This window comes from Streptomyces chrestomyceticus JCM 4735, assembly GCF_003865135.1.
Taxonomy (GTDB): domain Bacteria; phylum Actinomycetota; class Actinomycetes; order Streptomycetales; family Streptomycetaceae; genus Streptomyces; species Streptomyces chrestomyceticus.
The window spans coordinates 7,657,586-7,713,209 of the sequence record NZ_BHZC01000001.1 but is presented as its reverse complement, the minus strand read 5'-3'; the positions used below and the strand labels follow the sequence as shown (position 1 = coordinate 7,713,209).

Sequence of the window (55,624 nt, the reverse complement as noted above, 5' to 3'; positions counted from 1 at the left end):
CCTGCACGGACACCGCCGACAGGTTCTCGACGATCACGTCGGCGGACAGCTCACCGGCCTGGTGGGTTGTGGTCAACGCCACGGTGGTCATGCCCGCCGCACGGCCGGCCCGCAGCCCGGCGGGCGCGTCCTCGAAGACCACGCAGTCGGCCGGGTCCACGCCCAGCCGCCGGGCGGCCAGCAGGAACGGCTCGGGGTCGGGCTTGCCTCGGGTGATGTCGTCGGCGGCTATCAGGGCCTTCGGACGGATGCCGACCTCGGCGAGCCGGGCCTCGGCCAGCCGGGCGGTGGCGGAGGTGACGACCGCCCAGCGCTCCGGCGGAAGCTGCGACAGCAGCGCGAGGGTGCCGGGCAGCGCGACCACGCCGCCCGGGACGTCCTCGACCTCCAGTTGATCGATCCGGGCCAGCGCCTCCGGTACCCGGGCGGCGGGCAGCAGATCAGCGATGATCTCGGCGGCCGGGCGGCCGTGCAGCTCGACCCGGGCGAATTCCCCGGGCGTGATGCCGTACTCCTCGGCCCACCTGGTCCAGCAGCGGTTCACGGAGTCCATGGAGGAGACGAGGGTGCCGTCGTTGTCGAAGAGCAGGGCGGCTGCAGAGATCTTCATGCTGCGCCAGGGTACGTGACAGGGGGTGACCGGGCGGAGAAAGTGCGGGCAACTGCTCGGAGTGACCGGCCGGAGCGCCCGCGGGCAGCCGTTCGGAGCGACCGCAGGCGGCCGGTCGCGACGGCCACGGGTGATCCCAGGCGACCGGTCGCGACGTCTACGGGTGCCCCCAGGCGGCCGGTCGCGGCGTCCACGGTCGACCGCCCCGCGTGCCCGCGCCCGGCCTCCGGAGATCACCCACCCGTGACCGGCGGGCCCGCGCGCGCCCCCCGCCCGGCCGCCGATTAGAGTCACCTCATGCCCCTTTTCTCCACTGCGCGCAGCCGCGCCGCGCGGAGGTCCCGGTGATCGACGCGCTGACGGTCGCGATCGGCGTGACCGCGCTCGCCCTGGCCGCCTGGTGCGGTTTCGCCGCGTACCGCGACGAGCCGACGAAGGACTGGCACTTCATCGGCATGGCCCTGGTCTCGCTGCTGGGCGTGGTCCAACTGATCGTCGGACTGGTGCAGTTGGGGGGTGGCCAGACACCGCGCGACGGTACGGCGATCTTCGTCGCCTATCTGGTCGGGGCGGCGGCCTGCGTACCGGCCACCGGTTTCCTGTCGCTCTCGGAGCGGACCCGCTGGGGCTCGGCCACCGTCGCGGCGGGCGCGGTGGTCCTCGCCGTACTGGAAGTGCGGCTGTTCGACATCTGGGGAGGCGGCCATGCCTGAGACATCCGAGGGAGCCCGGTCCTCCGAGACCGCTCCGAAGGGCGCCGCCGGTCAGCGGCGCTCCCTGGGCACCGGCCCCGGGCGGCTGCTGGTGGCCCTGTACGGCGTCTTCACCGTCGCCGCCGCGTCGCGCGCGGCCTACCAACTGATCGCGCAGTTCGACCGGGCGCCGCTGGCGTACATCCTGTCCGCGGTCTCCGCGGTGGTCTACGCCTTCATCCTGTTCTCGCTGGTGCGCGGCGGGGAGGGGGCCCGCAGGGCGGCGGTCGTGTGCTGTGCGCTGGAGCTGGCCGGCGTGCTCGGCGTCGGTACCTGGACGCTGGTGGACCGCTCCGCCTTCCCGGACGCCACCGTCTGGTCGAACTTCGGGATGGGCTACCTCTTCATTCCGGTCTTCCTGCCGGTGACCGGTCTGCTCTGGCTGCGGCGGGCCCGCCGGGCGTGATGCGCCGGCAGGCCCCCGCTGTACGGGACCGGCCGGTCAGGCGCTCGCCACGTAGTCCTGCGGCGCGCCTTCCACGCCGGCCGCCTCCTTCTCCAGCGTGATGCGGCTGAGCCGGGGGCTGACCTGCTCGGTGCCGACGGGGGCGTAGCCGTGGCTGCGGTACAGGCGCAGGTTGGCCTCGCTGCGGTGCCCGGCGGTCAGCCGGAAGCGCTTGGCCGAGCGCTCCGTGGCCAGCCGCTCCTCGACCGCGGACAGCAGCCGTCCGCCGAGTCCGTGGCGCTGCATCCGCGGGTGGACGACGAGCGTGCCGATGGCGGCGGTGCCGTCGGCGCCGACCGTGCCGCGCACCGCCCCGACGACCTCCGTGCCGAGCCGGGCCACCACCACGCAGGCGTCGCTCAGTTCGGCACGCAGGTCATCCAGGGTCTGGGTGAGCGGCGGGATCGAGTAGTCGTCGTACAGCGCGGCCTCCGGCTGGTAGCAGAGGTACTGGAGTTTGAGGATCTGCTCGGCGTCCTGGTCGGTCGCTGCCGAGACGGTCACGCTCATGCCCATGCGCGTTTGCCTCCCCTTGTTCGGTTCGGTGCGCCCGGGCGCGCAGAGGGTGCGAGGGTACGCCCGGACCGGTTGCCCTGACCGACGGCGCCGTGGGGTGCACGCCGCCGTCGTGGCGTGACTGACGCTGCTGCTTCCGGACTCCCCGGTTTCGCGCAGCGGCAACCTCCGCCGTGAGCATTCTGCGCAGGCATTCCAGGCAACGGGAACGGACCGGCCCCAAGCTGCCCTGTGACATTCCCAACGCGGACGCGATTTCGCGATAGGTGAGGTCGGAGCGCGACAACAGGGCGCGTACCAGGGCGGGGCAGCGTCCGGGGAGCCGTTCGGCGACGGCGAGGAGGGCCCGGCGCGCCTCGGCCTCCAGGGCCGCGCGTTCGGCGACGGCGGCGATCGGGGGCTGCGGTCCGGTGGGGTCGTACGGGGTCTCCCACTGCGCCAGCCGCCGTGCGCCGCGGACTTCGGCGCGGACCGCGTGGCGCAGCCAGCGGGCGGGTTCGGCGGGCGGCCCGGCCGCGCGGGTGTGTTCCAGCAGCCGGGCCCACACGCCTTGTTCTAGGTCTTCGGCGTCGGCTCCGGCGGCGGACGCCTCGGCCGCGACTTCGGCGGCGAGCAGGGGGCGCAACGTACGAATGAGGTCGTCGTCCGTGGTGGCGTGCCGCATGGCGTACGAGACGCGGCGGCGCGGCCGGGTGGTTTCGCCGGTGCCACGGCCTCACTCGTCCGTGGCACCGGCGATCGCGGGCTGACGCCGTGCGGCGCCCCGCCGGTCAGCGCTTGCGGAACTCCGCGGCGGCCAGCAGCGCCGTGTCGCAGTTGTCGGAGAAGAGGCCGTCGATGCCGGTGGCCAGGCACTTCTTGAAGTAGCCCAGCGCGTCGCCGTACGCGTTCGGGTCGGTGCCGCGGCGGAAGTCGGCGGGCAGGAAGGTGTTCTCGTTACGGCCGGTGTAGGGGTGCAGGACCAGTCCGGCGGCGTGCGCGTCCTTGACGACGGAGGAGGGCGCGCCCAGCTTGTCGTCCTTGGTGCGCGGGAGGATGACGGTCAGGTCCGGGCCGATGCCCTCCGCGAAGCCGGAGATCCACTTCAGGCCGGCGGGCTTGACCAGGTCGGCGGTGGTGCGCGGGTCGCCCGCCACCTCGAAGTCCCAGGGGCGGTCCTTGAGGGTGCCCAGCAGGACGACCTTGGGGCAGTCGACGAGCTTGCCGAGCCGCTGGATGCTGCTGGGCTCGAAGGACTGCAGGAAGTTGGGCGAGTGCTTCTTGTGGCGGCCGTACTTGCGCAGCAGCCGGGTGAGACGTTCCTCCAGGCCCAGGCCCAGCTTGCGGAAGTAGGTGGGGTGCTTGGTCTCGATGTGCAGCCAGACGCGGCGGCCGCGCTTGCGGCCCTCGCGGTCGGCCCACTTCAGCACCTCTTCGAAGGTGGGTACGTCCCACACGCCGTCATAAAGGGTGTTGTGCTGCCGGGTGCCCGGAATGCGCTCCTTGGCCCGGAGCGTCTTCAGCTCGGCGAGCGTGAAGTCCTCGGTGAACCAGCCGGTGAGCTTGGCCCCGTCCACCGTCTTGGTGGTCTTGCGGTCCGCGAACTCCGGGTGCGCGGAGACGTCCGTGGTGGCCGTGATGTCGTTCTCGTGTCGGCAGACGAGGTGGCCGTCCTTGGTCGGCACGACGTCCTGCTCGATGACGTCCGCGCCCATGTCCAGGGCGAGCTGGTAGGAGCCGAGGGTGTGCTCGGGGCGGTAGCCGCTGGCGCCGCGGTGGCCGACGATCAGCGGTACGGGCAGCTCGTCGTGCGCGCCGTGGCCGCGCCCGCGGGAACTCGCGGCGCTCGCCGTGCCGGTGCCGCCCCAGACCGCCGCACCCGCGCCGAGGGCCGCCGCGCCCAGTACCGTCCGGCGTCCCGGCTGCTGCCGTTCCTGCATGATCGCGCTCCTCGCTCCACGGCGCCGGTGAGGGTGTCCGGCACCTGTCAATGGGTCGGGGCGATCCTAGGCACGTACACCTTTCGGAGGGGAGACCCGGCCCCCAACGCGTGGGAAACACCTGTCAACTCTGCGTATCGGTCCCGTGAACCCGATGTGCGATCGAGGCGGGCCGACGAGTATCGTCCTGGGCTGCATACTCGTGCACGCTCGCGGCGGCCGCCGCAGACCACCCACGACCGGAGGGCCCGTTGTCCCGCATTCTGCTGAAGGCGTTTCTCGGATTCGTCATGCGTGTCCTGTTCCGCCCGAAGGTCGAGGGCGTGGAGCGCATCCCGGGCAGTGGGCCGGTGATCCTGGCCGGCAACCACGTCACCTTCATCGACTCGCTCTTCCTCTCCCTCATCGTCAAGCGCCAGGTGTTCTTCATCGGCAAGGACGAGTACGTGAACGGCAAGGGTTTCAAGGGCCGCCTGATGGCCTGGTTCTTCACCACCGCCGGCATGATCCCGGTGGACCGGGACGGCGGGCACGGCGGCGTGGCCGCGCTGATGACCGGCCGTCGCATTTTGGAGGAGGGGAAGATCTTCGGCATCTACCCCGAGGGCACCCGCTCCCCCGACGGCCGGCTGTACCGCGGCCGTACCGGCATCGCCCGGCTCGCCCTGATGACCGGCGCGCCGGTCGTGCCGTTCGCGATGATCGGCACCGACAAGGTGCAGCCCGGCGGCAAGGGCCGTCCGCACCTGGCGCCGGTGACCTGCCGCTTCGGTGAGCCGCTGGACTTCTCCCGCTACGAGGGCATGGACCGGGACCGCTACGTGCTGCGCGCCGTCACCGACGAGGTGATGAGCGACGTCATGGAGCTGTCCGGCCAGGAGTACGTGGACATGTACGCCACCAAGGCACGCGCGGCCTGACCGCCGCCCCGGCACACCGCGCGCAGGGCCCCGTCCGATCCCGGACGGGGCCCTGCGCGTGGTGCGGCCACTTCCGTACGGGCTAGCAGGGCACGCGGAACCCTTCCGCCGACGGCCGTCCGGCGGCGAGCATCGCGGCCTCGGCCCGGGGCAGCACCTTGCCCTCCGCGCTGCGCAGCCGCGGCGGGACCGTGGTCGCGCCGATCCGTGCGCCCGGCGCGCTGCCGTTCTTCACCGTCACCCGGTCCAGCGGCGCGGGCTCGATACGTCCCTTCTCCTTGACGTACGCCACGAAGCTCTCGAAGTCGCGGTTGTGCCGGAAGGGGTGGGTGAAGCCGGTGAACGCCGGATAGCCGTCCTGGTTCAGCAGCGTGTACGACGGCGCCGCGACGCGGTACGAACGGGTCACGTCCAGCGCGGTGCCGTCGATGAACACGTCGGCCGGGTCGACCCGGTCCCCCGCCGGGCCTGTCGCGTCGAAGCTGTAGCGGACGTTGCCGGAGACGGCCAGCGGCGCGTACTTCAGACCGCCGCCGACGGGCACGGTCCACTGCTGCTCCAGCGCGTCGTGGATCTGCTGCCCGGTGACGGTGGCCGTGACGATCGGGTCGCCGAAGCCGACCGCGTTCCACGCCTTGCCGAAGGCCACCGTGCCGTTCGTCGCGGCGTCGTACGGCAGGTCCCCGGCGATGATGGCCTGCCCGATGCGCGGCGCGATGGCGATGAGGGCCAGGTCGGCGGGGACGGCGGGGTCGAGGTTGGCGTCGTTCATCGGGCCCTGCGGCTGCCGCCCGGCCCACAGCGCCCAGTCGGCCACCAGGTCGCCCATGGTGCTCTCGCCCGCCGCGTTACGGGTGCGGGTGAAGGAGGCGGACTGCTTGCCGAGGGGCACCGCGGCGCGCCGGGTCCCGTACCCCGCCCAGTACTTGACGACGTCCGACAGCTCCGGATGGGGCGCCACGTCGCGGGTGTTGGGGTGGTTGGTGGAGGTGGTCAGCTCGCGGACGACCTTGCCGGTGCTGGGGTCCAGGCGGAGGCTGATCTCGTTGATGATCTGGCCGTGGCAGCCGGCCTCGACGAACGGGCGGGGCACGCCGTCGGGGTCGGGGACCATCATGTTGAAGGCGGTGTGCCAGTGGCCGCAGACGATGGCGTCGATGTCGGGCGAGCAGCGCAGCGCCAGTTCGTAGGCGGGGCCCGAGGGGTTGGTGCCGCTGTTGAAGTCGCCGCCGGCCACCGCGCCGTCGTGCATGCTGAGCACGATCGCGTTGACGCCGCGGGACTTCAGTTCGGCGGCGCAGCGGTTTGCGGTGGCCAGTTGGTCGAGGGTGCGCAGTCCGGGCTGGTAGGAGGCCGGCATGGTCTCGGTGCCGATGGCGGTCAGGTGGATGAAGCCGATCGGCAGCCGTCGTCCCTGTCCGGCGTCCACCCACTCGATGTTGTACGGCGGCAGGACCGGTTCCCCGTTGCGGGCCCACACCGTGTTGGCGCTGTAGTACGCGAAGTCGGCGCCGTGGAACCGCTGTCCGGAGGAGTCGACGAAGGAGTTGTCCCAGTCGACCGTCGGGTAGGAGATGCCGTCCACCATGTGCTGGGAGAGGAAGGCGGGGGACTTGTCGAACTCGTGGTTGCCGGCCGAGGCGAAGTCCATGCCCATCCGGTTGAGGGCTTCGATGGTCGGCTCGTCGGCGAGCGACTCGGCGGGGAACTCCCAGCCGGAGAAGAGGTCGCCGGGCGCGAAGAAGAGGGAGTTGGCGCGGTCCGCCCGCAGCCGTTCGAGGTGCGCGGCCATGTAGGCCACGCCGCCCACGGTGTACTTCCTGCCACCGGCGCCGGTGATGACCGAGCTGCTGCCCGGCGCCGCCTGGAGGTATCCGTGGAGATCGGTGATGTTGAGCAGTTGCACGTCCACGTACTCGTCCGCGGACCGCGCGTCGCGCGCGTGGCCGGAGGCGAAGGCGTGGGTGCCGACCGCGCTGGCGGTGGCCAGAGCCCCCGCCGCGGTGAGGAACATGCGTCTGCCGAGCTCTGCCAAGGTCGTCACCCTCCAGAGAGTGCCCGAGTGCGGGGGAACGACTGGAGAGTCAAACGAGCCATGGGAGCCTCCCGGCCCACACGAGGCGGCCGGAACGTGAACGGGCGGGGGACAACTGCCGTCCCCCGCCCGGTACCACGGACCACAGGGGTCACTGCGGCACCTTCTCAGGAATCACCCGTACCGGTGATGCACGTTTTCACGGTTCACCCGGACCGGTGATAACCGGCCGCCCGGACCACCCGGATCAGTGACGCGCGACCTCGGGCTCGGGTTCGGGCTCCACCGCGGCGGTGCCGTCCTCCAGCCGCTGCCCGCGCAGCAGGAACCACGCGGCGCAGGCGGCGGCGATCAGGACGGCCGCGCCGACCCCGGCCGCGGTGTCCAGGCCGTCGACGAACGCGTGCTGAGCGGCCTTCAGCAGGCCGTCCCCGGCGTCGGACGGCAGGCTCCCGGACGCCTCGACGGCACCGCCGAGCGACTCCCTGGCGGCGTCCGCGGTCGCCTCCGGCACCCCCTGCGGGGTCGCGAAGTCCCGGTAGATGCTGGTGACGATCGAGCCGAGCAGCGCGATGCCGAGGGCCGCGCCCAGCTCGTACGCCGTCTCCGAGACCGCGGAGGCGGCGCCCGCCTGCTCCTTGGGCACGCTGGAGAGGATCACGTCCGCGGTGACGGTGAAGGCGAAGCCCGCCCCGATGCCGACGGCGAACAGGATCGCGCCGAGGGTGAAGGTGCTGGTGTCCTGGCCCAGGCCGATGCAGCCGGCCAGGGCCAGGCCGACCACGCCCAGACCGCCGGCGACGACGAGCCGTACGGACAGCCGCCGGGCGACGTATCCGGCCGCCAGTCCCGCGCCCACCGCGCCGATCGCGGCGGGCAGCTCGACCAGGCCCGCGTTGAGCGGCGAGCGCAGTTGCACCATCTGGAGGAACTGCGAGAGGAAGAAGACCAGGCCGGACAGGCCCAGGATGGTCAGCAGGTCGGCCAGTACGGCGCCGGAGAAGCCGCGGTGCTGGAAGAGCTTCATGTCCAGCAGCGGCGAGGCCAGGGACTGCTGCCGGCGGACGAAGGTGACCAGCGCGAGCAGTCCGAGGACGGCGGCCGCCGCGATGTCCCAGCGGAAGCCGTGCACCGACGCTTCCTTGACCGCGTAGACGACGCCGACCATGCCCACCAGGGACAGGCCCACGCTGGGCAGGTCCCACGGCCCCGGATTCGGGTTGCGGGACTCCGGCAGCACCTTGGCACCGATGATCACCAGCAGTGCCATCACCGGCAGGTTGATCAGGAAGACCGAGCCCCACCAGAAGTGGCCCAGCAGGAAACCGCCGAGCACCGGGCCGACGGCCGCGCCCGCCGAGGCCATGGCGCCCCAGATGCCGATGGCCAGGCTGCGTTCCTTGGGGTCGTGGAAGAGGTTGCGGATCAGCGCGAGGGTGGACGGCATCAGCGTCGCGCCCGCCACGCCCAGCAGCGCCCGCGCCACGATCATCATGGCCGGGCTGCCCGCGTACGCGGCGAGCACCGACATGGCGCCGAACACGACCGATCCGGTCAGCAGCAGCTTCTTGCGTCCGACGCGGTCGCCGAGGCTGCCCATGGAGACCAGCAGACCGGCGATGACGAACGAGTAGACGTCGCCGATCCACAGCAACTGGGTGCCGGACGGGCGCAGGTCCTCACTGAGGAACGGGGTGGCCAGTCCCAGGACGGTGGCGTCCACGCCGACCAGCAGGACGGCGAGGACCAGGACGGCGAGCGCGAGCCAGCGTCCGGGGCGGGGCTGGTCCTCGGCGGTGGCGCCGGTGCGCTCCGCGGTCTCCTTGGCGGGCTTGCTCATTTCTCCATGCTCCGTCGGATGCCGCCGAGCAGCAGCTCGGCGATCGAGTGGTCGAGGTCCCTGCGGGCGACGCGCCCTTCGTGCACGGCCCACGCGCCGGCGCCGATCAGTCCGTACAGCGCCTCGGTGAGCCAGACGGGCGTCAGGTCGATCCGGAGGTCGCCTTCCTCCTGGCCGCGCCGGAAGAGGGCGTGGATCCGGGCGTCCAGCCGCGCCCAGCCGTCGTTGACCTCCTCGCCCTCGAAGAGCTGGTTCTCGGTGTAGAGGAAGGCCAGGAAGCCGGCGACCGGCTCGGATGCGGTGATCAGCCGGCGCAGCGCCGAGACGGCGTCGTCCTCGTCCAGCCGGGCGGCGTCCAGCGCCTCGGTGAACTGCCGGATGCCCAGCTCCTCCAGCGCCTTGATCAGGGCGTCACGGCCCGCGAAGTGCCGGTGGAGGGTGGCCCGGCTGATGCCGGCGGCCTTGGCGATCTCGTCCATGCCGGCGGTCGCCTTACGGGTGAGCAGGCCGGCGGCTTCTTTCAGTACATGTTCTCGGTCAACGGCCATGAGACACAGGCTACCCGAATGAGACACAAACGTCTCACGCCTTTACCGCAGAACGGCCGCGGCCCCTCCGGACATCTCCGAAGGGGCCGCGGCCCGGCTGCGAGCACCGCCGTCCGGTGCTCGCACCCGCCGTCTCCGTACGGGCGCACGGTCGCTCAGCGCTTGGCGTCCGCCCACTCCCGCTGCGCCGCCAGGTCCGTCTTGACCTCCGCCAACTGGACGGCTACGGCGGACGGGGCCGTGCCGCCCCGGCCGCTGCGCGAGGCGAGCGCGCCCGGCACGTTCAGCACCGTCCGCACCTCGGGCGTCAGATGCGGCGAGATCGCGGCGAACTGCTCGTCGCTCAGCTCGTCCAGCTCGATGCCGTGCCGCTCGCACTCCTTGACGCACTCCCCCGCGACCTCGTGCGCCACCCGGAACGGCACACCCTGCCGTACCAGCCACTCGGCGATGTCCGTGGCCAGCGAGAACCCGGCCGGGGCCAGCTCTTCCATCCGCTCCCGGTTGACGGTCAGCGTGGCCATCATGCCGGTGAACGCCGGCAGCAGGATCTCCAGTTGGTCGCAGGAGTCGAAGACCGGCTCCTTGTCCTCCTGGAGGTCCCGGTTGTACGCGAGCGGCAGCGCCTTCAGCGTGGCCAGCAGGCCCGTCAGATTGCCGACCAGCCGCCCGGACTTGCCGCGCGCCAGCTCGGCGATGTCCGGGTTCTTCTTCTGCGGCATGATCGAGGAGCCGGTGGAGAAGGCGTCGTGCAGGGTCACGAAGGAGAACTCCTTCGTGTTCCAGATGATGATCTCCTCGGCGATCCGGGACAGGTCGATACCGATCATCGCGGTGATGAAGGCGAACTCGGCGACGAAGTCCCGGGACGCCGTGCCGTCGATGGAGTTGGCCGCACTGCCGCCCTCGAACCCGAGATCGGCGGCGACCGCCTCCGGGTCCAGCCCGAGCGAGGAGCCCGCCAGGGCCCCCGACCCGTACGGCGAGACAGCCGTCCGCGTGTCCCACTGCCGCAGCCGCTCCGCGTTCCGCGACAGCGCCTGGACGTGCGCGAGGACATGGTGCGCGAACAGCACCGGCTGCGCGTGCTGGAGGTGCGTACGGCCCGGCATCGCCACATCCGGATGCGCCTCCGCCAGACCGACCAGCGCCTCCTGAAGATCCGCGATCAGCCCGCCGATGATCCGGGCGTGGTCGCGCAGATACATCCGGAACAACGTGGCGACCTGGTCGTTACGGGACCGCCCGGCCCGCAGCTTGCCGCCGAGGTCCGGACCGAGCCGCTCCAGCAGTCCCCGCTCCAGCGCGGTGTGCACGTCCTCGTCCTCGACCGTGCCGACGAAACGCCCGTCGGCGACATCGGCCTCCAGCCGGTCCAGCCCGCCCAGCATCCGCGTCAGCTCGTCCTCGGTGAGCAGCCCCGCCTTGTGCAGCACTCGCGCGTGGGCACGGGAACCCGCGATGTCGTACGGCGCCAGCCGCCAGTCGAAGTGGACGGAGGCGGACAGCTTCGCCAGGGCCTCGGCGGGCCCGTCGGCGAACCGGCCGCCCCAGAGCCGGACGTCACCGCTGTTGCTGCTCACTTGCTCAGCTCCTCGTGGATGGTTGAGATGTACGGATCCCCGGCGGCCGGACGAAAACCGGCCACCGGGGACGGGGCCGGGGCAGCACCCCGACTCGTGACGCCTTTCGCCCCTACGCCAGATCCCGCTTGGCAGCGATCTTCGACGACATCCCGAAGATCTCGATGAAGCCCTTCGACAGCGACTGGTCGAAGGTGTCACCCGTGTCGTACGTCGCCAGGTTGAAGTCGTACAGCGACTGCTCCGACCGCCGCCCGGTGACCACCGCACGCCCGCCGTGCAGCGTCATCCGGATGTCACCCGACACCGCCTGGTTCGCTTCCTCGATGAACCCGTCCAGGGCCCGCTTCAGCGGCGAGAACCACAGACCGTCGTAGACCAGCTCGCCCCACCGCTGCTCGACCTGCCGCTTGTAGCGGGCCAGCTCACGCTCGACGGTGACGCTCTCCAGCTCCTGGTGCGCGGTGATCAGCGCGATCGCGCCGGGCGCCTCGTAGACCTCCCGGGACTTGATGCCGACCAGCCGGTCCTCGACCATGTCGATCCGGCCGATCCCGTGCGCCCCGGCCCGCTCGTTGAGCTGCTGAATCGCCTGCAGGACCGATACGGGCTTCCCGTCGATCGCGACCGGCACACCCTCCTTGAAGGTGATGACCAGCTCGTCGGCCTCCCGGGGCAGCGCCGGGTTCTGCGTGTACTCGTACACGTCCTCGATCGGCGCATTCCAGATGTCCTCCAGGAAGCCGGTCTCCACGGCCCGCCCGAAGACGTTCTGGTCGATCGAGTACGGCGACTTCTTGGTCGTCGTGATCGGCAGGTTCTTGCTCTCGCAGAACGCGATCGCCTTGTCCCGCGTCATCGCGTAGTCCCGGACGGGAGCGATGCACTTCAGATCAGGAGCCAGGGACGAGATCCCCGCCTCGAACCGCACCTGATCGTTCCCCTTGCCGGTGCAGCCGTGCGCCACGGTGCTCGCGCCGTGCTTCTTGGCGGCGGCCACCAGGTGCTTGACGATCGTCGGCCGGGACAGCGCGCTGACCAGCGGGTACCGGTCCATGTACAGCGCGTTGGCCTTGATCGCCGGCAGGCAGTACTCGTCCGCGAACTCGTCCTTGGCGTCCGCGACCTCCGCCTCGACCGCCCCACAGGCGAGCGCGCGCTTGCGGATGACGTCCAGGTCTTCACCGCCCTGGCCGACATCCACAGCCACGGCGATGACCTCGGCGCCCGTCTCCTCGGCGATCCAGCCGATGGCGACGGAGGTGTCCAGGCCGCCCGAGTAGGCGAGTACGACGCGCTCGGTCACGGGTTTCTCCTTACGGTGCATACGCTGATGGGTATAACTATGCACTCCACCGCATGATTCGTCAACGCACTCCACCCGAATGGCTCAACCACACCACCCCCAACCCCCATCCCCGCAGCTCAGAGGGCTCCGCCCCTACTCCCCCAGCACCTCCGCCAACACCCCCACGTGACTCAACCCGACATCCTTGGTGGCGGTCAGCAGCGTCAGCGGCCCGGCCGCCGCATAGCCCCGCAGCCGCCCCAGCGCCTCGGCAGCCGGCGAAACGGCCAGCTCTTCCCGATACCGCTCCGCAAATTCCTCGTACCGCTCCGCCCGGTGCCCGTACCAGGTACGCAGCTCCTTCGACGGCGCCACGTCCTTGCACCACTCGTCCAGCCGCGCGGCATCCTTGGCCACCCCCGCGGCCACAACCGGTCCACGAGCACCCGCACCCCGTCCGCAGCCTCCGGCGCCTCGTACACCCGCCGCTGCCGGATCTCTCCACGACGACCACCCATACCGCCATGCAACCACTCACCGAAGCCCCCCGCCCGCCCCTTTTCGACCGCTATGCACCCCCACGAGGACCCCGCTTTGGAATCAGGGGCCCGGACAGGGTATTTTTCTTGTGCACGCCGCGACCGGGGAAACCCGGCCGAAGCGAGCACCGGGACGTGGCGCAGCTTGGTAGCGCACTTGACTGGGGGTCAAGGGGTCGCAGGTTCAAATCCTGTCGTCCCGACTCGTGAGAGTCGCAGGTCAGAGGCCGTATCGGAGAAATCCGGGCGGCCTCTTGATCATTTTCAGGGCGGCGGCAGCGGCAGGTCCGCGACCATGACCGCGTACACCGGGGAATCCGGGAACGGCTGGTCCTCACCGACCTTCCGATAGCCCCAGGTCTCGTACAGGGCCTGGACCCTCGGGTGGGTGATGTCCACCAGGAGAGCGGAGAGGTCTTCGCGCCTGGCACCCATCAGCGCCCGGTGCAGCCGCTCGGCCGCGCCCGTCTTCCGCCAGCGCTCCCGCACCATCAGCTCGGAGAAGTGGAATGTGCGTCCTTCCCTGGGTCCGGGCTCCTGGTGGCCACGCCACCACTCACGTCCCGATGCGCCGGGAGCACCGTACGCGAAGCCCACGGCCTCGCCTCCGTCGTACGCGATCACGCAGGAGAATCCGGGGTTGCCGCCCCAGTGATCCACGAACCACGGAAACCGCCGCCGGAACTCGTCGTCCGCCATCCGGGCTGCGTGCACATCGGCATGTACGTCGATCAGGGTCTGACGGATATCGGGCAGGTCGTCGTGGGAGAAGTGGCGGAGTTCCGGAGTGAAGTTCATTGGCCCAGGCTCCATTCTGATCGGTAGCGGTCCTTCCATTCACGTGCGACATCGGCGTCCGGAGCGGCAGAGATCAAGTCACGGTAAAGTCCCCGAGATAAGAACGCATGCGCCCGGGCAGAGGGCACCCGTCCATCAGCGCGAACATCTCACCCGCAGTAGCACACGCCTGGTCGATGTCGCGCTGGTGAAGTTGCGTCAAGGCGAGCTGGAGCGTCGCCAGCGCCCGGTTACGGCGGAACTGCTGAGGGATGGCAGCCAGAGCACGATGCGAGGCGGCCTCTGCTTCGGCCGGGTCGCCGATGTCGTCGCGAACGATCGCGGTGATGGCCAGAAGTTCGGCAGTACCGTAGAACGCCACCCAGGACGGACGGGACTCATCGGACGCAGCTTTCATCAGCGCTTCCTCGGCACGCCCCAAGGAACGCAGGGCACCCTGCCGGTCCCTGAGCTTGGAATAGCCGATCGCCGTGCGGGCCTGAGCGAGCGAGGCGAACAGCGGGTCCCGCCGCGTGACGGCAGTGGTCTGTGCAGCCTTGCCCGCTTCCACTGCCTGCAAGAACTCCCCTCGGTGATTCGAAAGCATGGCGTGTGCATTCCAGACACGCAGCTCGGCCACGGGGTCCTTGCCCATCCCCGCCAGGTACAGGGCCCGGTTCAGGTGCCCCTGGGCCCTGTCACTCTGGCGTGCGTCCACAGCCGACCAAGCGGCACTGGCGGTGTAATTGGCAGCCAGACTGAAGAGACGCTGGCGAATGCGCTGTGAGGCTGCCCGCTTCTGTAACTCCAACGCCTCGGCAGAGCCCGCCAGTGCGGCCTGCTCCAGGGCCTCGTGTCCGCCTCGCGTGGCGTCCAGAGCTGTGAGAGCGTCCAACCCGCTGCGGAGTCGGATCACGTCAGTGGTACCGACCGCGTATGGCCGAGCAGCGATCAGAGGCATGGCCGCTGCAGCCGTCATCGTGGTGGTGGCCGTAATGAATTCCCGTCGTCGCACGGAAAGCCTCCGTAGTGATAGAGCTCCGTCTGCCCGCTCGCGGGGTGAAGCCCATCTCCTCGGCAGGACAGCCAAGAACTGTTTCCAATGCCTCACGCTGCCGAGGGTGCGGCCACCGCCAGACGGTTGGTGCACGTCGCGCTCTCCGCCTGGGGACTGGCGGAACTGGCCGATGACAGCGCCCTGGTCGTTTCCGAGCTGGTGTGCAATGCCGTTCAGCACGCGCGGAGCCGTTGCATTCGCGTCTCGGTCACCCGGCCGGGAGCGGCCCGAGTGCGTATCAGTGTCGTGGACAAGTCGATGGAGCTGCCGGAACTTCGGGAGCCGGGCAGCGGGGACGAGGACGGGCGTGGTCTCGCGCTCGTGGTCGGCCTGGCGGCGGCCTGGGGCGCCGATCCGCTGCCGTGGGGCAAGCGGGTGTGGGCGGAGTTGCACGGAAAGGCGCGAGGATGAGCGACGGGCAGAGCCCATGGGTGGGCGACCTCGTCCATGACGAGGACACCCGCCGGCGCGGGATCGTCACAGACGTGCGCGGCGGGGCCGTGTGGGTGCTGCGGCCGGAGTGGGGGCAGGGGCAGTGGGCCTCCCGCCGCCCCGACCGCCTGACGTTGATCATGCTGCGCGAGGACTTGCGGGACCAGGTGTAGGGGCCCGCCCCCTCTCCGGACGCCGCTCATCCCACCCGCACCCCACCCCGGATCACCGCGACCACATCACGCACCGCCCCCACATCCGCCACCGGGTCCCCGCCCACCGCGACCAGATCCGCGTCGTACCCCGCCGCGATCCGCCCCTTTCGGTCGCCCAGGCCGCAGACCAGTGCTGCCGTCGAGGTCGCTGCTCGCAGGGCCTCTGTCGGGGTGAAGCCGAATTCGGCCATGGCGGTGATGCCGTACGGGTAGCTGCCGTGGGCCTTGACCGGGAAGATGCCGGAGTCGCTGCCGAGGGAAAGCCGGACGCCGGATGCGCGGAGGGTGGCGAGGCCCGTGATGAGGGACGGGATACGGCGGGCGATGTGGGCCGGTGGGGGCGGGCCGCCGGGGAGGGCGCCGAGGGTGAGGGAGGCGGTGACGCCTCGGCGGACCATCTCCTCGATCACCCGGCGGTCGAAGTCGACGCCGGATTCCGTGAGGAAGAAGCAGTGCTCGATGGTGTCGAAGCCGGTCGCCACGGCCTCGCGGATGCCGGTGACGGCGTGGGCGTGCGCGGTGACCGGGAGGCCGTGGTGGTGGGCCTCGTCGACGATGGCGCGCAGTTCGTCGCGGCCGTACTGGACGCTGTACGGGTCCGAGCCGGGGGTGAGGTCGCCGCCGGTCACCATGACTTTGACGAGGTCGGCGCCGCGTTCGGCCCGTTCCCGTACGGCCGCGCGGACGCCGTCGACGCCCTCCGTCTGACCGCCGAGGAACCAGCAGTGGCCGCGGGTGGTGGTGAGGGGCGGGCCGGAGGCGATCACGTGGGGGCCGGCGGCGGGGTCGCGGGCGGTCTCGGCACGCAGGCGGAGGGTGAGGTATCCGCGGTCGCCGAGGTCTCGTACGGTCGTCACTCCGGCGGCCAGCGAGGCCCGCGCGGCGGCTCGGACGCGGTCGAGGAGGGTGGGGTCGTCGGCGGTGGTGAGCCGGCCGATGACGTCGTCGCTCGCGTCGAACGCCAGGTGGGTGTGGGTGTCGATGAAGCCGGGGAGGAGGGTGGCGGCGCCCAGGTCGAGGACCTCGGTGCCGATCAGCGGGACCCCGCCGGGGTGGACGGCGGAGATCCGGCCGTTCTCGATCAGTACGGTGGGCCGTTCGGTCAGTCCTGGTCCCACCCCGTCGAACAGTGCTCGTGCGCGTACCGCCAGCATCGGGCCTCCCGTACCGCGTCCCCGGCCCGGCCGGCTGGACCGGGCTGCTCGGCCGCCCGGCCGCGGCGGCCGGGCGGGGCCCCAGTACACAGGGACCGGGTGGGTGACGGGGCGGGGACCGGCCGGGTCAGCGTGCCTTCTGCGCCAGATTCAGCAGGTGGTCGGCGAGGGCCTGGCCGCCGGCCGGGTCGCGGCTGATGAGCATCAGGGTGTCGTCGCCGGCGATGGTGCCGAGGATGTCGTGCAGTTCGGCCTGGTCGATGGCGGAGGCGAGGAACTGGGCGGCGCCGGGCGGGGTGCGCAGGACCACGAGGTTGGCGGAGGCCTCGGCGGAGATGAGGAGTTCGCCGGAGAGGCGGCGCATCCGCTCCTCCTTGGCGGACTCCCCCAGCGGCGCCCGCGGCTTGCGGTCGCCGCCCTCGCTCGGTACCGCGTAGATCAGCTCACCGCCGGTGTTGCGGATCTTCACCGCGCCCAGTTCGTCCAGGTCACGGGAGAGGGTGGCCTGGGTGACGGAGAGGCCGTCGTCGGCGAGCAGCTTGGCGAGCTGGCTCTGGGAGCGGACGGCCTGCCGGTTGAGGATGTCCACGATCCGGCGGTGGCGTGCGGTGCGGGTCTGCGGTACGGCAGGCCCCCCGTGCAGCGTCTCGTTGTCCTGCGCCTCGGTCATCGTTGTCGTCAGTCTCCGGATCGTTGTTCCCCGTGTGCCCCTGCGAGGGCCGCGTCGAGGACGGCGGGGAGCTCCCGGAGGAACGTATCCGCTTCGTCGTCCGAGACGATCAGCGGCGGGGCGAGCCGGACGACGTCCGGCGCGACCGCGTTCACCAGGAGGCCCGCGTCCTGAGCCGCCCGCTGCACCTGCGGTGCGAGGGGCTCGGACAAGACGATACCCAGGAGCAGTCCCACGCCGCGGACCTGGCCGACGAGCGGGTGCGCCGACGCCTCGATCCCGCCACGCAGCCGCTCGCCGACCCGCTTGACGTGGTCGAGGAGTCCGTCGGCCTCGATGGTGTCGAGGACGGCGAGCGCGCCCGCGCACACGACCGGGTTGCCGCTGAAGGTCGAGCCGTGCGAGCCGGGGGTCAGCAGACCGGCGGCCGGGCCGAAGGCGAGGGTGGCGCCGATGGGCAGGCCGCCGCCGAGGCCCTTCGCCAGGGTGATCACGTCGGCCTCGACGCCCTGGGCCTGCGAGGCCAGCCAGTGGCCCGTACGGCCGATGCCGGTCTGGATCTCGTCCAGGACGAGCAGGGTGCCGGTGGCGGCGGTGATCTCGCGGGCGGCGGCGAGGTAGCCGGGGGCGGTACGACGACGCCGTTCTCGCCCTGCACCGGTTCGATGATCACGACGGCGGTGTCGGTGGTGACGGCGGCGCGCAGGGCTTCCGCGTCCCCGTACGGGACGAAGTCGACATCGCCGGGGAGCGGCCGGAAGGGGGCCTGCTTGGCGGGCTGGCCGGTGAGCGCGAGGGCGCCCATGGTGCGGCCGTGGAAGCCGCCGGTCGTGGAGACCATGTGCGACCGCCCGGTCAGTCGGCCGATCTTGAACGCGGCCTCGTTGGCCTCGGCGCCGGAGTTGGAGAAGTAGACGCGGCCGGGGCGGCCGACGATCCGCAGCAGCCGTTCGGCGAGCGCGACGGTGGGTTCGGCGACGAAGAGGTTGGAGACGTGCCCGAGGGTGGCGATCTGCTCGGAGACGGCGCGCACGACGGCGGGGTGCGCGTGGCCGAGGGCGTTGACGGCGATGCCGCCGAGGAAGTCGAGGTACGCGTTGCCGTCGGCGTCCCAGACCTGGGTGCCTTCGCCGCGTACGAGGGGGACGCGCGGGGTGCCGAAGTTGTCCATCATGGCGTCCTGCCAGCGCTCGGTGAGCGTGGTGTTGGACGCTGTGGTGGGCGTCGTCTCCGTGGCCACGTCGCTCATGCCGCTCCCGCCTTCTCGCTCGCGCTGCTGCCCTTGATGTCCGCGATGCCGGCGCCGGCCGCCGGCTCGTCCGGCACGACCATCGTGCCGATCCCCTCGTCGGTGAAGATCTCCAGCAGGATCGAGTGCTGCACCCGGCCGTCGATGACCCGGGCCGTGTGCACCCCGTTGCGTACGGCGTGCAGGCAGCCCCGCATCTTCGGCACCATGCCGCTGGCCAGGTCGGGCAGCAGCTTCTCCAGCTCGGTGGCGGTGAGCCGGGAGATCACCTCGTCGCTGTGCGGCCAGTCCTCGTACAGGCCCTCCACGTCGGTGAGGACCATCAGCGTCTCGGCGCCGAGGGCCGCCGCGAGCGCCGCCGCGGCGGTGTCGGCGTTGACGTTGAAGACGCCGGTCCCGTCGCCCTCGTCGGCGCTGCGGGCGACGGAGGAGATGACCGGAATGCGGCCGTCGTCCAGCAGGGCCCGTACGGCGCCGGGGTCGATCGCGGTGACCTCGCCGACCCGTCCGAGGTCCACCCGCTCGCCGTCCACCTCGGCGTAGTGCCGGGTGGCGGTCATCAGGTGGGCGTCCTCGCCGGTCATGCCGACGGCGAACGGGCCGTGCTGGTTGAGCAGCCCGACCAGTTCGCGCTGCACCTGTCCGGCGAGCACCATCCGTACGACGTCCATGGCCTCGGGCGTGGTGACCCGCAGGCCCGCCTTGAACTCCGACTCCAGGCCCAGCCGCTCCAACTGGGCGCTGATCTGCGGGCCGCCGCCGTGCACGACGACCGGCCGCAGCCCGGCGTGCCGCAGGAAGACCACGTCCTGGGCGAAGGCGGCCTTCAGCTCCTCGTCGACCATGGCGTTGCCGCCGAACTTGATGACGACGGTCTTGCCGTGGTGGCGGGTCAGCCAGGGCAGCGCCTCGATGAGGGTGCGGGCCTTGGGCAGCGCGGTGTGCTTGCGGGTGCTCATGAGGAGTACGCGCTGTTCTCGTGGACGTAGTCGGCGGTGAGGTCGTTCGCCCAGATCACCGCGGACTCGGTGCCCGCGCTGAGGTCGGCGGTGATCCGTACCTCCCGGTAGCGCATGTCGACCAGGTCCCGGTCCTCGCCCACCGAGCCGTTCTTGCAGACCCAGACGTCGTTGATGGCGACGTTCAGCCGGTCCGGGTCGAAGACGGCGGAGGTGGTGCCGATGGCGGACAGCACCCGCCCCCAGTTCGGGTCCTCACCATGAATGGCGCACTTCAGCAGATTGTTCCGGGCGATGGACCGGCCCACCTCGACCGCGTCGTCCTCGCTCGCCGCGCCGACGACCTCGATCCGGATGTCCTTGCTCGCGCCCTCCGCGTCCCCGATGAGCTGCCGCGCCAGGTCGTCGCAGACCGTGCGGACCGCGTCGGCGAACGCCTCGTACCCGGGTGTCTCACCGGACGCTCCGGAGGCCAGCAGCAGCACCGTGTCGTTCGTGGACATGCAGCCGTCGGAATCGACCCGGTCGAACGTCGTCCGCGTCGCGTCGCGCAGCGCCCGGTCCAGGACCGGCGCCTCCAGATCCGCGTCGGTGGTCAGCACGACGAGCATGGTGGCCAGCCCCGGCGCGAGCATCCCCGCGCCCTTGGCCATGCCGCCGACCGTCCAGCCGTCGCCGCTGACCACGGCCGTCTTGTGCACGCTGTCGGTCGTCTTGATCGCGATGGCGGCCTTCTCCCCGCCATGCACGCTCAGCTCGACCGCGGCCTTCTCGATGCCCGGCAGCAGCTTGTCCATCGGCAGCCGTACGCCGATCAGTCCGGTCGAGGCGATGGCGACCTCGCCCGCGCTGTGCCCCTTGAGCACCTCGGCGGCCTTCTCCGCGGTGGCGTGGGTGTCCTGGAAGCCCTCGGGGCCGGTGCAGGCGTTGGCCCCGCCGGAGTTCAGCACCACGGCCGAGACCTGGCCGCCCTTGAGGACCTGCTCGGACCAGAGGACCGGGGCGGCCTTGACGCGGTTGGCGGTGAAGACGCCGGCGGCGGCCAGTCGCGGACCGTTGTTCACCACCAGGGCGAGGTCCGGGTTCCCGTTCTCCTTGATCCCGGCGGCGATGCCCGCCGCCGAGAAACCCTTGGCTGCCGTGACGCTCACGGTGCGACTCCGATCGTAGAGAGCCCGGTGGCCTCGTCGAGGCCCAGGGCGATGTTCATGCTCTGCACCGCGCCACCGGCGGTGCCCTTCGTCAGGTTGTCGATGGCGCTGACCACGACGATCCGGCCGGCCGCCGGGTCGAGGGCGACCTGCACCAGCGCGCTGTTCGACCCGTACACGGCCGCGGTCGACGGCCACTGCCCCTCCGGGAGCAGCCGTACGAACGGCTCGTCGCCCAGCGCCTTCTCGTACGCGGCCCGCACATCGGCCGCGTCCACACCTGGCCGGGCCTTGGCGGAACAGGTGGCCAGGATGCCGCGGGGCATGGGCGCGAGGGTGGGCGTGAAGGAGACGGTGACCGGCTCCCCCGCCACGGCGCCGAGATTCTGCGCCATCTCCGGGGTGTGCCGGTGCACGCCGCCCACGCCGTACGGGCTCATCGAGCCCATCACCTCGCTGCCCAGCAGGTGCGGCTTGGGCGCCTTGCCCGCGCCGGAGGCACCCGAGGCGGCGACCACGACGGCCTCCGGTTCGGCGAGCCCCGCCGCGTACGCGGGGAAGAGGGCCAGCGAGACGGCCGTCGGATAACAGCCCGGGACCGCGATACGCCGCGCCCCGCGCAGTGCCTCCCGCGCGCCCGGCAGCTCGGGCAGCCCGTACGGCCAGGTCCCGGCGTGCGGCGAACCGTAGAACTGCTCCCAGGCCGCCGCATCCGCCAGCCGGAAGTCCGCCCCGCAGTCCACCACCAGCACCTCGGGCCCCAGCGCCTCGGCCACCGCGGCCGACTGCCCGTGCGGCAGCGCGAGAAAGACGACGTCGTGCCCGGCCAGCGCCTCGGCCGTGGTGGCCACCAGCTCCCGCCCGGCCAACGGCACCAGGTGCGGCTGCACCACTCCGAGGCGCTGCCCGGCGTTGCCGTGCGCGGTCACCGCGCCGATCTCGACCTCCGGATGCCCCAGAAGCAGCCGCAGCACCTCTCCCCCGGCATAGCCACTCGCTCCGGCCACTGCTGCTCGTACTGGCATGGATCCTCCTCCTTGGGGGCATGACTATACGGATAGCGGCAGGTTTATGCAATGGCGGGTGGGGGTGGGGAGGGGGTTCGGACGGATCGGCTCCCCCTTCCCTCTGAGGGAACTGTCTGGGGAACCTTCTGGGAATCCTTCCGGGGCCGCGGGCTCCCGACGCGTCGTCGGCGCCGCGCAACCGCACGCCCCCTCAGGCACGCTCCATCGGATTGGCCAAGGTCCGGTCCGGCCAAGTGCCGGCCACCAGCTTCGCCGCCGCGCACTGCGGCTTCCGTTCCGCCTGGTCGCGGAAGAGGCGGACGAAGGACTCGGCGAAACCCAGGCGGGGGTATGCCGTGACGAGGGCTTCGACGAAGGAAGGGTCGAAGGCGTCCAGCCCCGCCCCGGAGACGTCCGCGCTGGTCCCCACCTGTAGCAGGCGGCTCTCCAGATCTTCCTCCGGCGCCACGTCGTCCCTCATGTGCAGCACGATGAGTTCGGCTGCCCGCGCGCGCCGTTCGCGCGGCCAGTCCAGGCCGGCCGCGAAGACCCACGCCAGGTGGCCGCCGGCCTCCTCGAAGGGGACCGCGTGGCTGTCGAACGGCGGGGTGAGCCCCAAGTCGTGCAGCAGCGCCGAGACGAACAGCAGCTCACGGTCGAATGCGAGACCACGGTCCTGTGCCCAGGCCGCGCCGAAGAAGTACGACCGCATCGAGTGGTGGTACAGCGCGTCGTCCGTGTATTCCGTACACACCGACTGCGCCAGCTCCGCGGCCCGCCCCTCGGGGCCCGTACACCTGCGATCTCGATCGACATCGTTCCACCCCTGACAAGAGAAGATCGTCGTGCGGGCCGTTCGCCCGGGGAAGGGCGGGAGAGGCGATGTGGAAAGGCGGGATGGGTGCGGGCCGCGAGGGCCCGTCGGGGCAAGTGAGGGGAACGCGGGCTCCGCCCTCGCCCGCGCTCCTTCTTGCCGGTTCTCCTGTCTTACTGGTCCTGCTGCCTTACTGGTCCAGCCGCCTTACTCGCCCTGCTGCTCGCGCTTCGCCTGTTCCGTCTTGTGCTTCTCCTTGATCCGCACGTTCTCCTTGCGGACCTCGGCCTGGGTGGCGCGCTCCTTCTGCAGCCACTCGGGGGACTCCGCCTTCAGCGCGTCGATCTGCTCGGTGGTGAGCGCCTCGGTGACTCCGCCGCGGGCGAGGCCCGAGATGGAGACGCCCAGCTTCGCCGCCACGACGGGCCGCGGGTGCGGGCCGTTGAGCCGCAGCTCCCGGAGCCACTCGGGCGGGTCGGTCTGCAGCGCGTTCAGCTCGGCGCGCGAGACGACACCCTCCTGGAACTCGGCGGGGGTGGCTTCGAGGTACACACCCAGCTTCTTCGCCGCGGTCGCGGGCTTCATCGTCTGGGTGTTCTGGTGCGACGTCATGATGTCAAGGGTATCGATCGTGTGCGCTACCGCTGACCACGACCGGTAACCTGGCGGAGTGACAGGCTCGGAAGAAACCCTCTCGTTCCGGCTCGCGTACGTCCCGGGGGTGACGCCCACGAAGTGGGTGCGTATCTGGAACGAGCGGCTGCCCGGCATCCCGCTGGAACTCGTCGCGACGTCCGCCGGTGCGGCGTACGACGTCCTGCGGGACGGCGGCGCCGACGCGGGTTTCGTACGGCTGCCTGCCGACCGGACGTTCTTCAGCGCGATCCCCCTCTATACGGAGACGACGGTGGTCGTGGTCCCGAAGGACCACCTCTTCACGGCGGCCGACGAGGTTTCCACGGAGGATCTGGCCGACGAGGTCGTGCTGCATCCCCTCGACGACACCCTCGGCTGGGAGCGCCCGCCGGGGCAGCCCGCGTTCGAGCGGCCCGCGACGACGGCCGACGCCGTCGAGCTGGTCGCGGCGGGCATCGGCCTGCTGGTCGTCCCGCAGTCGCTGGCCCGGCTGTACCACCGCAAGGATCTGAAGTACCGGACGCTGACGGACGCCCCGCAGTCCCAGGTCGCGCTGGCCTGGCCGGAGGAGCGGACCACCGATCAGGTCGAGGACTTCATCGGCATCGTCCGCGGCCGGACCGTCAACAGCACGCGCGGCCGTACCCAGCCCGAGGCCAAGGCCAAGGCTCAGCCGCAGGCCAAGAGCGCGGGTAAGGCTGGTGCCCGTAAGCCCGCAGTCGGCAGGACCGGCAAGCCGGCCGGTAAGGGCCCGCGCAGCGGCTCGGGTACCGGTGCCGCGAAGGGAGCCCGGCGCGGCAAGCCCCGCCGCCGGTCCTGATCATGGCCGGCGCCGGCCACTTCCGCTGCCCCGGCGCCTGCCTGCGGCGCGCCCGTCAGCTCTCCGGGCGGACCGCCGCCCATCCCCGCTCCAGCAGGTCGAAGATTTCTTCGGTGGCCTGGCGGGGTGCGGGCCGCCCGCCCGTGAGAGTGCGGGAGGCGAGGGCGAAGTGGGCCAGGGCGGCGCAGGTGACGTCGTCCTCGGGAGCGCCGGCTTCCTGGGCGATGGCGCGTGCCAGGGCCGCTTCGTGGCGCATCCACATGCGGTGGGCGTAGTCGCGTAGCGCGGGGTGTCGGCCACCAGGCGGGCGAACGCGGTGACGTCGAGCGAGGCCGCGTGTTCCTGGGTGAGCAGGACGTACGCGCGGAGCGCCTGAAGGATCGACTGTCCGGGAGCGCGGTCGCGTACGGCGGCGACGAGGGACGCCTCGATGTCCCCCTCCAGGTCGAAGACGAGCGCTTCCTTGCTGGCGAAGTGCTTGAACAGGGTCGTCACCGATACGTCGGCGGCTTCTGCGATCTCCTTGACGCCGACCTGCTCGAAGCCGCGTTCGAGGAAGAGCCGCAGCGCGGCGTCGGCCAGGGCCTGTCGGGTCTGGGCCTTCTTGCGTTCGCGGCGGCCGACCGGGGCGCCGGTACCGGCCGGGGCGGGGGCGGGCGGCTCGATGCGGGGGGCGGGTTCGGTCACGGGTGCAGCTTACTCCACGGCTTAGCGAGTTCAAAAGTTTAGCGATTGCGCTTTTTTAGTGGGTGTGCTTTTTTGGTGAGGCGCCGGGCAGTCGGTCCGGCGTTCCATTCACCCTCGGAGGGGAACCATGAACCTCACCCGTGAGGCCCGTGTCGCCGTCGTCGGCGCGGGCCCCGGTGGCCTGGTGTGTGCCCGCGTGCTGCAGCTCCACGGCCGTTCCGTCACCGTGTTCGAGCGCGAGGCGGCCTTCGACGCCCGCCCGCAGGGCGGCTCGCTCGACCTGCACCCCGAGACGGGCCAGGCGGCGCTGCGCGCGGCGGGGGTGCTCGACCGGTTCCACGCCCTGTCCCGCCCCGAGGGCCAGGAGTGGCGGAAGGTGGATCACGTCACCGCGGCCGCCATGGAACAGGAGTGGCCGCCCGGGGACGAGGGCGCGGGCGTCGAGGACCGGCCGGAAATCGACCGGGGCCACCTGCGGGGGCTGCTGCTGGACTCGCTCGCGCCGGGGACGGTCCGCTGGGGAAGCGCCGTCAGCGGCACCGTGCCGCTCGATGACGGCACCTGCCGACTGGAGTTCGCGGACGGCACCTCCGAGGTCTTCGACCTGGTCGTCGGCGCCGACGGCGCGTGGTCGCGGGTCCGCCCGGCCGTCTCGGACGCCCTCCCCGCCTACACGGGCGTCGCCTTCGTCGAGACGGGCTTCGACGACAGCGACGTACGCCATCCCGCCCTGGCGCGGCTGGTCGGGCCGGGCACGCTGGTGGCGGAGTCCGGTTCCACGATCCTGTTCGCCCAGCGGAACAGCAACGGCCATATCCGTACGTACGTGGCCTTTCGGGCTCCGCTGGACTGGCACACGGCCGCCGGGCTGGACGTGGAGGACACGGCGGCGATGCGTGCGTACCTGGGTACGCGGCTCGACGGATGGGCCGAGGGCCTGCGGTACGCCATGCTCAACGGTGACCACGGCTTCGCCAACCGGCCGCTGTTCGCGCTGCCCGTACCGCACGTCTGGGAGCACGTTCCGGGCGTCACGCTGCTGGGGGACGCCGCGCATCTGATGCCGCCCCTCGGCGTGGGCGTCAACCACGCGCTGCTCGACGGCGCCGAGCTGGCGCAGGCGCTGGTCGGTGAGGAGCGGGTGGACGACGCGGTACGTGCGTACGAGGAGCTGATGCTCCCTCGGTCGGCCGACTTGGCGAAGAGGTGCGCGGAGGGGCTGGTGCACTTGGTGCCGTGAGCGGGCTCCGGGTTGTCCACGCAGTCCGTACGGAGACGGGTCCGAGGCCACGCGGACCGTACGGACACGGGTCCGCCCCGGCCGGGCAGAATTGCCGGCCGGGGCGGACCCGTCGTACGAGTGCGGGGCGGCCGGCGGACGGGAACACCCGCCCGCCGACCGCCCCGGCTCCGTATCAGCTACCGAGGGTGGCGAGCGCCTGGTTGAACGTCTGCGACGGGCGCATGACGGCCGCGGCCTTGGCCACCGAAGGCTGGTAGTAGCCGCCGATGTCGGCCGGCGAGCCCTGGACGGCGATCAGCTCGTCGACGATCTTCTGCTCCTGCTCGGCCAGCGTCGCCGCGAGCGCCGCGAAGGACTCCGCGAGCTGCGCGTCCTCGGTCTGCTTGGCCAGCTCCTGGGCCCAGTACAGGGCGAGGTAGAAGTGGCTGCCGCGGTTGTCGATACCGCCGAGCTTGCGGCTGGGCGACTTGTTCTCGGCGAGGAACGTGCCGGTCGCGCGGTCCAGGGTGTCCGCGAGCACCTGGGCGCGCGCGTTGCCCGTCTTCTGCGCGAGGTGCTCGAAGCTCACCGCGAGCGCGAGGAACTCGCCCAGGCTGTCCCAGCGCAGGTAGTTCTCCTTGACCAACTGCTGGACGTGCTTGGGCGCGGAGCCGCCGGCGCCGGTCTCGAACAGGCCGCCGCCGTTGATGAGCGGCACCACCGAGAGCATCTTGGCGCTGGTGCCCAGCTCCAGGATCGGGAACAGGTCGGTGAGGTAGTCACGCAGCACGTTGCCGGTGACGGAGATGGTGTTCTCGCCGCGGCGGATGCGCTCGACGGAGTACTTCGTCGCCTCGACCGGGGACATGATCTTGATGGTCAGGCCCTCGGTGTCGTGCTCCGGGAGGTACTGCTTGACCTTGGCGATGAGGTTCGCGTCGTGCGCGCGGCCCTCGTCCAGCCAGAACACGGCCGGGTCGCCGGTCGCGCGGGCGCGGGTGACGGCCAGCTTGACCCAGTCGCGGATCGGCACGTCCTTGGTCTGGCACATACGGAAGATGTCGCCGGCGGCGACCGTCTGCTCCAGGACCGCGTTGCCGTCCTTGTCGAGGACCCGCACCGTACCGGTGGCGGGGATCTCGAAGGTCTTGTCGTGGCTGCCGTACTCCTCGGCCTTCTGCGCCATCAGACCGACGTTCGGCACCGAGCCCATGGTCGACGGGTCGTACGCGCCGTTCGCCTTGCAGTCCTCGATGACGGCCTGGTAGACGCCGGCGTAGCTGCTGTCCGGGATGACGGCGAGGGCGTCCTGCTCCTGGTCGTCCTTGTTCCACATGTGGCCGGAGGTACGGATCATGGCCGGCATGGAGGCGTCGACGATGACGTCGCTGGGGACGTGCAGGTTGGTGATGCCCCGGTGGGAGTCGACCATGGCCAGGTCCGGGCCCTCGGCCAGCTCCGCGTCGAAGGAAGCCTTGATCTCCTCGCCCTGGGGCAGCGACTCCAGGCCCTTCCAGATGCCGCCCAGACCGTCGTTCGGGGTCAGGCCGGCCTTGGCGAGCACGTCACCGTACTGGGCGAAGGTCTTCGGGAAGAAGGCGCGCACCACGTGACCGAAGATGATCGGGTCGGAGACCTTCATCATCGTGGCCTTGAGGTGCACCGAGAACAGCACGCCCTCGGCCTTGGCGCGGGCGACCTGCTCCTTGAGGAACTCGCGCAGCACGGCGACGCGCATGACGGAGGCGTCCACGACCTCGCCCGCGAGCACCGATACCGACTCGCGCAGCACGGTGGTCGAGCCGTCGTCACCGGCCAGCTCGATGCGCAGGGTGTCGTCCTCGGCGATGACCACGGACTTCTCGGTGGAGCGGAAGTCGTCGCCGCTCATGTGCGCGACCTCGGTCTTCGAGTCCGCCGACCAGGCGCCCATCCGGTGCGGGTGCGCCTTGGCGTAGTTCTTCACCGAGGCGGGGGCGCGGCGGTCGGAGTTGCCCTCGCGCAGCACCGGGTTGACGGCGCTGCCCTTGACCTTGTCGTAGCGGGCGCGGATGTCGCGCTCCTCGTCGGTCTTCGGGTCGTCCGGGTAGTCCGGCAGCGCGTAACCCTGCTCCTGCAGCTCGGCGACGGCCGCCTTGAGCTGCGGGATCGAGGCCGAGATGTTCGGCAGCTTGATGATGTTGGCCTCGGGCGTCTTCGCCAGCTCACCGAGCTCGGCGAGGGCGTCGTCGATGCGCTGTTCCTCCTGGAGCCACTCCGGGAAACCGGCGATGATCCGGCCCGCCAGGGAGATGTCACGGCTCTCCACCGCGACCCCGGCCGTCGAGGCGTAGGCCTCGATCACCGGCAGGAACGAATACGTCGCCAGGGCCGGGGCCTCGTCAGTGTGTGTGTAGATGATGGTCGAGTCAGTCACCGGGTGCTCCGCTCCACGTCTGCAACATTGCTCGACATCAAGATATCTCGTGATCGGGTCCTTACTGGAAGGGCCCTGGCCGGGTGGGGTTCGGGGCGGAGGGCCGGGCGGGGTGCTGGGTGGGGTCCGGGCGGGGTTCTGGCCGGGCTCCAGTCGGCTTCCGGGCAGGGTCGCGGGCAGGTCCCGGGCGGGGTCACATAGCGGGTGCCCGTCGTATCCGCGTCGCGAAGACGCGTTCCCGCGCCGCCTCGTACGCACCGCCTCACCACTCCCCCTTTGCACGGTTCCCACAACTCCACACCCTCGAACTCCGTGGAAGCTGCCACCTGTACCCCCGGAACTCCCCTGGCAGAGTGAGCAACCAGTTGATCATTCCCCGGCCCGACGCGACTCGACACGGCCCGGGGAATTGTCTCCATGCGACAAAGGGGGTTCATCTCGTGCGTACAGTCACCGAGGATGTGGTGGTCACCGGCCTCGGAGCCACGACGCCGCTGGGCGGGGACGCCGCCTCGACCTGGGAGGCCATGCTGGCCGGGCGGTCCGGCATCAGCGCCATCGAGGAGGAGTGGGCGGCCGGACTGCCCGTACGGATCGCGGGCCGGCTCGCGGTCGAGCCCGGGACAGTCCTGGACCGGGTGCAGGCCCGGCGGATGGACCGGTGCGAACAGGTCGCGCTCGTGGCGGCCCGGGAGGCGTGGGCCGACGCGGGGGCGCCGGCCGTCGATCCGGAGCGGCTGGCCGTGGTGATCGGTACGGGCACGGGCGGCGCCCTCACCATGCTCGGACAGGACGACGTACTCGAAACGTCCGGCGTACGGAAGGTGTCCCCGCACACCGTCCCGATGCTGATGGCGAACGGGCCCGCCGCCTGGGTCAGCATCGACCTGGGGGCGCGCGGCGGCGCCCACACGCCGGTCAGCGCCTGCGCCTCCGGGGCCGAGGCCATCGCCATGGGCCTGGACCTGATCCGCCTCGGCCGGGCCGACGTGGTGGTGGCGGGCGGCGCCGAGGCGTGTGTCCACCCGCTGCCGCTGGCGGGCTTCGCCCAGGCCAGGGCGCATTCGACGCGCAACGACGAGCCGGAGCTGGCGTCGCGCCCGTTCGATGTCGACCGGGACGGTTTCGTGATCGGCGAAGGTTCGGCGGTGGTCGTTCTGGAACGCGCCGGGTTCGCCGCCGCCCGCGCGGCCCGCGCGCACGCCACCCTCGCGGGCGCGGGCGTCACCTCGGACGCCCACCACATCACGGCCGCACACCCCGAGGGGCAGGTCCGCGCGATGCGGCTGGCCCTGTCCGCCGCCGGGCTGCCCCCGCGCGACATCGAGCATGTGCATGCCCATGCGACCTCCACTCACCTGGGCGACCTCACGGAGGCCCGGTCGATCACGGAGGCCATCGGCACCCACCCGTCCGTCACCGCGACCAAGTCGATGACCGGCCACCTTTTCGGCGCGGCCGGAGCGGCCGGTGCCCTCGCCGCGATCCTCGCCGTACGCGACGGTGTCGTCCCCGCGACGCAGAACATCGACACCCTCGACCCGGAGATCGGCCTCGACGTCGTCATGGGCGGGCCGCGGAAGGGCGCCCTGTCCTCCGCCCTCACGAACTCCTTCGGCTTCGGCGGGCACAATGCGAGCCTGGTGTTCACGGCGGCGCCTTGAAGGGCGGCGTGAAGTCCTCGCCCCGAGGGAGCCACGGGAGCCCGTACTCGTAGAGTGCCGCCATGCTCCTGTGGATCAACGGCCCTTTCGGCGGCGGCAAGACGCAGACCGCGCACGAGATCCAGCGCCGGCTCCCCGGCAGCGTGATCTGCGACCCCGAGCACGTCGGCTTCGGCCTGCACCGGATGACACCGCCGGCCCTGCGCGGCGACTTCCAGAACCTCCCGGCCTGGCGACAGGGCGTCCACGAGGTGCTGGACCTGGTCCTGACCGAGCACCCGGGCCCGGTGATCGCCCCGATGACGCTCGTGGAGACGGCCTACTTCGACGAGATCGTCGGCCGGCTGCGGGACCGCGGCCACGACGTCCGGCACTTCGCGCTGCTCGCGGACCGGCGGACGGTGCTGCGGCGGCTGCGGGAGCGCGGCTTCGGGCATCTCGTGGGGTACGTCGCCGGGAAGGACACCCCGTTGCGGCGGGAGAGCTTCGCCGTGGCGAAGCTGGACCACTGTCTGGAGCGGCTGCGGGGGCCGGAGTTCAGCGAGCACGTGTGGACCGACCGGCGTACGGTCCCACAGGTCGCCGATCACATCGCCGCCTCGGCCGGGCTGGCGCTGGCTCCCGACACCGACAGCGCGCTCCGTGGGCGGTTGCGCCGTACGTGGACGAGCGTGAAGCACGTGCGGTTCGGTTGAGGCGGGGGGGGCGGGGTCGGTGCGGTCGGTGCGGTCGGGCCGATCCGAGCCGGCGGCCCGGCCCGGTCGGACCGGCGGCGGGTCGGGCGCCGGGCCGGGCCGTCGGGTCTGGCCCTCAGGTCAGACCCTCAGGTCAGGCGCCGGACAGGGCCGCCGAGCCGGACCGCCGGCTCGGACCACCGGATCGGACCAGAGGCTCTTACCAGGCTTCGCCCGCGACCTGCCGGGTCGTGACATTGACCCTGTTGAAGAAATTCGTCATACCGATCATGAGGACCAGAGCGGCGAGTTGCCGCTCGTCGTAGTACGCCGCGGCCTCGTCCCAGACCGCGTCCGGCACCGGGTCGGTACGGTCGCCGAGCCGGGTGGCGGCCTCGGCGAGCGCCAGCGCGGCGCGCTCGGCCGGGCTGAAGAAGGGGGCGTCGGCCCAGGCCGCCACGGTGTGCAGCCGCTCGTCACGCTCACCTGCCTTCTGGGCCTGCAAGGTGCCGCCGTGCACGCAGTAACTGCATCCGTTGATCTGGCTCGCCCGCAGGTGGACCAGGTCGAGCGTGCCCTGCGGGACACCGGCCTTCTTGACCGCCTTGAGAACGGCGAGGACGTGTTCCGTGACACCGGGGAGAAGCACGGCCGGATTCGAAATGCGCGCCCGTACGGCGGCGGCTCCCGCTCCCTCCTGCGTGCCCTCCGTGCCCTGCCTGCTCTCTGTGCTCTGCATGATCGTGGCTCCTGTCCGTCACATCGAGAGGAAACGTTTCGTCATCGTTCTGACGGAACACGACGGGAGAATGTGACCGGTGGACGAGAAAGATTTCCTGGCAGAGCGCTTCGAGGAGCACCGGGCGCATCTACGGGCGGTGGCGTACCGGATGCTCGGTTCGCTGAGCGAGGCGGACGACGCCGTGCAGGAAGCCTGGCTGCGGCTCAGCCGCTCCGACGTCAGCGGCGTGGCGAACCTCGGCGGCTGGCTGACGACCGTCGTCGGCCGGGTGTGCCTGGATCTGCTGCGGACGCGTACGGCGCGCGGCGAGGAGCCTTTCGACGTACGGGTGCCCGACCCCGTCATCAGCAGCGCCGCCGGCGCCGGAGGGGGCGGCAGCGGTACGGACGGGACCGACCCGGAGCAGCAGGCGCTGCTGGCCGACGCGGTCGGGCTCGCCCTGCTGGTGGTGCTCCAGACGCTGGCGCCCGCCGGACGTCTGGCGTTCGTCCTGCACGACATGTTCGGGGTGCCGTTCGACGAGATCGGCCCCCTCGTCGGGCGTACTCCGGCCGCGGCGCGGCAACTGGCCAGCCGGGCTCGCCGCCGGGTGCGGAACGCGGCCGCCGAGCCCGACACGGGTCTCGTCCGGCAGCGCGAGGTGGTCGATGCCTTCCTCGCCGCCGCGCGCGACGGTGACTTCGAAGGGCTGCTCGCGGTGCTCGATCCGGACGTGGTGCTCCGTGCCGACACGGGCGCCGGTTTCCCGGGCCTGACCAGGACAGTTCGCGGGGCGGGCGAGGTGGCCGGGCGGGCGCTCGCTTTCCGGCGTACCGCGCACGGTGCGCGGTACGCGCTGGTGAACGGGGCCGCTGGTGTCGTCACGGTCGTGGACGGGGCGCCGGTATCGGTGATGGGTCTGACGGTCGTGGGCGGGAAGATCGTCGCGATCGACATCCTCGCGGATCCGGAACGGCTGCGGGGGCTGGACCTGACGGCGCTCGGTGCGGACGCTGACGGCTGACTGCGGGAGGGCATGCTGGCGGCACTGTGGTGATCCGCAGGTGGAAGCGGGGGTTTTCCGCATGGTGGCGGCTGCGGCCGGCGCTCTAACCTGAAGATCGCTGCACCGAGAGGCGCGGCGATCCACACCGTGTACTCACCAGGGGAAACCGTGCGTCGTCATCTCAGAGTCCTCGCGGCCGTCGCGCTGGCAGGTGTCGCTGTGAGCGGGTTGACAGCATGCGGGCTCGCGGACCGCTCCACGTACGAGGACGACGCCAAGCTCTCCGCAGACATCAAGTCCGTACGCCTGGACAGCGGCTCGGGCGGTCTCACCTTGCGCGGCGAGAAGTCCCTCGACACGGTGTCGGTCCACCGCGAGCTGCGGTATCGGGGCGATCGGCCCGAGAAGGCGAGCCACCGCGTGGAGAACGGTGTACTGATACTCGGCGGCTGCGGAAGCAACTGCTCGGTGCACTACACGGTCGTCGTACCGGCGGGCCTCCCGGTGACGGGCGAAACCGGGTCCGGCGCGGTGAACCTCTCGGAGGTCGGTCCGGTACGGGTGACCACCAGTTCCGGCGCGGTGAACCTGGACGGCGTAAGTGGCGCCGTGGACGTCCGCACCTCCAACGGACGGATCTACGGGCGCGGCCTGAAGGGGGACGGTGTGCAGGCACGGACCAGCAACGGCGCCGTCGACCTCGTCACGGAGATACCGCAGAACGTCCTGGCCGAGACATCGAACGGCGCGATCAGCCTCACCGTGCCGGGCGGCCGAAACAACCGCTACCGAATAGCCGCCGAGACCGACAACGGCCACAAGAACCTGACCGTGCCCAACGACCCGTCCGGCACCTACCGGCTCGACCTCACCACGGCGAACGGAGCCATCACGGTCAAGGAAGGCTGACCCGAACGACGGGTTGCCCACCAGGAGTGGGGCGGCGCACGGAACCGCCGTGGCGGACACTCACGGGACGGAAGACGCGAGACGGGGCACAGGGACGGGGACGGAGGGGGCAGGGACGGGGAAGGAGGGGTAGCGCACGGAGCCGTCGTGCGAACGTTCACCGGATGAGGGCGAAACGCGGGCTCTCCGTGCGGGTCTTCAAGGGGTGGGCACGAGGGCGGGGCGCAGGGCTGCCGTGCAGACATTCGCGATACCGGGACGGAACGCGCGGTCTCCGTACGGAACTTCACGGGACGGGCGACGCCGGGCCTCCGCGCGGGCCGTCACGGAGCGGGGGGGGCAGGACGCAGGGGCGTCGTGCAGATGCCTGCGGGCAGGGACGGGGGGGTAGGGGCAGGCACGGGCGCGAGGTAGTCAGGCAGGCAGGGACGCGTGCCCAGGCAAGCGTGTGACACGGGGCCAGAGGCAGGCGTATGGCAGGGGCGTCGGAGGCCAGTGTGTGCACGGGCGCCAGGCAGGCGCGTGGCGCGGGGCAGGCACGTGGCGCGGGGCAGGCGTGGAGCACAAGCGCCGGGTGGGCGTGCGGCCGGGCGGGCCTGCGGCACGGCGCCGGGCAGGCACGTGGCGCCGGGCAGGCGTGGAGCACGAGCACCGGGCGGGCGTGCGGCCGGACGCCGGGCGGGGCTGCGGCACGGGCGCCGGGCGGGTGTATGGCACGGGCGCCAGAGGCAGGCGTGGGGCACGGGGGCGGGCGTGTTGGCGCCCGTGGCTGGACGCACACGGGATGGGGAGGGTGGGCGGGGGGAGGGGGCGGAGCGTCGTGCGGATGCGCACGCACGGGAAGGTGCACGTGACTGTCGTGCGAATGTCTGCGGCGCTGGAACGGAAACGGGGGACGGGCGCGGGGCGATGTGCGGGTTCGTTGTGGGGGGCGTCGTGCGGGCGCCCGCGGGTTGCTGTTGCGGGCGCCCGCCCCCGTCACGGGCTCAGGTGCCGGGATCACTGCCCTCCCGGCGGGGCTGCGGCCGGAGTGCTCAGGCGGACGAGGTCGCTTGGGCGCCGCCCGGCACCTCTACCACCGCGCCGGCCGACGCCTCTACCGCACCGTCAGACGCCTCCACTGCGCCGCCGGACATCTCTCCCTCGCCGCGCGGCACCTCTGCCGCGCTGGCCGACGCCTCTTTCGGGCGGCCCGACGCTTCCGGCGTGCCCGACGCCTCTTTCACGGTGTCCGACGGCTTTTCCGGGGTGTCGCCTCCGTACGGGCGGGTGATGATCTCCATCGCGTGGCCTGCCGGGTCGAAGAAGTAGACGCCTCGGCCACCGTCGTTGTGGTTGATCTCGCCCGGGTGCTTCCCGTGCGGGTCGGCGTAGTAGGTGAGGCCGGCCTGCTGGATCCGTGCGAAGGCGGTGTCGAATTCGGCTTCGCTGATGAGGAACGCGTAGTGCTGCATGACGATCGATTCCGCCGGGATCGTGGCGAAGTCCAGGGTGACGCCGTTCGCGGTGTCCACCGGAAGGAACGGGCCCCATTCGGTACCGATGTCGAGCCCGAGGATGTCTGCCAGGAAGGTGGCGGATTCCCGGTTGTCCCGGGAGTGGATGATGATGTGGTTCAACTGCACTGACACTGTGGAATGCCTCCGTAAGGCAAACTCACGGACACCTCCATGCCTCACCCGGTCGGTGACCGACACGCGATGCCGTCGCCGCCGATGGTAGGCGGCGCCCCCGGATTCGTCGAGTGACCTCCGGCCGACGCCGTTTCGGGCGCCGTTCGGGAGGTTTCCGGCTCATCTGCCGGGGCGTTTGACCGCGTGGCCGACGATGACGGTCTCGACGCCGGCGATGCCCAGGCCCGTCAGGTCTTCGGTGATCAGCCGGTACAGGGCGGTCAGGTCCGGCAGCCAGACGGCGGCGTGCAGGTTCGCGGTGCCGCTGGTGGCGAACGCGCCGTGGACGGCGGGGTGTCGGGCCAGGGTGCGTCCCACGGTGTCCAGGTGGTCCGGCGGCACTTGCAGCATGACGTTGGCGTCGATGAACAGGCCCAGGCGTCTGGGGTCCACGGCCACCTGCGTGCTCAGCCGGCCGTCGGCCATCAGGCGGGCCAGGCGGCGCCGGACGGTGGAGGCGGGGTGCCCGGTACGGGCGGCGATCACCGCCGCCGGGGTGCGGGCGTCGTCGCTCAAGGCGGCCAGGATGTCGGCGTCGATGGGGTCGAGCCCGGAGGCGGGACCGGGACCGGAAGCGGCAGGCCGTACGGATTCGGAGGGGCGCCGCGTCGGGGTCAGGGCGGCGCGTTCCGTGGGGGTCAGGACGTTGTGGCGCCAGTCGGATGCCTCGGAGAACACGTGCAGCACGGTGGCCGCGGACACGGACGCCACCGCCGGTGTGGCCGGCAACTGCCGGAACACCAGGTGGTCACGGGACCCCGGTTCGGTGTACGAGACCGCGGAGATTTCGTCGCCCGAGGCGGACAGGTCGATGAAGGGGATGTCGGGGCGGGCGGCCAGGGCGGCGGTGAGGGCGTCCAGCTTGCCCTTGAGCACCTTGATGCGTAGCAGCAGCGCCCCCACCGAGGCGGGGCGCACGGGCTGGGCGATCACCTTGACCGTGCCGTCGCCGATCAGCGCCTGCCAGCGACGGTGCACCGTACGGGGGTTCTCCCCCAGCACCTCGGCGGCGCGTTCCGCGCTCAGCCGCCCGTCGCACTGCAACGCGGCGATCAGGCGCTGGTCACGAAGCCCGAGGACGGGTGGTGGGGCGGGGCTGGTGGCGGGATCGCTCACTGACTGGGGCATGAGAGACAGTTTCGCTCAAACAAGCCGTGCGGAGAGTCTGGATTCGGGCTTCGCGGCGCAGGATCGACGGCATCAACCGCTCCCGGTGTCGGACGAGGACCGCTGTCCTTGGCGCCGGGGAAGGGACTGCCGTTCACGTGGAGAAGATCATGACGTACGTATCCCTGCTCGCCCCGATGGCGGCTGCCGCTCACGAAGTCGGTGCGCTCCTGCTCGCCACCCCGCGCCGTGCCGCCGCGCCCGCCGACACCATGGAGGAACTGGCCGCCGCCTATCTGGCCTTGGAAACTCCGGCCGTTGCCGTCATGCGACGGCATCTGGACGCACTGCTGCCCGGCGTTCCCTGGGCCGAGGAACTGCACGACGAGCGGAGCCTGAACGCCGACCCGAACGCCGACCCGGACGCCAGCTCAAGTGCCGACCCAGTTGCCGGCCCGAGTGCCGGCCCGAGTGCCGAAACAAGCGCCGGAACGAGTCCTGCTCCGAGCAGCCGCCCGGGCGCCACGCCGGACACCACCCCAACTCCCCGACTGCCTGCGGAAGGAGACGTATGGACGGTGGACGTGATCGACGGCGCCGTGCAGTTCATGCGGGATCTGCCGCACTTCTGTGTCAGCCTCGCGTTGGTGCGGGACGGTGAGCCGGTGGCCGCGGCACTGCACGCGCCGCTGCTCGGCGAGACGTATCTCGCCGCGGCCGGGCACGGTGCCACACGGAACGGCGAGACGATCACCCCGTCGGCCCGGACCCGGCTGGAGGCAGCCCTCGTGGGCACCAGTCACCCGCCCTTCGCCGCGGGGCAGCCCGCGGCCGTGGCGGCGGCCGGGCGGTCGCTCGCCGCCGTGCTGCCCGCCGTGGGGGCTGTACGGAACCTGGGCCCCACCTCGTGGCAGATCGCCGACACGGCAGCGGGGCGGCTGGACGCGTTCTGGGAGTACGGCCGGGACGACGCCAATCTGCTGCCCGGCGCCCTGGTGGCCCGTGAGGCGGGAGCAGTCGTCTCCGATACCGCGGGACGGCCGTGGCAGGCCGGAGCGTCCGGCTTTCTCGTCGCGCCGCGTGAACTGCACGGTCAGTTGCTGGAACTGCTGAACCCGCCCCTCGCGTGAACCCGCCCCTCGCGCCCTGAGCCCCGGCTGCCCCGCCGGAGCCACCGCCCTGGCCGGCCGTCGTCGCGGCAGGGGCCGTGTTCAGTGGGCCGGGCGGGGCATGAACGCCATGCCGACCGAGGCGGGGGCGGTCTCGGTGAAGCCGAACTTGGCGTAGAGGTGGCGGGCGTCGCCGTCGGCGATCAGGGAGACGTAGGCGCCTGCCGGTGCGCGGCGCTCCAGTTCGGCGGTGAGAGCGGCCATGATGCGCTTGCCCAGGCCGTGGCCCTGGTGCTGGGGCAGCACACAGATGTCGACGATCTGGAAGAAGCAGCCGCCGTCGCCGATGATCCGGCCCATGCCGACGGGGTCCGCGCCGTCCGCCGTACCGCCGTCCGCGGGCGCCGGCGACGCGTGCACGGTGACGCCGTACCAGGTGTTCGGGAGGCCGATCGCCGCGCCCTCGGCCAACTTGTCGCCGAGGCCGGTCGCCCGGCGCAGTCGCCGGTACGTGTCGGCCGTGGGCACGCCGGGCCTGACCTCGTAGCCGTCGTAGCCGTTGTTGACGTAACCGGCGTCACCGCTGTTGTCATCGGTACCGTCGGGCCGGCCGCCGTGCGCGGTGACATCACCGTTCCCCTGATTCATGCCTGACAGGTTAACGGTCTGGCCTGGTACGGAGCGGGAGGCCGCGCCCCGAAGGCCAACGTAAGGAGGTTGGGCGGCAGTTGCGCGCATGTCATGATCAGCGCATGAACGATCCGGGGGGCGCCGCAGCCGTGGCGGAGATGGCCGACCACGCTGCCTGGGTGCGTGCGGCAGCTCGTAACAACGCCGAGTGGTGCGACGCGGTCTGCCGCGCCCACGGTTTGCGGGGCGACTTCGGCGACGACGCCTGGACCAGTCCTCACCGTACTCCCCCGCTCTATCCGGACGCCGTGACGCTGACGGGCCGCCTCGGCACTTCCGCCGGTGCCGGTACTGCCGCCGACCTGCTGGCCCGTATCGACACGGCTTCCCCCGGCTGCTCGGTCAAGGACAGTTTCGCGTGTCTGGACCTGGCTCCGGCGGGCTTCGAGGTGCTCTTCGAGGCTCAGTGGATCCACCGGCCGGCCCAAGCTCCGGCCTCCGCCCCCGCGTTCCCGAGGTGCCTCGCCCACCCGCTGGAATGGGACGTGATCACCGAGCCCGGCGACCTGTCCGCCTGGGCTGCCGCGTGGGGAGCGGAACCGGGCGATTGCGGCCCGTTCCGGCCGGAGCTGCTCACGGACGACGCCACCCACTTCCTGCGCGCCCGCCCCACCACCGCCACCACCGGCACCGGCACCGCCACCGCCACCGCCACCGCCACCGCCACCGCCACCGCCACCGCCACCAACATCCTGGCCGGAGCCATCGCCATCCTCAGCGACGGCGGCGAACTGATCGGCTTGTCGAACGTCTTCACCGCCCCGAAGCCGCGACCTTCGGCATCGGCCCTCGGGACACCTGGGCGGGCTGCGTCTCCGCCGTGAGCGCCCGGTGGCCCGGTCTGCCGGTCGTCGGCTACGAGTCCGGCGCCGACCTGGAGGCAGCGACGGCGAACGGGTTCCGGGCGGTCGGGCCGCTGTGCGTCTGGTGGCGTGCCGTACGGCCGGATGCGGACCATGGGGACACAGGGGTGACGGAAGGGGCGTAACGGGAACAGCCGTACGGGCGATGACGGGGAGCATGACCACTCGATCAGCAGCGGTCCGGTCGGCCCCCGCCTTGACCATCCTGACCGCCCTGCTCGCACTGTTCGCGGCGAGCCCCGCGCCTGCCGCCACCACACCCGCCTCCCCTCCCGCCTCCGCCACCGGCCCGAACGTGGCCGTCTCGCAAGCAGGCAACTACCCGACACAGCCGAACAGTTACGGCAACTTCTCGGTCAGGTGGTCCTCGGCCGGTACAACCGACACCACCGGCATCACCCACCTGACCGTCGATCTGCCGCCCGGACTGACGACCGGGGGCGCGCTGATGTACTCGACGCCGTACGACTACACCTTCGACCAGACCGTGTCGCCGGACGGACGCCACCTGGAAGCGACCTTCCGCGGGACCCGCGTGCCCGGCCGCGGCGACTTCATGAAGGTGCAGGTGTCCTCGGGTGCGGAACGGCCGTCCGGGGTGATCAGGGCCACCGTCGCCAACCGGGACGACGTCGATGCCACCGACAACGTGAGTACGTACACGGTCAACGGTCCCCAGCGGCCCGTCGATGTGCCGCGGCGGCCGGTGGTGACCGGGATCGGCACGACCACCGGGCCGGGCGCCGGCGGCACCGCCGTCACCGTCACCGGGACGGGTCTGGACGACGGGTTCGTACTCTTCGGCGCCGACCAGGCCACCACGTCGCACTGCACGGCCACGCAGTGCGCCGCCACCACCCCCGGCGGCTCCGGCAGCGTCCCGGTCACCGTCGTCACTCCGGGCGGTGCCGCGGACGCGCCGGGCGGCTTCGCCTACACCGGGCCGCCGCCCGCGCCGCCCGCCGCACCGGTGGTGACCGGCCTGAACAGGGCCAGCGGCCCGTCACAGGGCGGGACTTCGGTGTACGTCCTCGGAAAGAACCTGGCGGGCGGCACGATCGCGTTCGGGGACGCGCCGGCCGCGCACGTCTCCTGCGGGGAGTCCTTCTGCAGCGGCACCTCGCCCGCCGGGTCGGGGACCGTGCACGTCACCGTGACGACGGCGGGCGGTACGAGCGCCACGGTGGACGCGGACCGGTTCACGTACACAGGCACAGAGGTTATGTACACGGGCCCGGCTGCCGCGTCGGCCCCGGGCGCGCGGCGGCGCTGAACACCGCGGTGCGGGCGGGATACCGGTGCCCCACCCGTCGCCGCAGCACCATTGCACTGCTCGCCGCCTGCTGGTTAGCTCTTGAGGGCTCCCGGCCGTCCGGTCCGGGGGCCCGAGGGCGGGCGCAAACGGTTCTGCGGAACCTTGGACCGGTTCTTCGAGGGGGTGGCCGGTGATGCGCGACGCGACCGGCGGGGACACGGACTCGGCAGACTTACGGTACGACGGCGGCACACCGCGGCCCGGCGCACTGGCCCGGCAGCAGCCCGGACCGGCCCGGCAGCAGCCCGGCGCACTGGCCCGGCAGCAACCCGCCGGACCGCCCCGCCGCCGCCTCCTGCACACCGGCGCCGCGCTGGCGGCCGGCGCCGCGGGCGGGGCGCTCCTCAGCGCTTGCGGTCCCTCGGCAGCCAGGAGTGTGGGCGCCGACGGCAGGATCATCGTCGAGTTGTGGCACGGTCAGGCCGACACCGGCCGTAAGGCCATCCAGGCGCTCGTGGACGACTTCAACCGCAGGCAGTCGCACATCCGGGTCGACGCCGGGGCGGCGGGGTGGTGGCCGACGCCATGCTCCAGAAGGTGACGGCGGCGCTGGCCGCGGGCTCGTACCCGGACATCGCGTACATCTTCGGGGCCGACCTCGCCCGGGTGGCCCGCAGCCCCCGCGTCGTCGACCTCACCGGCACGCTGCGGGGTACCGCGTACTGGCCGCAGTTCTGGGGCTCGGTCCGCGACGCCGTCGAGCTCAACGGCCAGGTGCGGGCGGCGCCCGCCGTACTGGACTCCCTGTGCTACGTCTACAACAGGAAACTGTTCCGGCAGGCCGGGGTGCCCTACCCCAAGGCGGGCTGGACCTGGGACGACTTCGTCCGTACGGCACGCCTGCTGACCGACCCGCGCCGCGGCACCTTCGGTACGAGCTGGCCCGGGACCGGCGACGAGGACACCGTGTGGCGGCTGTGGCCGCTGGTGTGGGACCTCGGCGGCGAGGTCATCGCCCCGGACGGGCACAGCATCGGCTTCAAGGACGTCGGGGAACGGGCGCTGAGCACCCTGGCACGGCTCGCCGCCGACAAGAGCGTCTACGTCGACCCCAAGCCGGGCAGCGAGCAGATGCACCAGGTCTTCATCGGCGGGCGGATGGGGATGATGGCCACCGGCCCGTGGGAGCTGCCGGACATCGTCGACGGCAAGGTCGACTACGACGTGGTGCCGCCGCCGACGTACAGCGGCCGGCCCTGCACGATCGCCGGACCGGACACCTGGACCGTCTTCGACAACGGGCCGGAACGGTCGCGGGCGGCCGTCGAGTTCCTGCGCTGGCTGGGCGATCCGGCGCAGGACGTGCGGTGGGCGCTGGGCGGTGGCAGCCTGCCGCTGAGCAGGGCGACGGCCGCGCGCCCTGAATGGCGGCGGCACTCGGCGCGGACCACCGGGCTGCCGGTGTTCACCGCCGCGCTGAACACCGCGCGGGTCCGGCCCGTCCACCCGGCGTACCCGCAGATCTCGCAGGCCGTCGGCGAGGCGGTCGTGGCGGTGCTGCTGGGCCGCAGCTCCCCCGCCGAGGCGCTGCGGTCCTGCGCCGAGAAGGCCGACGCGGCCCTGCTGATCCCGCGATGAGACCGGACGATGCCCACGAGACGGCGGCCGGACGCGGCCGGACGGAAGAGGGTGCGATGCCGTCAGAGCCCGGCGCGAGCCGCGGGAAGAGCCAGAGCCGCGCGCCGGTGCGCGGTACGACGCCCCGCGCCCTCACCCTGGACCCGCACCGGTACGGCGACGGCCGACGGGACACGCGTACGGCCACGAACCGGACGCCGGGCGCCCCCGCCCCCCGCCGCCCCCGCACCCTCGCCGGCCGTGCCCGCCGGGAGAACGCCACCGCCTGGGCCTTCATCAGCCCGTCCGTCCTGATCATCCTCGGGCTGAGCATCGTCCCCGTCGTCTGGTCGCTGCTGCTCTCCTTCCGGGCGGACGACCTGGTCACGCCGGGGCGCTGGGTGGGCCTGGACAACTACCGCGCGCTGGTGCGCGATCCGGGCTTCCGTACGGCGGTGGAGAACACCCTCGTCTACGCGGGCCTGTACGTGCCGCTCAGCCTGATCGGCGGCCTGGCCCTCGCGCTGGCGCTCAACCGCCGCATCCGGCTGATCGGCCTCTACCGGACGTTGATCTTCATCCCGTTCGTGATCTCGGCCGCGGCGCAGGGCGTGCTGTTCTTCTTCATCCTGGACCCGCAGTTCGGGGTGGCCAACTCCCTGCTGCACCACCTGGGCGTGTCACCGCAGGGCTTCCTCTCCGACCCCGGGCAGGCGCTGTACCTGCTGGTGCTCATCTCGCTGTGGAGCGGGATCGGCTTCTGTGTCGTCGTCTATCTGGCCGCGCTCCAGGACGTGCCACCGGAACTGATCGAGTCGGCGCGGCTGGACGGCGCGGGCCGGCTGCGGGTGCTGTGGCACATCAAGCTGCCGTCGCTGACGCCGGTGACCGTCTTCCTGCTGCTGTGGCAACTGATCACCGCGTTGCAGGTGTTCGACCTGATCTACGTCACCACGAAGGGCGGCCCGCTCGGGTCGACCACCGTCATCGTCTACTTCGTATGGGAGCAGGCGTTCCAGATGTTCACCGCCGGATACGGGGCCGCCGCCGCGTACGTCCTCGCGGTCGCCCTGCTCGTCGTGGGCACCGCCCTGCGCCTGTACCGGCGGCGCCGGCCGGGTGCCGCGCCGGACGGAGCGGTCCGTTGAGCGCGCCCGCGGCCGTGCCGCCCGGTGCCGCGCCCCCGCACGGGAGCACCGCCCCACGGGCCCGGCGCCGGCGGCTGCCCTTCAGCGCCTGGCACCTGGTGCTCGCGCCGCTGTCGCTGGGGTTCGCGCTGCCGCTGGTGTGGCTGGTGCTCAGTTCGGTGATGACCAACGCGGAGATCAACCGTTTCCCGCCCTCGCTGTGGCCGGCCGGCATCGATCTGGGCGGGTACGACTACGTGCTGGGCAACGCGATGTTCCCGCGGTGGTTCGCCAACTCCTCGGTCGTCGCGGTCACCGCGGTCCTCTCCAACCTGGTGCTGGGTTCGCTGGGCGGCTACGCCTTCGCCCGGATGCGGTTCGCCGGGTCGCGGCTGCTGCTGGGACTGATGCTGGCGACGATGGTCATCCCGTTCCAGCTCACCATGATCCCGACGTTCCTGGTGATGAAGAACCTGGGGCTGATCGACACGCTGGGGGCGCTGATCGTGCCGTCCCTGGTCACGCCGTTCGCGGTCTTCCTCTTCCGGCAGTTCTTCCTGGCGCTGCCCCGGGAGCTGGAGGAGGCGGCCTGGATCGACGGGTGCTCGCGGCTGCGGGTGCTGTACTCCGTCGTCCTGCCGCTGGCCCGCCCGGCGCTGGCCACCGTCGCCGTACTGACCTTCCTGACCACGTGGAACGACCTGACCTGGCCGCTCATCGCGATCAACCACGATACCCAGTACACGCTCCAGCTCGGGCTGACGACGTTCCAGGGGCAGCACCACAACCGGTGGTCCGCGATCATGGCGGGCAATGTGATCACGGTGCTGCCGGTGCTGGTGGCGTTCCTCTTCGCGCAGAAGACCTTCATCCAGTCGCTGACGTCGAGCGGGTTGAAGGGGTAGCCCGGCCCCCTTTCCCCTCCCTCCCGTACCGCCCCTTCATCAAGCCCCTGCCCCGGAGGTACCCGTGCCCCGCTCCTTCGACCTCCTCGTGATCGGCGACGCCAATCCCGACGTGGTGGTCGGTCCCGTCCCGCCCACCCTGGAATACGGGCAGCGCGAGCGACTCGTCGCCACGGGAAGCCTCCTGCTGGGCGGTTCGGCCGCGATCACGGCCTGCGGCGCGGCGCGGCTGGGGCTGCGCGTGGCGTTCGCCGGACGGGTCGGAGACGACGCCGCGGGCGCCTTCGTGCGTACGGCGCTGGCCGAGCGCGGCGTGGACGTCACGGCGCTGGCCACCGACCCGGAACGGCCCACTCCGCTCACCACCGTCCTCACCCGGGGCGACGACCGCGCCATCCTCACCGCCCCCGGCTGCCTGGCGGCCACCGGCGCACAGGACGTGCCGGACCGGCTGCTGGCCGACTGCCGGCACGTGCACGCCGGATCGTTCTTCCTGATGCCGCGTCTGGCCCGGTCGCTCGGCGACCTCTTCGCGCGGGCCCGCGGGCACGGCGCCGCCACCTCGCTCGACACCAACGACGACCCCGCGCAGCGCTGGGACCCGGAACTCCTCGGTCCCGTACTGAAGTCCACCGACGTCCTGCTGCCGAACGCGGCGGAGGCGCGGGCACTGGCCGCGACGCTGGCTCCCGTATCACCGGCTCCCGGATCACCGGAAGGCGACGGCCCGGAATGCGGCCCAACCAGCACTGCCGCCACTGACGCCGCTGCCGCCGCCCTCGCCCGCCTCGGCCCGCTCGTCGTCGTCAAGGACGGCGCGGCCGGCGCGCTCGCCCACGACGGCGTCACGCTCACCCGTACGGCCGCCGTCCCCGCCGACCCGGTGGACAGCGTCGGCGCCGGGGACAGTTTCGACGCCGGTTTCGTCGCCGCGGTCCTGCACGGCCTGGACCTGCCCGCGGCGCTCTCCTTCGCCGCGGCCTGCGGCGCCCTGTCCACCCGCGCCCACGGCGGTACGGCGGCCCAGCCCACCTGGGACCAGGCCCGCGCCGCCGCCCTCACCACCCGACCAGGGAGCCACGCATGACCAGCCCCGCACCGACCGGCCCCACCACCCCGACCGGCCGCACCGCACCGACCGGCCGCACCGATCCCAGCACCGCCCCCGGCACCGTGAAGATCGCCTTCATCGGCGCCGGCAGCGTCGTGTTCACCCAGGGACTCCTCGCCGACCTGCTCGCCTTCCCCGAACTGCGGCGCGTCCACGTCGCCCTGCACGACATCGACCCGGAACGCCTCGCCACCGCCGAGGGCGCGGCCCGCCACATCGCCGCCACCCGCGGCGCCGAGCCGGTCGTCACCGCCCACCTCGACCGCCGGGCCGCGCTCGAAGGCGCGGACTTCGTCATCAACACCGTCCAGGTCGGCATGGACGAGGCCACCCGTCTCGACTTCCGCATCCCGGCCCGCTACGGGCTGCGCCAGACCATCGGCGACACCCTCGGCGTCGGCGGCATCTTCCGCGCCCTGCGGACCTTCCCGCTGCTGCGCGCCCTCGCCGACGACATCGCCGAACTCTGCCCGGACGCATGGCTGCTGAACTACACCAACCCGATGGCGATGAACGTGATGTACCTGGCGCAGGCGACACCGCTGCGCCGCGTCGTCGGCCTGTGCCACTCGGTGTACTGGACCGTGCACGACCTGGCCGAGCTGCTGGGCGTCCCGTACGAAGAGGTCTCCTACCTGGCCGCGGGCGTCAACCACCAGGCGTGGGTGCTGCGCTTCGAACGGAACGGGCAGAGCCTGTACCCGCTGCTCGACGACATGATCGCCAAAGATCCGCAACTGCTGCGGCGGGTACGCGTGGACATGTACCGCAGGCTCGGCCACTACCCGACCGAGACCAGCGAGCACTCCTCCGAGTACGTGCCCTGGTACCTCCACCACGACAGCGAGGTGGAGCGGCTGCGGCTGCCGATCGGCACGTACCTGGACATCATCAAGGAGAACACCGCGGAGTACGAGCGGACCCGGGACGCGCTCGCCGCCGGAGCACCGCTGCCGGTGGAGGGCACGATGGAGTACGCCCCGCAGATCATCCACAGCATCGTCTCCGGCACCCCGCGCACGGTCTACGGCAACGTCCCCAACCACGGCCTGATCGACAACCTGCCCGCCGATGCCGTGGTGGAGGTGCCCTGCCTGGTGGACTCGCTCGGCGTCCAGCCGACCCGGGTCGGCGCCCTGCCCCCGCAGTGCGCGGCCCTGAACCGGGCCTACGTCAGCGCCAACGAGCTGGTCGTACGGGCCGCGGTGGACGGCGACCCGCGCCACATCAGGCACGCGGCGATGGCCGACCCGGCCACCGCGGCCGCGCTGCCCGTCGAGCGCATCTGGGACCTGTGCGACGACCTCGTACGCGCCCACGCCGACCTGCTCCAGCCGGAGCTGCGGGAGGTGCTGGGGCACTGACCGGGGCACTGAGACGCGACACTGAACCGGGGGCCCGGCGCCGCTACTGGAGGCCGAGCGCCATCCACTTGCCGGGCTCGGACAGCGGCTCGAAGCCCACCCGCGCGTACACGTCGTGGGCGTCGCCCGTCGCCAGCAGGATCCGGCTCAGGCCGTACGGTGCCAGGTGGTCGCGGATGTGGGTGACGAGGGCGGTGCCGAGGCCCTTGCCGCGGGCGGCGGGGGCGACGTAGACGTCGCAGAGCCAGGCGAAGGTGGTGCGGTCGGTGACGACGCGGGCGTAGCCGACCTGCCGTCCCCGGCCGGCGCCGCCGTCCGCCGTCCCGGTCCCGTAGAGGCCGAAGTTGAGCGACCCCGCCACCGCGCGGTCCTGGCGCTCGCGCGGGCGCCCGAGTGCCCAGTAGGCGTCCGTGGAGAGCCAGTGGTGGATGAGGGCCAGGTCCAGCCGGTCCGCGTCGGTGGAGACCTCGTAACCGGCCGGAATGCCGTAGGACACGGCCGCGGGGGCGCGCTCGCCCGGAGCGTCGGGGATGCTGTCGTTCATGGACGGAGGCTCGCAGAGGAGCCGTCCGGAGTCGAACGTATTACCCGTCGCCCCGTCCGTGGCCCCGCTTCTCGCCCCGCCCGTCGGCTCACCCCACCCCCGCCACTTCCTCGTACGCCGTGCGCAACCGCCGCGCCCCCTCCGCCAGTTCGGCGGTCCCGGCCGCCGAGGCGAACGTCAGGCGCAGGTGCGGGGCCGTGGGCTCGGCGGCGAAGTACGGGCGGCCGGGGGCGACCGCGACGCCCGCGCGCAGTGCCGCGCCGGCGAGGGCCGCCTCGTCCGTACCGTCGGGCAGGCGAAGCCAGAAGTGGTAGCCGCCGGGCGGCACGACCTGCACGCCCGGGCCCGCCCCGGACGGCTCCGTACCGCCGAAATACCTCCGGAGTGCGGTGACCAGCGCGTCCCGACGTACCGCCAACTGCGCGGAAATCGCCCGCAGGTGGCGGCTCCAGGCCGGGGCGCCCACCAGTTCCAGGGCCGCTTCCTGGAGCGGCCTGGGGACGAAGAAGCTGTCCACGACCTGGATGGCGCGCAGCCGGTCGAGGACGGGTCCGTGCGCGGCGAGCGCGCCCACCCGCAGGCTCGGCGAGGTGGCCTTGGTCAGCGAGCAGACGTGCACGACCGTGCCGTCCGGGTCGTCGGCGATCAGCGTGGGCGGCAGCGGCGGCGCGTCCTCGTGGACGAGGCGGCGCGCGAAGTCGTCCTCGACCACGAACGCGCCGGCCGCGCGGGCGATCCGCAGCACCTCGGCCCGGCGCCCGGCGGTCAGTACGGCCCCGGTCGGGTTCTGGAACAGCGGCTGGCAGACGAAGAGCCGGGCCCCGCTGGCGCGGAACGCCTCGGCCAGCAGGTCGGTCCGTACCCCGTCCGCGTCCATCGGTACGGGGACGGGCCGCAGCCCGGACGCGCGGGCGGCGGCCAGCATGCCCGGGTACGTCGGCGACTCGACGAGCACCGGCGCGCCGGGCGGGGCCAGCGCGCGCAACGCCGCGGTCAGCGCGCTCTGCCCGCCCGCCGTGACCAGGACGTCCGAGTCGGCGAGGGTGCCGCCGGGGCCGCCGATCTCGCGCGCGAACCAGGCCCGCAGTTCGGGGACGCCTTCCATGGGCGGCCGGCCCCAGGCTCCGGGACGGCGCCCGGCCCGTGCGAGCGCGGCGGCGAGCGCGCGTTCCGGCTGGAGGCCGGGATGCAGATAGCCGCCGTTCAGCTCGATGACGCCGGGGGCGGGCGCGGCCAGGGTGGCCAGCACACCGGAGGCGTCCACGCCGCGCGGCGCGTGGTCGTCGGCGGCCTCCGCGCTCAGCGCGATCTCCTGCCAGGAGGTGTCCACCGGGCGGGCCCGCGGCCGGGCCTCGGCGCGGAAGGCGCCGGCGCCGGGGCGGGTGGTCACCAGCCCCTCGGCCGCCAGCTCGGCCAGGGCGCGGGAGACCGTCACCGGGCTGACCCGGTGCCGTTCGACCAGGGTGCGGCTCGACGGCAGCTTCTCACCCGGAGAGTAGCGGTTGAGGCCGTCGCGGAGGATGGCGGCCAGTTCAGCGACGCTGCTACGCTCGTGCATGAGAGATCACGATAGCGCTACTCCGGGCAGCACGCTAGCGGTCAACGCCCCGGCCACCGGCCCCGCCGAAGCCCACCCCGCCGCTGAGACCGCCCAGCCGGCCGCCGAGGCCGCCGGCCCGACCGCCATAGCCACCGCCCCAGCCACCCTCGCCGACGCGGCCCCCCGCCCGACCCCCGCGGTCCACGCCCCCGCCCCCCGCGCCGCCGCCCGCGGCACCCTCCTCGCCGCCCTCGGTGTCGCCTCCTTCTCCCTCACCTTCCCCGCCACCGCCTGGGCCCTGGAAGGCATGGGCGCCTGGACGGTGGTGACCCTGCGCAGCGTGCTCGCCGCCGCCGTCGCCGGGATCTGCATGCTCGTCCTCCGCGTCCGGCTGCCGGACCGCCGCCACTGGGCGGGCCTGGCCGTCGTGGCGGCCGGTGTCGTCCTCGGCTTCCCGCTGCTGACGACCCTCGCGCTGGAGACCTCCACCACCTCGCACGCCGCAGTCGTCGTCGGCCTGCTGCCGCTGACCACCGCCGCGTTCTCGGCCGTACGGACCGGCGCCCGCCCGTCGCGCACCTTCTGGACCGCGGCGCTGGCCGGCGCGGCCGTCGTCATCGGCTTCGCCGTCCAGCAGAGCGGCGGCGCGCTGAGCACCGGCGACCTCTATCTCTTCGCGGCGCTCCTGGTGTGCGCGGCGGGCTACACCGAGGGCGGTCGGCTCGCCCGTCACCTGCCCGGCTGGCAGGTGATCGGCTGGGCGCTGCTGCTGGCCCTGCCGGTCACCGTGCCCGGCGCCGCGCTGGCGCTGGTCGCCGAGCCGCCGCACCTGACGGCGCACGCGGTGGCGGGCCTGCTGTGGCTGGCTCTCGGCTCGCAGTTCCTCGGTCTGGTGGTCTGGTACCGCGGCATGGCGGCCATCGGCGTGTCCAAGGCGAGTCAGCTCCAGCTCGCCCAGCCGCTGCTGACGCTGGTCTGGTCGGTGCTGCTGCTCGGCGAGCAGTTGCCGCTGGCCGCACCGGTCGCCGCCGTCGCCGTCCTCGTCTGCATCGTCGTCACCCAGCGTTCGGTCTCCTGAGGGCCGCGGGGACAAAAGTCCGTACCGGAGCTGTGCGGGTGGCGCGTTCCCCGGGTGCATCGGCGGGGCCCGGCCGTAGACTGACGGCCACGGAACAGTCACCCTCCGACCGACTGACGAGGAGGCCGTAGCCGATGAGAGCGAGTGTGGGAGACCGGCTGCTGGTGCACGGCAGGATCGTGGGGCAGCACGACCGGACCGCCGAGATCATCGAAGTCCTGGGGCGGACGGCACCCCGCCCTATCGGGTGCGTTTCGAGGACGGCCACGAGACGCTGATGTCACCCGGCCCGGACACCGTCGTACGGCACTTCCCGACGGCCGACGCCCAGGAGTAGGGCACCGGCCGCGGCGTCACGACGCGGGGCGCGGGGGCCGCACCGGCCCGGGATAGTGGTCGGCCACGACCCGCGCCATCGCGCCGGTGCGGTCCTCGGCCACCTCCTTCGCGGAGAAGAAGATGTGGCCGCGCACCTGCGGGTAGCCGCGGGCCAGGGTGAGGTGGCGGGAGAGTTCGGCGGGGTCCTGCCAGGCGGGCGGCTGGCCCGGCGCGCCCGCCTTGTACAGCGCCTCGCCGATGCACAACTGCACGCGGGTGCCGGTGACCGTCTCCGACCACCAGGGCAGGAGCTTGGCGTAGTCGGCGGCGGGGAAGCCGATGTTCCAGTAGACCTGCGGCACGATGTAGTCGATCCACTCCTCGCGCACCCACGTGCGGGTGTCGGCGTAGAGGTCGTCATAGGTCTGCACGCCCGCACGGGTGTCCGAACCGGCCGGATCGGTGGCCTGGTTGCGCCATATGGCGAAGGGACTGATACCGAAGCGTACGGGCCGGTGGTGCGTACGGCGCGGTCTGCGCCAACGGCCGGGCCACCGGCCGCCGCCGCCCGTCGACCGCGCGTCCCGCACCCGCTGCGCGGTCTCGCGCACCAGCAGGTCGATGTTGTTGCGCCGCCAGTCCGCCCGGTTCGCGAAGTCCCCGCCGTACTCCTGGTACGCGGCGTCGTCGTCGAAGGTCTGGCCCGCTACGGGGTAGGGGTAGAAGTAGTCGTCGAAGTGGACGCCGTCGATGTCGTAGCGCTCCACCGCGTCCAGGATCGCGTCCTGCACGAAGGCGCGGACCTCGGGCAGCCCCGGGTTGTAGTACAGCTTGCCGCCGTACGGCACGGCCCAGTCCGGACGCAGCCGCGCCGGGTGGGTGGGCACCAGCCGTGACGGGTCGGTGTGGTTGGCGATGCGGTACGGGTTGAACCAAGCGTGCAGCTCCAGGCCGCGCCGGTGGGCCTCGCGGACGGCGAAGCCGAGCGGGTCCCAGCCCGGATCACGGCCCTGCACGCCGGTCAGGTACTCCGACCAGGGCTCGTACGGGGACGGCCACAGCGCGTCCGCCGTCGGCCGCACCTGGAAGACCACCGTGTTGAGGCGGCGTGCCACCGCCGCGTCCAGGTAGGCGCGCAGTTCGGCCTGCTGCGAGGCGGCGGGCAGGCCCGCCTTGGAGGGCCAGTCCCGGTTGGCGACCGTGGCCAGCCACATGCCGCGGAACTCCGGCCGGCCGCCGTCCGCACCGCGGCCGCGGGCCGCCGCGCTCCCCGGTGCCGGTGCCGCAGCGGCCGCCGAAAGAGCCGCGACTGCGAACGCTCTTCGTGTGATCCGTCTCATGCCGCGCCCCCAAAGTGTCCGGAACGTCCGTCTCAGGACAACAGAATGCCCGCCCCTGCCCCCGCCGCACAGCATTCCGCGGAGTAACGTCGGGGCCGAGGCGGACGCCGGGGTCCCTGCCGCAGGTACGGCCGGTCCCGCGCGCCCCGCCGGACCCCGAGATCAGCGAAAGGCACGATGTGACCGACATCGAACGCGTCGGAGTGGTGGGCTGCGGCCAGATGGGCGCCGGTATCGCCGAGGTGTGCGCCCGCTCCGGCCTGGACGTGATGGTCGCTGAGACCACCGGCGAGGCGCTGGAGCTGGGCCGTACGCGGCTGACCAACTCCCTCGGCAAGGCAGCCGAGCGCGGCAAGATCACCGTCGCGGAGCGCGACGCGACGCTCGACCGGCTCAGCTTCACCACCGACCTCGGTGAGTTCGCCGACCGCGACCTCGTCATCGAGGCGGTCGTGGAGAACGAGCAGGTCAAGACGGAGATCTTCCAGGTCCTCGACCAGGTGGTCACCCGCCCGGACGCGATCCTGGCCTCCAACACCTCCTCCATCCCGCTGGTGAAGCTGGCCGTCGCCACCTCCCGCCCCGACCAGGTCATCGGCATCCACTTCTTCAACCCGGCGCCGGTGCAGAAGCTGGTCGAGCTGATCCCCGCGCTGACCACCGGCGAGGAGACGATCAAGCGGTCGGAGGCGCTGGTCCACGACGTGCTGGGCAAGCACGCGATCCGCGCCCAGGACCGCTCCGGCTTCGTCGTCAACGCGCTGCTGATCCCGTACCTGCTCTCGGCGATCCGGATGTTCGAGTCCGGCATCGCCAGCCGCGAGGACATCGACAACGGCATGGAGATGGGCTGCGCCCACCCGATGGGCCCGCTCAAGCTCTCCGACCTGATCGGCCTGGACACGGTCGCCTCGGTCGCCAACTCGATGTACGAGGAGTACAAGGAAGCCCTCTACGCCGCTCCCCCGCTGCTGGCCCGCATGGTCGACGCGGGCCGCCTCGGCCGTAAGACCGGGTCGGGGTTCTACTCGTACTGATCCCGTACGGATCTCGTACGCCCCGCCGCACGCAGGAGTAAGGGCGGGACCGGTGCCCCGGTCCCGCCCTTTTCCGCGTCGCCGGTGCGAAGCCCGCGACCGTCCGTGCCGCCCGCCGTCCCCGATTCCCTGAGTGGCGCCCCCCGTCGTGGTCCGCCCGCCGCTCGGGGGAAAGACGGCGGGCGGACAACCGGCCGATGGGCGCCCGTCCACCGGCAGCGGCCCCCGTTGAAACCAGCGTCGGCCTTCCGGGCCGGGACCGGGAGCGTGTGAAGCCGGCCTCTTCGGGTGCGCGGTTCACACCCCGTGTGAAACGGGCGCTCCCCCGGCGGCCGTCACGAGGGGTGACTTCACACGGGGTGTGCGCGGCAGACCCGCATATTCGTCCCGCACACGCTCCCCCCGTACGTGCCGAGGCAGTTGACTGGTGCGCGTATGGACAACGAAGTCCCGCCCGAGAGAGGAAAGAGGAGCGGACCGTGACCGCCCACCCCGAACCCGACCTGGTTGCCACCGACATGGCGGAGTTGAGACGCTGCCTCGATGTGCGGACGGCACGTGTCGACGGCCAACTGGCGCTGCTCGCGCAGCGCTCCGAACAGAACGAGCGTGACGCGGGCGACATGCAGGCCCGCGTCACGCGGTTGGAGCACGGCCGCTGGCCGCTGCCCTCCATCGCCGCACTCACGGGGCTCGCGGCGCTGGCGATCGCCGTATGGCAGGCGATGGGGCACTGAGGCCGGCGGGCCGGCGGCGCGCCTGAGGCGTCGCGGCCCGGGTCACCCCAGCCGGATGTGATGCAGCAGCAGCAGAGCGGCCGCCATGTTGGCGGCCGGCACCTCCCCTCGCGCGATCATGTCGGGTACCAGCTTCAGGGGGACCCACTCCCGTTTGTCGGACTCGAAGTCGTCCTCGGGAGGGCCCACGTACACGCCCTGGTCGGACCAGAAGATGTGGTGCCGGGCGTCCGTGAGGCCGTTGGACGGCTCCACGGAGAGGAGGTGTTCGAGGGGGCCGGGGCGCCACCCGGTCTCCTCCTCCATCTCCCGGGCGGCCGCGGCGGCGATGTCCTCGCCGTCCTCGACCACGCCCGCGGCGAGTTCCCATCCCCAGGTGTCGGTGATGAAGCGGTGCCGCCACAGCAGCAGCACCTCGTTGGCCTCGTTGACCACTGTGGCCACGGCGACGGGCCGCAACCGGATCAGGAAGTGATCCAGGTGGCGGCCGTCGGGGAGTTCGACATCGGCGAGGTTGACCCGGAACCAGCGGTTCTCGTACACGGTCTGCTCACTGAGATTCTTCCATCGCACGTATGTGCCACCTTCCGCCGTTGAGCAGGCAAGGTGACACGGGCCGGCCTCACAGTGGAACGCGCAGCGCCTCGTCGATCAGATCGGCAGCTCGGTCGGTGGCGGAACCTCCGGTTTCGGCCAGGTGCTCGCGCACCGCCCGCAGCCGGTCCCGTAACCGCTGCGACTCCATTCCCCGCGCCTGTTCGGTCATCTGCGCGGCGTTGGCCACAGCCTGGTCCGCGTCCCCTTGGCGCAGCTCGATATGGGTGAGCATGGCCAGCCGGTGGACCCGGCCCCGGTCGTGCGCGGGGGTGTCGACGGCGGCGTCCGCGTGGGCCCGGGCGGCCCGCAGGTCCCCCAGGCTCAGCAGTGCCTCCGCCACTTGGACGTTCACCAGGCCCGGCTGGACGTAATCCGTTTCGTCGGGTTCCTGACCAGGGCGTATGCGCTCGGCCGCCGCCTCCGCCCGCCGGATGCAGGACAGCGCGCTCGCGCCGTCGCCCAGGCGTGCGTACGCCTTGGCCTGCATCGCGTAGAGGTCGGCCGCGAGCGCCGGGGTGATCTGCGGCCCCGCCGCCCGCAGGGCCGCCTCCGCGAAGGCGACCGCCTGACGGTACTCCCGTACGAACAGGGACTGGTTGACCAGCAGCGCGATGACGTACGCGCCGAGCCCCCGGTCCCCGCTCGCCTTGGCCAGCCGCAGCGCCTGATGGAAGTAGCGCTGGGCCAGCCCGAGGGCGTCCGAGTCGTACGCACAGATTCCCGCGACGGCCACCAGCCCGCCGGTGGCCCGGTGGAGCTGACGGCCCGTCGCGTCGGTGTAACTGCCCCGCAGCAGCGGCGCCGCCTCGGTGTTGAGGAATCCCACGATCCGCGTTCTCGTCGCGATACCACCCGCCTTCCGGTACATCTGCTCGTAGTGCGTACGCGCCGCGCGGAGCATTTCGATGTCCGCCATGGAGACCCTGGTCAGGCCGGTCCGGGACACGTCGGAGTCCTCGGGCGGGTTCTCCCACTCCCAGACGGGGATGACCGCCGAGGTACCGGTGAGGGCGGGGGCGGACAGCACATGGGGGCGCTGCTGCTCGTCGGAACGCCACAGCGCGGTGGCCCGTTCCACGAATCCGGAGAGCGGCGTGTCCGGGGCGCGGCGCACCCCCGGCCGGCTCAGTCCGATGTCGTCGAGCCCCACGGCCCGGTGCAGCCGTTCGCTGAGCACCTCACAGATCAGGTCGGGGACCTGGCCCCGGGGCCGCTGGCCCTTCAGCCACCGGGCCACGGCCGTGTGTTCGTAGCGCAGCGCGAGTCCGCGCTGCCGGCCGAGCTGGTTGACGTGCAGCGCCAGCCCGGCGTGCGATATGCCTGCCTCGTCGAGAATCGCGTCGAGCAGGCTGTTGGGCTCCATGGTGCCCTCCTGACGGGGCCGCCCCGCCTCCCGGCCGGGGCGGCCGCTCGTGGTCTGGTCGACTCAACAACCCTTGAGATCAGCCTAATCAAGCAGGCTTCGCACGGGGTGTGAACCGGCCGCGCCCCGCTTCACTCCGCCCGGCCCGCCCGAACGCGCCCGCGTGCCAGGGCCGCCGGGTCCGTCCCGGCGGGTACCCGCGGGCGGTCGTTGCAGAGCACCAGCAGCGCCACGTCGTCGGAGAGCCGCCCGCCGCAATGGCGCAGCAGCGCGGCCCGTACGCCTTCCACGACCGCGGCGGCGCGGCAGTCCCGGACCGACCGGACGCTCTCGTCGAGCGCCTGCGGCAGCGGGAAGAACGTGCCGTCGGCGTCCCGCGCGTCCGTCGCCCCGTCGGTGTGCAGGAAGATCGCCTGGCCGGGCGGCAGCGGCGGGCAGTCGGTCACCGGCAGCTCGGCGGGCAGCGGGAAGAGACCGAGCGGCGGCATCGGTTCGCCGGGCGCGTCGGGCAGCGCGCCGCCGCGGGTGAGGCGGTACGGCCAGGGGTGCCCGCAGTTGAGGGTCCGTACGGCGCCGTCCCGGGCGATCTCCACCAGCAGCAGCGTCACGAACTCCTCGGACAGCGGGTTCTCCGGCTCCCCGCCGCCCGCCGACGAGTGCTCCGCGCGGGCCCGCTCCCGCAGATGCCGGTGCAGCGCGCGCTCCAGGCGGCGGAGCACCCGCCCCAGGTCCGGCTCGTCGTGGGCCGCCTCACGGAAGCTGCCGAGCACCGCGGCGACCGTGCCCAGGGCGCCGAGGCCGTGGCCGCGGACGTCGCCGATGACGGCCCGTACGCCGTGCCGGGTCGCCACGACGTCGTACAGATCGCCGCCGACCGTCGCCGTCTCGCCTGCCGCCAGGTGGTCGGCGGCGACCACGATGCCGTCCACCCGCGCGGGCGGCGGGCGCAGCAGTACCCGCTGCGCCGCGGTGGCCACCTCTTTCGTACGTTCCAGCTCCCGCAGCAGGCGCAGC

Annotated in this window: 49 protein-coding genes, 1 tRNA gene and 7 pseudogenes (2 of these 57 cut by a window edge); 25 read left to right on the top strand and 32 right to left on the bottom strand. The window is 72.0% G+C overall.

Annotated features, from left to right (window positions below):
* Nucleotides 1-610 carry the 5' portion of an HAD family hydrolase gene (locus tag EJG53_RS33805; RefSeq protein WP_125048097.1) on the bottom strand. The gene continues 38 nt to the left of window position 1, outside the view, so 610 of the gene's 648 nt are visible here — the first part of the coding sequence; its start codon is at nt 608-610; its stop codon lies beyond the left edge, outside the window.
* 344 nt (nt 611-954) lie between these two features.
* Between EJG53_RS33805 and EJG53_RS33800 the strand changes: the two genes are divergently transcribed.
* Both EJG53_RS33800 and EJG53_RS33795 read left to right on the top strand, forming a co-directional pair.
* Complete coding sequence (locus tag EJG53_RS33800) at nt 955-1,323, top strand: hypothetical protein (protein WP_125048096.1); 369 nt, start codon at nt 955-957, stop codon at nt 1,321-1,323.
* On the top strand, nt 1,316-1,768 hold the full coding sequence (locus EJG53_RS33795) for a hypothetical protein (protein ID WP_125048095.1): 453 nt from the start codon (nt 1,316-1,318) through the stop codon (nt 1,766-1,768). Before EJG53_RS33800 ends, EJG53_RS33795 begins: the two co-directional genes overlap by 8 nt.
* A gap of 36 nt (nt 1,769-1,804) precedes the next feature.
* Here EJG53_RS33795 and EJG53_RS33790 read toward each other — a convergent pair whose 3' ends face one another.
* The 3 genes and pseudogenes from EJG53_RS33790 to EJG53_RS33780 all read right to left on the bottom strand — a co-directional run bounded on the left by EJG53_RS33790 (nt 1,805) and on the right by EJG53_RS33780 (nt 4,242).
* Nucleotides 1,805-2,323 carry a GNAT family N-acetyltransferase gene (locus tag EJG53_RS33790; RefSeq protein WP_125048094.1) on the bottom strand — a complete coding sequence of 173 codons (519 nt, stop codon included), beginning with the start codon at nt 2,321-2,323 and terminating at the stop codon, nt 1,805-1,807.
* Between the two features lie 142 nt (nt 2,324-2,465).
* Nucleotides 2,466-2,987 (bottom strand): annotated as a pseudogene (locus tag EJG53_RS42950) (sigma-70 RNA polymerase sigma factor region 4 domain-containing protein); the annotation flags it as partial.
* A gap of 106 nt (nt 2,988-3,093) precedes the next feature.
* Entirely contained in the window at nt 3,094-4,242 is a 1,149-nt protein-coding gene (locus EJG53_RS33780; RefSeq protein ID WP_125048093.1) for a glycerophosphodiester phosphodiesterase, read from the bottom strand.
* Between the two features lie 251 nt (nt 4,243-4,493).
* Between EJG53_RS33780 and EJG53_RS33775 the strand changes: the two genes are divergently transcribed.
* Nucleotides 4,494-5,162 (top strand): lysophospholipid acyltransferase family protein, encoded by a 669-nt coding sequence (locus tag EJG53_RS33775; RefSeq protein WP_125048092.1) that lies wholly within the window; start codon nt 4,494-4,496, stop codon nt 5,160-5,162.
* An 82-nt stretch (nt 5,163-5,244) separates the two neighbouring features.
* Here EJG53_RS33775 and EJG53_RS33770 read toward each other — a convergent pair whose 3' ends face one another.
* The 6 genes and pseudogenes from EJG53_RS33770 to EJG53_RS33745 form a co-directional block, all read right to left on the bottom strand.
* On the bottom strand, nt 5,245-7,176 hold the full coding sequence (locus EJG53_RS33770) for a bifunctional metallophosphatase/5'-nucleotidase (RefSeq protein WP_174856590.1): 1,932 nt from the start codon (nt 7,174-7,176) through the stop codon (nt 5,245-5,247).
* 268 nt (nt 7,177-7,444) lie between these two features.
* The gene (locus tag EJG53_RS33765) at nt 7,445-9,037 is read right to left on the bottom strand and encodes an MFS transporter (RefSeq protein WP_125048091.1); all 1,593 of its coding nucleotides are present in this window, start codon (nt 9,035-9,037) and stop codon (nt 7,445-7,447) included.
* Nucleotides 9,034-9,585: a TetR/AcrR family transcriptional regulator gene (locus tag EJG53_RS33760; RefSeq protein WP_125048090.1), complete on the bottom strand. Its 552-nt coding sequence runs from the start codon at nt 9,583-9,585 to the stop codon at nt 9,034-9,036. The genes EJG53_RS33765 and EJG53_RS33760 overlap by 4 nt, the downstream gene beginning before the upstream one ends.
* Before the next feature lie 155 nt (nt 9,586-9,740).
* Entirely contained in the window at nt 9,741-11,168 is a 1,428-nt protein-coding gene (gene argH / locus EJG53_RS33755) for an argininosuccinate lyase (protein WP_125048089.1), read from the bottom strand.
* A gap of 112 nt (nt 11,169-11,280) precedes the next feature.
* A complete protein-coding gene (locus tag EJG53_RS33750; protein WP_030999539.1) occupies nt 11,281-12,474 on the bottom strand; it encodes an argininosuccinate synthase in 1,194 nt (397 codons plus the stop codon).
* Between the two features lie 135 nt (nt 12,475-12,609).
* A pseudogene (locus EJG53_RS33745) lies at nt 12,610-12,974 on the bottom strand (DUF488 domain-containing protein).
* Between the two features lie 150 nt (nt 12,975-13,124).
* Between EJG53_RS33745 and EJG53_RS33740 the strand changes: the two are divergent.
* Nucleotides 13,125-13,198: transfer RNA gene (locus EJG53_RS33740), tRNA-Pro, on the top strand.
* 61 nt (nt 13,199-13,259) lie between these two features.
* Here the strand turns inward: EJG53_RS33740 and EJG53_RS33735 are convergent.
* Both EJG53_RS33735 and EJG53_RS33730 read right to left on the bottom strand, forming a co-directional pair.
* Nucleotides 13,260-13,793, bottom strand: a complete 534-nt coding sequence (locus EJG53_RS33735) for a GNAT family N-acetyltransferase (protein ID WP_125048088.1) — start codon at nt 13,791-13,793, stop codon at nt 13,260-13,262.
* 73 nt (nt 13,794-13,866) lie between these two features.
* Nucleotides 13,867-14,787 carry a hypothetical protein gene (locus EJG53_RS33730; RefSeq protein ID WP_244955454.1) on the bottom strand — a complete coding sequence of 307 codons (921 nt, stop codon included), beginning with the start codon at nt 14,785-14,787 and terminating at the stop codon, nt 13,867-13,869.
* Nucleotides 14,788-14,874: 87 nt separating this feature from the next.
* On the opposite strand from EJG53_RS33730, the gene EJG53_RS33725 reads away from it, so the two are divergent.
* Nucleotides 14,875-15,240, top strand: a complete 366-nt coding sequence (locus EJG53_RS33725) for an ATP-binding protein (RefSeq protein WP_125048087.1) — start codon at nt 14,875-14,877, stop codon at nt 15,238-15,240.
* Nucleotides 15,237-15,434, top strand: coding sequence for a hypothetical protein (locus EJG53_RS33720; RefSeq protein ID WP_125048086.1), 198 nt, complete (start codon nt 15,237-15,239; stop codon nt 15,432-15,434). The genes EJG53_RS33725 and EJG53_RS33720 overlap by 4 nt, the downstream gene beginning before the upstream one ends.
* 26 nt (nt 15,435-15,460) lie before the next feature.
* On the opposite strand, the gene EJG53_RS33715 is transcribed toward EJG53_RS33720, so the two are convergent.
* From EJG53_RS33715 to EJG53_RS33680, 8 genes and pseudogenes are all read right to left on the bottom strand, one after another.
* Nucleotides 15,461-16,630: an amidohydrolase family protein gene (locus EJG53_RS33715; RefSeq protein WP_125048085.1), complete on the bottom strand. Its 1,170-nt coding sequence runs from the start codon at nt 16,628-16,630 to the stop codon at nt 15,461-15,463.
* 127 nt (nt 16,631-16,757) lie between these two features.
* Nucleotides 16,758-17,300, bottom strand: a complete 543-nt coding sequence (locus EJG53_RS33710) for an arginine repressor (protein WP_030999552.1) — start codon at nt 17,298-17,300, stop codon at nt 16,758-16,760.
* 8 nt (nt 17,301-17,308) lie between these two features.
* A pseudogene (locus EJG53_RS33705) lies at nt 17,309-18,549 on the bottom strand (acetylornithine transaminase).
* Complete coding sequence (gene argB, locus EJG53_RS33700) at nt 18,546-19,508, bottom strand: acetylglutamate kinase (protein ID WP_125048084.1); 963 nt, start codon at nt 19,506-19,508, stop codon at nt 18,546-18,548. Before argB ends, EJG53_RS33705 begins: the two are co-directional and overlap by 4 nt.
* On the bottom strand, nt 19,505-20,659 hold the full coding sequence (argJ, locus tag EJG53_RS33695) for a bifunctional glutamate N-acetyltransferase/amino-acid acetyltransferase ArgJ (protein WP_125048083.1): 1,155 nt from the start codon (nt 20,657-20,659) through the stop codon (nt 19,505-19,507). The genes argB and argJ overlap by 4 nt, the downstream gene beginning before the upstream one ends.
* Nucleotides 20,656-21,684 (bottom strand): N-acetyl-gamma-glutamyl-phosphate reductase, encoded by a 1,029-nt coding sequence (argC, locus tag EJG53_RS33690; RefSeq protein WP_125048082.1) that lies wholly within the window; start codon nt 21,682-21,684, stop codon nt 20,656-20,658. Before argC ends, argJ begins: the two co-directional genes overlap by 4 nt.
* 193 nt (nt 21,685-21,877) lie before the next feature.
* The gene (locus EJG53_RS33685) at nt 21,878-22,420 is read right to left on the bottom strand and encodes an HD domain-containing protein (RefSeq protein ID WP_244955453.1); all 543 of its coding nucleotides are present in this window, start codon (nt 22,418-22,420) and stop codon (nt 21,878-21,880) included.
* A 267-nt stretch (nt 22,421-22,687) separates the two neighbouring features.
* Nucleotides 22,688-23,092 carry a DUF5997 family protein gene (locus EJG53_RS33680; protein WP_125048081.1) on the bottom strand — a complete coding sequence of 135 codons (405 nt, stop codon included), beginning with the start codon at nt 23,090-23,092 and terminating at the stop codon, nt 22,688-22,690.
* Nucleotides 23,093-23,150: 58 nt separating this feature from the next.
* Here EJG53_RS33680 and EJG53_RS33675 point away from each other — a divergent pair, with 58 nt between their 5' ends.
* The gene (locus EJG53_RS33675; protein ID WP_125048080.1) at nt 23,151-23,936 is read left to right on the top strand and encodes a LysR family transcriptional regulator substrate-binding protein; all 786 of its coding nucleotides are present in this window, start codon (nt 23,151-23,153) and stop codon (nt 23,934-23,936) included.
* A gap of 55 nt (nt 23,937-23,991) precedes the next feature.
* On the opposite strand, the pseudogene EJG53_RS33670 reads toward EJG53_RS33675, so the two are convergent.
* Nucleotides 23,992-24,602, bottom strand: a pseudogene (locus EJG53_RS33670) (TetR/AcrR family transcriptional regulator).
* 148 nt (nt 24,603-24,750) lie between these two features.
* Here EJG53_RS33670 and EJG53_RS33665 point away from each other — a divergent pair.
* Nucleotides 24,751-25,863, top strand: coding sequence for an FAD-dependent oxidoreductase (locus tag EJG53_RS33665; protein ID WP_125048079.1), 1,113 nt, complete (start codon nt 24,751-24,753; stop codon nt 25,861-25,863).
* Nucleotides 25,864-26,038: 175 nt separating this feature from the next.
* Here EJG53_RS33665 and EJG53_RS33660 read toward each other — a convergent pair whose 3' ends face one another.
* Entirely contained in the window at nt 26,039-28,261 is a 2,223-nt protein-coding gene (locus tag EJG53_RS33660) for an NADP-dependent isocitrate dehydrogenase (protein ID WP_125048078.1), read from the bottom strand.
* A gap of 440 nt (nt 28,262-28,701) precedes the next feature.
* On the opposite strand from EJG53_RS33660, the gene EJG53_RS33655 reads away from it, so the two are divergent.
* Complete coding sequence (locus EJG53_RS33655; RefSeq protein ID WP_125048077.1) at nt 28,702-29,925, top strand: beta-ketoacyl-[acyl-carrier-protein] synthase family protein; 1,224 nt, start codon at nt 28,702-28,704, stop codon at nt 29,923-29,925.
* Nucleotides 29,926-29,987: 62 nt separating this feature from the next.
* The gene (locus EJG53_RS33650) at nt 29,988-30,620 is read left to right on the top strand and encodes an AAA family ATPase (protein ID WP_125048076.1); all 633 of its coding nucleotides are present in this window, start codon (nt 29,988-29,990) and stop codon (nt 30,618-30,620) included.
* Nucleotides 30,621-30,819: 199 nt separating this feature from the next.
* Here the strand turns inward: EJG53_RS33650 and EJG53_RS33645 are convergent, their stop codons facing one another.
* The gene (locus tag EJG53_RS33645) at nt 30,820-31,263 is read right to left on the bottom strand and encodes a carboxymuconolactone decarboxylase family protein (RefSeq protein ID WP_244955705.1); all 444 of its coding nucleotides are present in this window, start codon (nt 31,261-31,263) and stop codon (nt 30,820-30,822) included.
* 154 nt (nt 31,264-31,417) lie between these two features.
* Here EJG53_RS33645 and EJG53_RS33640 point away from each other — a divergent pair, with 154 nt between their 5' ends.
* Nucleotides 31,418-32,344, top strand: a complete 927-nt coding sequence (locus EJG53_RS33640) for a sigma-70 family RNA polymerase sigma factor (protein WP_125048074.1) — start codon at nt 31,418-31,420, stop codon at nt 32,342-32,344.
* Between the two features lie 150 nt (nt 32,345-32,494).
* A complete protein-coding gene (locus EJG53_RS33635; protein WP_125048073.1) occupies nt 32,495-33,235 on the top strand; it encodes a DUF4097 family beta strand repeat-containing protein in 741 nt (246 codons plus the stop codon).
* Between the two features lie 1,253 nt (nt 33,236-34,488).
* On the opposite strand, the pseudogene EJG53_RS33630 reads toward EJG53_RS33635, so the two are convergent.
* A pseudogene (locus EJG53_RS33630) lies at nt 34,489-34,866 on the bottom strand (VOC family protein); the annotation flags it as partial.
* 162 nt (nt 34,867-35,028) lie between these two features.
* The gene (locus tag EJG53_RS33625) at nt 35,029-36,036 is read right to left on the bottom strand and encodes an AsnC family transcriptional regulator (RefSeq protein WP_125048072.1); all 1,008 of its coding nucleotides are present in this window, start codon (nt 36,034-36,036) and stop codon (nt 35,029-35,031) included.
* A 149-nt stretch (nt 36,037-36,185) separates the two neighbouring features.
* On the opposite strand from EJG53_RS33625, the gene EJG53_RS42945 reads away from it, so the two are divergent.
* Nucleotides 36,186-37,145 carry an inositol monophosphatase family protein gene (locus tag EJG53_RS42945; RefSeq protein ID WP_244955452.1) on the top strand — a complete coding sequence of 320 codons (960 nt, stop codon included), beginning with the start codon at nt 36,186-36,188 and terminating at the stop codon, nt 37,143-37,145.
* A gap of 81 nt (nt 37,146-37,226) precedes the next feature.
* On the opposite strand, the gene EJG53_RS33615 is transcribed toward EJG53_RS42945, so the two are convergent.
* The gene (locus EJG53_RS33615; protein ID WP_125048071.1) at nt 37,227-37,772 is read right to left on the bottom strand and encodes a GNAT family N-acetyltransferase; all 546 of its coding nucleotides are present in this window, start codon (nt 37,770-37,772) and stop codon (nt 37,227-37,229) included.
* Between the two features lie 104 nt (nt 37,773-37,876).
* Here EJG53_RS33615 and EJG53_RS41775 point away from each other — a divergent pair, with 104 nt between their 5' ends.
* The 8 genes and pseudogenes from EJG53_RS41775 (at nt 37,877) to melA (ending at nt 46,056) form a co-directional block, all read left to right on the top strand.
* Nucleotides 37,877-38,638, top strand: coding sequence for a hypothetical protein (locus tag EJG53_RS41775; protein ID WP_244955451.1), 762 nt, complete (start codon nt 37,877-37,879; stop codon nt 38,636-38,638).
* Nucleotides 38,635-38,802, top strand: a complete 168-nt coding sequence (locus EJG53_RS42940; RefSeq protein WP_154806420.1) for a hypothetical protein — start codon at nt 38,635-38,637, stop codon at nt 38,800-38,802. The genes EJG53_RS41775 and EJG53_RS42940 overlap by 4 nt, the downstream gene beginning before the upstream one ends.
* A 32-nt stretch (nt 38,803-38,834) precedes the next feature.
* Nucleotides 38,835-39,950 (top strand): IPT/TIG domain-containing protein, encoded by a 1,116-nt coding sequence (locus EJG53_RS33605; RefSeq protein WP_167515202.1) that lies wholly within the window; start codon nt 38,835-38,837, stop codon nt 39,948-39,950.
* A 175-nt stretch (nt 39,951-40,125) separates the two neighbouring features.
* Nucleotides 40,126-41,570 (top strand): annotated as a pseudogene (locus tag EJG53_RS33600) (ABC transporter substrate-binding protein).
* Nucleotides 41,571-41,626: 56 nt separating this feature from the next.
* On the top strand, nt 41,627-42,697 hold the full coding sequence (locus EJG53_RS33595) for a carbohydrate ABC transporter permease (RefSeq protein ID WP_244955450.1): 1,071 nt from the start codon (nt 41,627-41,629) through the stop codon (nt 42,695-42,697).
* Nucleotides 42,694-43,581 (top strand): carbohydrate ABC transporter permease, encoded by an 888-nt coding sequence (locus EJG53_RS33590; protein WP_125048069.1) that lies wholly within the window; start codon nt 42,694-42,696, stop codon nt 43,579-43,581. The genes EJG53_RS33595 and EJG53_RS33590 overlap by 4 nt, the downstream gene beginning before the upstream one ends.
* Nucleotides 43,582-43,645: 64 nt before the next feature.
* A complete protein-coding gene (locus tag EJG53_RS33585) occupies nt 43,646-44,668 on the top strand; it encodes a carbohydrate kinase family protein (protein ID WP_125048068.1) in 1,023 nt (340 codons plus the stop codon).
* An 86-nt stretch (nt 44,669-44,754) separates the two neighbouring features.
* The gene (melA, locus tag EJG53_RS33580) at nt 44,755-46,056 is read left to right on the top strand and encodes an alpha-glucosidase/alpha-galactosidase (RefSeq protein ID WP_125049773.1); all 1,302 of its coding nucleotides are present in this window, start codon (nt 44,755-44,757) and stop codon (nt 46,054-46,056) included.
* 43 nt (nt 46,057-46,099) lie between these two features.
* Here the strand turns inward: melA and EJG53_RS33575 are convergent, their stop codons facing one another.
* Both EJG53_RS33575 and EJG53_RS33570 read right to left on the bottom strand, forming a co-directional pair.
* Nucleotides 46,100-46,600 carry a GNAT family N-acetyltransferase gene (locus EJG53_RS33575; RefSeq protein WP_125048067.1) on the bottom strand — a complete coding sequence of 167 codons (501 nt, stop codon included), beginning with the start codon at nt 46,598-46,600 and terminating at the stop codon, nt 46,100-46,102.
* An 88-nt stretch (nt 46,601-46,688) separates the two neighbouring features.
* Nucleotides 46,689-48,158 (bottom strand): aminotransferase-like domain-containing protein, encoded by a 1,470-nt coding sequence (locus tag EJG53_RS33570; protein WP_125048066.1) that lies wholly within the window; start codon nt 48,156-48,158, stop codon nt 46,689-46,691.
* Between EJG53_RS33570 and EJG53_RS33565 the strand changes: the two genes are divergently transcribed.
* Both EJG53_RS33565 and EJG53_RS33560 read left to right on the top strand, forming a co-directional pair.
* Nucleotides 48,157-49,218, top strand: coding sequence for a DMT family transporter (locus tag EJG53_RS33565; protein WP_125048065.1), 1,062 nt, complete (start codon nt 48,157-48,159; stop codon nt 49,216-49,218). The two genes, EJG53_RS33570 and EJG53_RS33565, sit on opposite strands and share 2 nt — an antisense overlap.
* 134 nt (nt 49,219-49,352) lie before the next feature.
* Nucleotides 49,353-49,555, top strand: a pseudogene (locus EJG53_RS33560) (DUF1918 domain-containing protein).
* A gap of 16 nt (nt 49,556-49,571) precedes the next feature.
* Here EJG53_RS33560 and EJG53_RS33555 read toward each other — a convergent pair.
* On the bottom strand, nt 49,572-50,876 hold the full coding sequence (locus tag EJG53_RS33555) for a glycoside hydrolase family 10 protein (protein WP_125048064.1): 1,305 nt from the start codon (nt 50,874-50,876) through the stop codon (nt 49,572-49,574).
* A gap of 179 nt (nt 50,877-51,055) precedes the next feature.
* Between EJG53_RS33555 and EJG53_RS33550 the strand changes: the two genes are divergently transcribed.
* Both EJG53_RS33550 and EJG53_RS33545 read left to right on the top strand, forming a co-directional pair.
* Nucleotides 51,056-51,913 (top strand): 3-hydroxybutyryl-CoA dehydrogenase, encoded by an 858-nt coding sequence (locus EJG53_RS33550; RefSeq protein ID WP_031011827.1) that lies wholly within the window; start codon nt 51,056-51,058, stop codon nt 51,911-51,913.
* 479 nt (nt 51,914-52,392) lie between these two features.
* Complete coding sequence (locus EJG53_RS33545) at nt 52,393-52,650, top strand: hypothetical protein (RefSeq protein ID WP_174856497.1); 258 nt, start codon at nt 52,393-52,395, stop codon at nt 52,648-52,650.
* Nucleotides 52,651-52,692: 42 nt separating this feature from the next.
* On the opposite strand, the gene EJG53_RS33540 is transcribed toward EJG53_RS33545, so the two are convergent.
* From EJG53_RS33540 to EJG53_RS33530, 3 genes are all read right to left on the bottom strand, one after another.
* Nucleotides 52,693-53,223 carry an NUDIX domain-containing protein gene (locus tag EJG53_RS33540; protein WP_125048063.1) on the bottom strand — a complete coding sequence of 177 codons (531 nt, stop codon included), beginning with the start codon at nt 53,221-53,223 and terminating at the stop codon, nt 52,693-52,695.
* Nucleotides 53,224-53,272: 49 nt separating this feature from the next.
* Nucleotides 53,273-54,610, bottom strand: a complete 1,338-nt coding sequence (locus tag EJG53_RS33535) for a hypothetical protein (RefSeq protein WP_030017684.1) — start codon at nt 54,608-54,610, stop codon at nt 53,273-53,275.
* 131 nt (nt 54,611-54,741) lie between these two features.
* Nucleotides 54,742-55,624, bottom strand: the 3' portion of a protein-coding gene (locus tag EJG53_RS33530) for a PP2C family protein-serine/threonine phosphatase (protein ID WP_125048062.1). Its footprint extends 344 nt past the window's final position; only the last 883 of its 1,227 coding nucleotides appear in the window; the start codon falls outside the window, past its right edge; it ends in the stop codon at nt 54,742-54,744.

What these genes read in the sequence shown, in the direction of transcription:
- EJG53_RS33795 (WP_125048095.1), top strand. Translation starts at nt 1,316, where the DNA reads ATGCCTGAGACATCCGAGGGAGCCCGGTCCTCCGAGACCGCTCCGAAG.
- EJG53_RS33790 (WP_125048094.1), bottom strand. Translation starts at nt 2,323, where the DNA reads ATGGGCATGAGCGTGACCGTCTCGGCAGCGACCGACCAGGACGCCGAG.
- EJG53_RS33780 (WP_125048093.1), bottom strand. Translation starts at nt 4,242, where the DNA reads ATGCAGGAACGGCAGCAGCCGGGACGCCGGACGGTACTGGGCGCGGCG.
- EJG53_RS33770 (WP_174856590.1), bottom strand. Translation starts at nt 7,176, where the DNA reads ATGTTCCTCACCGCGGCGGGGGCTCTGGCCACCGCCAGCGCGGTCGGC.
- EJG53_RS33765 (WP_125048091.1), bottom strand. Translation starts at nt 9,037, where the DNA reads ATGAGCAAGCCCGCCAAGGAGACCGCGGAGCGCACCGGCGCCACCGCC.
- EJG53_RS33760 (WP_125048090.1), bottom strand. Translation starts at nt 9,585, where the DNA reads ATGGCCGTTGACCGAGAACATGTACTGAAAGAAGCCGCCGGCCTGCTC.
- EJG53_RS33735 (WP_125048088.1), bottom strand. Translation starts at nt 13,793, where the DNA reads ATGAACTTCACTCCGGAACTCCGCCACTTCTCCCACGACGACCTGCCC.
- EJG53_RS33725 (WP_125048087.1), top strand. Translation starts at nt 14,875, where the DNA reads ATGCCTCACGCTGCCGAGGGTGCGGCCACCGCCAGACGGTTGGTGCAC.
- EJG53_RS33720 (WP_125048086.1), top strand. Translation starts at nt 15,237, where the DNA reads ATGAGCGACGGGCAGAGCCCATGGGTGGGCGACCTCGTCCATGACGAG.
- EJG53_RS33715 (WP_125048085.1), bottom strand. Translation starts at nt 16,630, where the DNA reads ATGCTGGCGGTACGCGCACGAGCACTGTTCGACGGGGTGGGACCAGGA.
- EJG53_RS33710 (WP_030999552.1), bottom strand. Translation starts at nt 17,300, where the DNA reads ATGACCGAGGCGCAGGACAACGAGACGCTGCACGGGGGGCCTGCCGTA.
- argB (WP_125048084.1), bottom strand. Translation starts at nt 19,508, where the DNA reads ATGAGCACCCGCAAGCACACCGCGCTGCCCAAGGCCCGCACCCTCATC.
- argC (WP_125048082.1), bottom strand. Translation starts at nt 21,684, where the DNA reads ATGCCAGTACGAGCAGCAGTGGCCGGAGCGAGTGGCTATGCCGGGGGA.
- EJG53_RS33680 (WP_125048081.1), bottom strand. Translation starts at nt 23,092, where the DNA reads ATGACGTCGCACCAGAACACCCAGACGATGAAGCCCGCGACCGCGGCG.
- EJG53_RS33665 (WP_125048079.1), top strand. Translation starts at nt 24,751, where the DNA reads ATGAACCTCACCCGTGAGGCCCGTGTCGCCGTCGTCGGCGCGGGCCCC.
- EJG53_RS33650 (WP_125048076.1), top strand. Translation starts at nt 29,988, where the DNA reads ATGCTCCTGTGGATCAACGGCCCTTTCGGCGGCGGCAAGACGCAGACC.
- EJG53_RS33625 (WP_125048072.1), bottom strand. Translation starts at nt 36,036, where the DNA reads ATGCCCCAGTCAGTGAGCGATCCCGCCACCAGCCCCGCCCCACCACCC.
- EJG53_RS42945 (WP_244955452.1), top strand. Translation starts at nt 36,186, where the DNA reads ATGACGTACGTATCCCTGCTCGCCCCGATGGCGGCTGCCGCTCACGAA.
- EJG53_RS33615 (WP_125048071.1), bottom strand. Translation starts at nt 37,772, where the DNA reads ATGAATCAGGGGAACGGTGATGTCACCGCGCACGGCGGCCGGCCCGAC.
- EJG53_RS41775 (WP_244955451.1), top strand. Translation starts at nt 37,877, where the DNA reads ATGAACGATCCGGGGGGCGCCGCAGCCGTGGCGGAGATGGCCGACCAC.
- EJG53_RS33605 (WP_167515202.1), top strand. Translation starts at nt 38,835, where the DNA reads ATGACCACTCGATCAGCAGCGGTCCGGTCGGCCCCCGCCTTGACCATC.
- EJG53_RS33595 (WP_244955450.1), top strand. Translation starts at nt 41,627, where the DNA reads ATGCCGTCAGAGCCCGGCGCGAGCCGCGGGAAGAGCCAGAGCCGCGCG.
- EJG53_RS33575 (WP_125048067.1), bottom strand. Translation starts at nt 46,600, where the DNA reads ATGAACGACAGCATCCCCGACGCTCCGGGCGAGCGCGCCCCCGCGGCC.
- EJG53_RS33565 (WP_125048065.1), top strand. Translation starts at nt 48,157, where the DNA reads ATGAGAGATCACGATAGCGCTACTCCGGGCAGCACGCTAGCGGTCAAC.
- EJG53_RS33570 (WP_125048066.1), bottom strand. Translation starts at nt 48,158, where the DNA reads ATGCACGAGCGTAGCAGCGTCGCTGAACTGGCCGCCATCCTCCGCGAC.
- EJG53_RS33555 (WP_125048064.1), bottom strand. Translation starts at nt 50,876, where the DNA reads ATGAGACGGATCACACGAAGAGCGTTCGCAGTCGCGGCTCTTTCGGCG.
- EJG53_RS33535 (WP_030017684.1), bottom strand. Translation starts at nt 54,610, where the DNA reads ATGGAGCCCAACAGCCTGCTCGACGCGATTCTCGACGAGGCAGGCATA.